Origin of the sequence: Psychrobacillus sp. NPDC093180 (assembly GCF_044754065.1) — a bacterium.
Classification (GTDB): Bacteria; Bacillota; Bacilli; order Bacillales_A; family Planococcaceae; genus Psychrobacillus.
In genome coordinates this window covers 230,687-276,043 of the sequence record NZ_JBIVOJ010000007.1, presented here as the reverse complement: position 1 = coordinate 276,043, position 45,357 = coordinate 230,687, and the positions used below count along the sequence as shown (strand labels likewise).

The window sequence follows — 45,357 nt, the reverse complement described above, 5'->3', positions numbered from 1 at the left end:
CACCCTCTCAGGTCGGCTACGCATCGTCGCCTTGGTGAGCCGTTACCTCACCAACTAGCTAATGCGCCGCGGGCCCATCCTGTAGTGACAGCCGAGACCGTCTTTTAACATCTCCACATGTGAGGAAATGGATTATTCGGTATTAGCCCCGGTTTCCCGGAGTTATCCCAATCTACAGGGCAGGTTGCCCACGTGTTACTCACCCGTCCGCCGCTAAATCAGAAGAAGCAAGCTTCTTCATCATTCGCTCGACTTGCATGTATTAGGCACGCCGCCAGCGTTCGTCCTGAGCCAGGATCAAACTCTCCATAATAGAGAACTTAAAAAGCTCATTTTGTTTTGCTGGCATCATCATTAAATGATGTCATAATTGTTTTGCTATCAGACTAACAAGTTAATCTGAAAAGCTATATTTCTTAACGTTTTGCATGTTCAGTTTTCAATGTTCATGGTTTTAATTAATGGAGCGGGTGAAGAGAATCGAACTCTCATCATCAGCTTGGAAGGCTGAGGTTTTACCACTAAACTACACCCGCATATATAAAATTCAATATTATTGTTTAATTGGCGCGCCCGGCAGGAGTCGAACCCACAACCTTCTGATCCGTAGTCAGACGCTCTATCCAATTGAGCTACGGGCGCTTAATGTGTGCTTTGGTGCGGCCGAGAGGACTTGAACCTCCACGGGGTTATCCCCCACTAGGCCCTCAACCTAGCGCGTCTGCCGTTCCGCCACGACCGCGTAGTTTTACTTGGACAAGACTTATGATACTCTCATCAATCGAATTTGTCAACAATAAATTGATGAGCCATGAAGGACTCGAACCTTCGACCCTCTGATTAAAAGTCAGATGCTCTACCAACTGAGCTAATGGCTCGTACAAATGGCTGGGGTACCTGGATTCGAACCAGGGCATGACGGAATCAAAATCCGTTGCCTTACCGCTTGGCTATACCCCAAAATGGCGGTCCCGACCGGGATCGAACCGGCGATCTCCTGCGTGACAGGCAGGCATGTTAACCGCTACACCACGGGACCTTTAAAGATATAAAATTGAAATGACCCCTACGGGATTCGAACCCGTGTTACCGCCGTGAAAGGGCGGTGTCTTAACCGCTTGACCAAGGGGCCATATAATGGCTCCGAAGGTAGGACTCGAACCTACGACCAATCGGTTAACAGCCGATTGCTCTACCACTGAGCTACTTCGGAATATTTTTTGTTGTTTTGTTCTTCTCGACTTTTTCTATTATAGAGAGCCTTTTACAAAACGTCAACTACTTTTATGAAATTTATTTAAGTTTTTTTGAAGAAACTAAAATGAGGTCTCCTAAACACTTGCCACATCTATATTTTCTTGTATTTAAACGAATTTTCCGATTATATAACAAGGAGCATTTTGTACATTGATATGTGTAGATTTTACTTCTTACCCGCTCCTCCCGCTCTACAAGATTCGAACAAAATCTTGGAGAATTAGTTCTTTTTAAAAGCTCTCTAAAATCTGCATCTCTATGTTTATACCCTTTTCCTTCTATATGTAAATGATAATGACAAAGCTCGTGCTTAATTACCCCAATCAATTCATCTATCCCATGTTTTTCAAAAACAAGCGGATTAATTTCTATATGATGTGTTCTTAACATATATCTCCCACCTGTCGTGCGAAGACGTTTATTAAAATAAGCATCATGTCGAAAGTCTTTCCTAAAAACTTCTTTTGATACATTACAAACTAATTCAGTCAATTTTTCATCTGACATACTTTTTCACCCCTATTTGAAAAATGCAAGCATCTATGACTGCATTGCAGGCAAGATGCTTGCGCTGGATCTTTATTGTTAAAAGATAGTTGTCCAATGCTTTAACATTGGCAACTACTTATTTATTATACCTGTTGTTCTGGAGGAAGCATTGTAAGTGCAATTCTTCCTTTGTTTGCATCGAACTGATCTACCCATACTGTTACTATATCTCCTAATGAGACAACATCTAGTGGATGTTTGACAAAACCTTTTTTCAACTTTGAAATATGAACAAGTCCATCTTGTTTGACACCGACATCAACGAATGCCCCAAAGTCGACTACATTACGAACAGTTCCTTGGAGTTCCATTCCCGCTTTTAAATCTTCCATTTTAAGCACATCTGTTTTTAAAATAGGTTGTGGAAAAGCTTCTCGTGGATCTCGCGCCGGTTTGATCAATGTGTCTACTATATCTTTTAATGTAATGTCCCCAATTTCTAATTCTTCACTTACCTCTTCTATTGAAATGTTTTTTAAAGCCTCTGCCGCTTCTTTGGAGCCAATTTGTTCTTTTTTCAATCCTACAATTGCTAGAACTTGTTCGGCCGCCTTATAACTTTCTGGATGAATTCCGGTCGCATCGAATGGATTCTTTGCATCTGGTACTCGTAAAAATCCAATTGCTTGCTCGTACGTTTTGGCACCTAGACGAGGTATTTTCTTAAGCTGTGCTCTAGAAGTGAATCTTCCTTGCTCATTACGTAAATTCACCACGTTTTCTGCCACCGTTTTGGATAGACCAGAAACATATTGTAAAAGCGATGCAGATGCAGTGTTTACGTTTACTCCAACTTGGTTAACAGCAGTTTCTACTATAAAAGATAGCGACTCGGATAACTTTTTCTGTGATACGTCATGTTGGTATTGACCTACCCCTACCGCTTTTGGGTCTATTTTTACTAGTTCAGCTAGCGGATCTTGTAATCTTCTTGCAATTGATACAGCACTTCGCTGCTCCACTTGAAGATCAGGGAACTCATGTCTTGCGGTTTCGGATGCTGAATAAACACTCGCCCCAGCCTCATTGACAATAACATAGGCAACATCACCCTCTGCTTCTTTCAGACAATTTACTATAAACTGTTCTGTTTCGCGAGAAGCAGTACCATTGCCGATAGCGATTAATGAAATCGGGTACTTTTTAAGATAAGAAAGTACTTTCTTTTTCGAACCTTCTATATCCATTTTCGGTGCATGTGGATAGATTGCGGAAACCTCTAATAGTTTACCAGTATCGTCAACTACCGCTAGTTTACACCCAGTTCGATATGCGGGATCGACTCCAAGAATCACTTTCCCTTTTAATGGAGGCTGTAATAGAAGGTTTCGTAGATTCTCTGAAAAAATATGAATTGCTTGTGCTTCTGCTTTTTCAGTAAGCTCCGTTCGAATTTCACGTTCTACAGATGGCTGAATTAGACGTTTGTAGGAATCTTCTATTGCTAGTTTTACATGTTCTATTGCATCACTTGATGAATGATTAGGTATCCACTCTGTTTGCATAACGGTCGTCACCTTATTGATCGGTACTTGGACACTTACTTTTAAGACATCCTCTTTTTCCCCGCGATTAAGTGCTAATATACGATGGGGAACTATTTTTTTTACCGGTTCTGCGTATTCATAATACATCTCATAGACGTTTTTCTCGTCTAATTCCGCCTTTTTCAAAGCACTTATTATTTGTCCGTCTACGCGTGAAATATTGCGGATTTGTTCTCGAATTTTTGCATCATCCGCAAATTGCTCAGCAAGTATGTCACGTGCACCTTGTAGAGCTTCTTCTATTGTTAGTACTTCTCGTTCTTCATTTAAAAAGTCTTCTGCTAAAACAGCAGCTGACTCTTTTGGAAAGGTCATCAATAGACTCGCAAGTGGTTCTAAGCCTTTTTCTTTGGCAATCGTTGCCTTTGTTCTACGTTTTTGCTTGAATGGGCGATATAAATCTTCTACTCGTTGCAAAACAGTTGCATTTTGAATAGCGCTACTTAGTTCTTCTGTCAATTTTCCTTGCTCGTCAATAAGACGTATCACTTCTTCTTTTCGCTGCTCTAGTTGTTGTATGTAGTTGTAGCGATCTTCAATTGCTTTTATTTGAACCTCATCTAACGAACCAGTTTGTTCTTTTCTATAACGTGCGATAAAAGGAACTGTATTTCCTTCTTCTAATAATTTGATAACCTGTTCAGCTTGTGATGATTTAACGCCAGTTTCTTTAGAAACAAGCTGAAGCATTTTCTTCATTTCCAAAACAAACACACCCTTTCCTTATTAGGTTTATTTTAACACAAAAAAGCTTACTCTAATGCCTCCTAGAGTAAGCTTCCTACTATAAATGTAGCGTCGTCGCCATGTTCTATTGTATTGAGCACCGAATGATAAAGACAATTAGCATTAAGTGCGTTTTTTATCGTTTTCTTGGGACTATTCATGTTTACACCATCCGAATGTAAGATGAATAAGTCATTTTTCTTACATGCATACGTCTGTGTTTTTACTTTTTGTTTTCTTCCCGATAAATAGCCCATGACTGGTAAGGGATATAACATTTTATCTGTTTCTCGTTGGTACATATAAAATTTGATATTCCCTATGCAACTGTAAGAGATAGTTTGGAGATGATAATCTATCTTCACAATTGCAACAGCTGCGCCTCTTTTTTGAACCATTCGTTCATTACATCGCAACAATAATTCATCTAGTGATTCTTCGGGATATTTCTCTAGAATCTCAGGGATAATATCTGCAGATTCTTTTGCAATTGGCCCATTTCCTAAACCATCGGCAATGGCGCATAGCATGAAGTTCTCGTTTTTCGACACATAGTATGTATCCCCTGATTCTAAATTACCCGTCTTGGCTTCTTGAAATACTAACAGCTCAACTTTTTCGTCGGAAAAATTCTTCACTTCACTACTCCACCTGACGCTAATATTGCCTCTTGCAATTTCTTTATCGCTTTTCGTTGAATTCTTGAAACATGCATTTGAGAAATTCCAAGTCGATCGCCTGTTTCTTTCTGGCTCAGCTGCTCTAAGTATGTAAGTTGGATGACTTCTTTTTCACGATCAGATAACACACCAAGAGCATTAGCTACCAGTAATCGCTGATCGGTCTTTTCGAACTCCCCGTCCGTTTTTCCAATTACATCGAATAATGTAATCGTACTTCCATCAGAATCTGATTCAAGTGAGTGGTCCATAGACAATGCTTGATAACTTTTTCCCATTTCCATTGCTTCTAATACATCTTCTACTTCTACGTTTAAGTATTCAGCAATTTCCGGAACTAAAGGCGAGCGTTGGAATTCGCTTGTTAAAGTTTCTACAGCCACTCTGATCCGAGGGCCAAGCTCCTTTATTCTCCGAGGCACATGTACTGCCCATGTTTTATCACGAAGGAAACGTTTAATCTCACCTATGATTGTTGGAATAGCAAATGCTTCAAAGTTTTTACCGAATGCCGGATCATATCTTCGTATTGCACCAAGCAGTCCTACCATCCCAACTTGTACAATATCTTCGTGATGGGATTTCCCATTTGAATACTTTCTTGAGATGGACTCCACTAATCTTGTATAATTTAATACTAAATTGGTCTGAGCTTCTTCACTCTCAGTTTTTTGATATTCACTTATCCATTCAAGAATTTTTTCCTTGGATTGCTTGTTAGGAAGAGATGTGTTTGACATTACCATCCACCTGCTCTATTCCGACATGCTTCGTCATAAATACAGTTACACCTTCCTGTTGATGAACTTTCACCTCGTCCATTAATGTCTCGATTAAATATAATCCAAGTCCACCTTCTCTTAAAAAGGATATTTCTTCCGATTCATTATAAGGTCCAACTTGAGCTTTTGTTTCTTCGAAATTAAAGCTCTTCCCATGGTCGGCTACCATTATTTCCATTTTTTCTTCATACAATGCGCAGCCAATGACAACTTCGCCATCTTCCTCTTCCGAATACGCATGTTGAACAGCGTTTGTAATCGCTTCGCTCGCAGCTATTTTTAAATCTTCTATCTCGTCATATGTAAATCCAACACGATTGGCTAGACCTGAAATCGTTAAACGTGCGACGCTTACATATTGTGGCTTTGCAGGCACTCGAATTTCAACATAATCAAACGGTTTCATCTATTTTCACCTCTCCACTGCTCGCTTGAATATCCATAATTTCCCCTAAACCAGTAATATCAAACAATCGTTTTAAACGAGATGAAAGTCCGATTAGCTCCATATGACTATTTGATGCATTTATGCTCTTGTAAAAGCCAACAAATACTCCTAGCCCTGTGCTGTCCATGTAGGAAACATCCGTTAAATCTATTATCACTTGTAGGTTTTCTTTTAAGTCAATTTCTGCAAGTTTTTCTCTTAAAGTCGGTGCTGTAAATGCATCAATTTCTCCTTTAATAACTCCATTAACTGTTAGCAGGTCTGTTTGATGCAGTTCAACTGAAATATTCATGTGTTTTATCCCCCGTTTTATCTATATAGTGTCTTAATACCACGATTCAACTAAAGTTAAACATCTTTGCGAAAAAAACTATACTTTTTTGAAAATCACAAGGGTGAAATCATCTCGTTGTTCAAAGTCTTGTAATTCTTCCAACTTATGAAATACATACTCTACCATTTCTTGGGCAGGCTGATCTCTAACATTTTCAATAATATCCATAATCGTTTTTTGTTCGATGAAGCCTTCTTTAGAACGACATTCTGTTACCCCGTCTGTCATCATTACAACAAAATCGCCTTTGTTTAGGGTAATGGAATGTTGTTCATATTTTACATTTGGAATAACGCCTAAGAGTAAACCTTTTGCTTGTAGCTCGGTAAAACTGGACGTCTCTGAGCAGTAAAAAAGTGGAGGTTCATGTCCAGCCGAAGCATACGTAAATTCACTTTTTGAAGTATCATACTTTCCATAAAACATGGAAATGAACATTGAGTCGCTTACACTTTTCTCTACGATTCGATTGATCACATCTAAAACAATTACTGGATCTGTTTCTGCCCCGTCTAAACTGTCCATCCCGTATTTAATCATGGACATACATAGTGCAGCAGGAATACCTTTTCCGATAACATCTGCTACTGCTATGCCTACATGTGTGTTGTCATGTAAAAAGTGTGCATAGTCTCCATTCATTTCTTTGGCAGGAACAGTAATAATACCGATATCTAGATCTATTTCTTTTGGTACTTTCGTTTTTAACAATGTTTGTTGCACATTAGCAGCAAGTTCCATTTCCATCTTAATATTTTGCTGTTTTTGTATCAACGTCTGATGTTCTTTAAGTGCCAGTCCATAACGTATCATTACTTCAATGAGTAAATCAAAAGAATGCTGTACATCTCCATCTAAATCAGACATAATCTCTTCTAGTGATGCCTTATGTATACTAATTACTTCCTCAGGAGAGATATTTTTTTGTATAAGTTGTCTGCTAATATTTTGACCTTCATATAAATTATGTTCCGTCTGTTTCAATATATACTGTTCTAATATCTTTTTATATTGTCGTTTAAATTCTTCCATATTACTTCACCTTCCTTACCTCAACCACTTTGTTGCACTAATCACCGTACCTTCTCCAAAAACTGTTTCAATCTTAAAGTCATCCATTAGCCGCTTTACCCCCGGAAGTCCAGCTCCTAATCCACCAGATGTTGTAAATCCATCTTCCATCACCTTACGGACATCTGCTATACCGGGGCCTTTGTCAGATGCAATGACTTGTAACCCTTTAAGATTGCCTTCTGCAATTTGTTTTATTTCTATGTTACCTTTTCCTGCATATAAATAAATATTACGAGCAAGTTCACTAATCGCTGTTGTAATCCTAGCTTGGTCAACTGTACCGAAACCTACATCCTTCGCTTCATTTCTTCCAAGCTGTCTAGCAGCAACAATATCCCACTCAGTTATGATATCAACAGAAGACCTTAAGTTCATAATGGACTAGTCCTCCAATTCTCGTTCTAATTTTTCCAATCCATTTTCTAAATCTAGTGCTGTTACCACATTCTCTAATCTAATACCCAGCTCGATTAATGTAATGGCAACAGCAGGCTGAATACCAGTTATGACTACTTTTGCCCCCATTAACCCCGACATATTAATGACATCTCCTAGTACTTTTGCGATAAACGAATCGATAAAGTCGATTGGAGTCAAGTCAAGTACTACTCCTCTTGCAGCAGTCGTGTGCAGTTTCGCCAACAAGTCTTCTTGAAATGCTAACGCAGTTTGATCATCTAATTCCCATTGAATTGAAACGATTAGGCATTCTCTTAATTTTAAAATTGGAATTCTTGTCATCATTTTACGTTCACCTCTACAATTGCTCTATTTGTTAAAGCCAGGGCTTGTTCCATTCCTCTTTGCAACGTACTTGTCGTAGTAAAGTCAGTCAAATTTATACCAAGTGTTACTATTGTTTGTGCAATTTCTGGACGAATTCCTACCAGCATACATTTGGCACCTACTAAACGAACGGCATCTGCCGCCTGGATAATATGATGTGCAACCATCGTATCTACCACTGGTACACCGGTGATATCAAGCAGCACAACCTCTGCACGATGTTTCACCACACCCTGTAGTAAGTTTTCCATAATGAGTTTTGCACGTTCGGTATCAATCGTACCTACCAACGGCATGACAGAGATCTTATCAAATACGGGAATCAGCGATGCTGATAGTTCTTGCAAAGCAATCTTTTGTAAATTCACAGTTTTTTCCCATACTTTTGAATATGCATCGACGACACTCTGATTAAGTGGTGTTATCCAATTTGTCAGTACTTCTCTAAATGATTTATAATTGCTTTCATTTAGTGATCCCTCTTCTTCCATTTCTTCGTAAATTACTTCTGAAAAATTATTAAGAGCTCTAAGGACAAAAGTGATCGACCAACCATAACGAACAATTTGAACAGAAAAATCCTTCAGCTTTTCATCATAGGTTTCTTCACTTGCCGTTAAACTAGAAACCATTAGCTCCCCGAATTCGCGAACAGTAGTATCAATGACTTGATCGGACATTATTTGAAAGAAACGGTCGTCTTGATCGTCCTCCATCTTTGCTTTCCATCTTTCTAAAATTTTATCAATGTTTTTTTGGATGTATATTGCTATTTCTCTATTCATGCTTTAACTTACATCTCCTCTTTTAAGTAGTCGTAACTATAGTTTAACGAATAGTGAGCTGATTTACATCTTTTAAGGTAAAAAATAAAAAACACAATGCGTATTTGTCGGCTACACATTGCGTTTTGTCTATGTATTAAAATTTTACAATCCCTAAGCTAATACCTAATGCATGATCAACTTCACACATAACATCTTCATCTAAATGAGTAATTTTATCCGTCAGCCTAGATTTGTCTATTGTACGCAATTGTTCTAACAAGATAACCGAATCTCGTTCAAAATCATACTGTTTCGCATTGATTTCCACATGTGTTGGTAATTTTGCTTTTTGAATTTGTGCGGTTATTGCTGCAATGATAACAGTAGGACTGAATCGATTTCCTATATCATTTTGAATCACCAAAACGGGTCTGGTTCCACCTTGCTCAGACCCGATTACAGGTGATAAATCTGCAAAAAAAACGTCCCCACGTTTTACGATCAAGTTTTCATCCTCCACTTACGAGTCGCTCTGTCGTATGTTGCGCTTCATATTCCGCATGTAAACATTCCGAACTTATGGATAAGTTTATATGAGACATTTCAACATAACCTTTCATCATCGCTTCTCTTATAAGATTTGCCTGGCCTTTCTTAATGTATTCATTTGCTTGGACACGAGCTATATTTTCACTAGTAGCGAATGATTGTTTGACAACCTTTACTCCTTCATTAACCATTTGCTTTGGAAGCTCTATAACTGCTTCCTTTTTCTTTTTTCCACTTACCACAGCAAACACCTCCGACAAAACATTTCCCTATATGACAATATACTTAATCTTACCATTACTAGAGGCATAATAAAAGACATTATAAGAAATGGTTAGACAAATCATTCACTAAGTTCGAGTTTTGTCGAAGAATTATTCACTATATAATCTAGGAAGTCTATTGGAAAAAGTGCAGCAAATTTCATATGGTATTGTCTGCAAAGCGTTTGCCCATTCTTCTATCTTAATCTCTTCATTCATTTGTTTCCCTAGCAACACTACTTTTTCACCGATATCCACCTTTTCGTCTAAACGGATCATACACTGGTCCATACAAATCTTTCCGACGATCGGCACTCTTTTTCCTTTTATTAATACCGATTGGTTATGCAATTTTCGAAGAAATCCATCTGCATAACCAATCGGAAGGGTTGCAATCCATTCATCCGATGAAGCCATATATGATGCACCATAGCCAATCGGAGTACCTTTTTTCACTCTCTTCACATGCACTACTTCCGTATGTAATGAAAGTGCTTTTTCTAATGGAAATGGGAGGTTTTCATCAATCCAAGGTGACGGTGCGATTCCATACATCGATATCCCAAAACGTACAGCATCCCAATGTTGACTGGGAATTCTAAGCGTAGCAGCACTATTGGAAGTGTGGACAATCGCCGGTCGTTGTTCAAATAAATCAAGCATCTGCTCGAATGTAATGATTTGTTTCTTTAAATGAGTATCGTCCTCTTCGTCCGCTGTCGAAAAATGGGTAAAAACCCCCGTTACATTTATCCACTTTCTATCATGTACAAAAGCAAGTGCTTTCTGCAATTCTTCCTGCTGTACAAAGCCGATTCGGCCCATGCCACTGTCGATTTTAATATGCGTTTTAAATGTTTTTGTAAAATGACGTGTAGCAAATAACCACTCGTAGGAATATGCTGTTAATGTGATGTTGCGTTCTGATGCAATGGGTAAAAAAGAGATCGGGGAAGCTCCAAGAACAAGTATATCAGCAGTAATTCCTGCATCTCTTAACTGAACTGCTTCCTCCGGTGAGGCGACGGCTAATTGAGTAGCTCCTGCTTGTAAGGCTGCATTTGCAACTTCAATTGCCCCGTGGCCATATGCATTTGCTTTTACGACAGCCATTATGCTCGTATGCTTTGGTAAGTTGTCTTTTAAATGCTTGATATTAGACTTAATAGATTGTAAATTTACTTGAATAAATGTTGGACGGTAGTATGGCTGAGACATGTGACTTCCCTCTTTTTCCGTATGTTTTACTATTATTCGTTTCATTATCCTACTAGTGAGAAGAAGTCGTCAAATAGAAATTTATTTCAATCCAGCTATCGTCATAGATGATGCTACTTCAATCATTTCTTCTTTAGTTAATGATGTAGATGCGATGAAGAATGACATTCCGTCCTGTTCCCAAGTAAGCGATTGATCTGTTACCGCTCCAACAGCTACACCTAAATCTACAGGATCCCCTGGTGCGAAAACTGGGATTGTAGAAGATACGCTTGGATCGCTTAGCTGCTGAATAATTGTAAATTCTTTTTCACCACTGAACGTTAAAATAACTCGTCTATCGTCGTCTACTTTCATCTCTTTTTCATCGATTAAGTGAACACCTTCCCACTTAATCATTGGGTAATGTGTTTCAAATTCTTTGTTTTCCATTTCCGCGGAAGCTTCTACAGTACCCTCTTCCGTTTTTCCAGTTGGTGCTGACTGTTCAATTTTGTAATCTCCTGCTGCATGTGCTTTACCAAGTGATACCTGTTTGAATTTTATATGAATTTGTTCTTCTTTATTTTCATTCAGGATTGCAACGTCTTTTGGCAATAAAGTCTTTTTATCAATGTAGATTCTTTGTGTTGGTAGCATGTTTTTGTGATTATTAGATGTTTTCGTTTCAAATACATAGTTGTTTCCTTCTTCTTTAAACGTAGAATTTTTATCTTTTTTAATATCTTGCGCAAGCGAACCTATTAGGTATGCTTGGCTATTTTCCGCTGGCCAGTTACTTTGAAACTTATACGTTTTGTTAAGCGCTGGTGTTACAACAAAAACTCCCTCTGTGTTACGTACGATCATTTGTGTATTTTCCGCATTTGCATCGGATACTTTCACGCGATAAAAATCAGGCTTTGTATGCCAAACTTCCACGTCATACACTCTCGGCTCTTGACCAGTTAAGATGCTCATCTCCGCAGTTAACTCATATCCTTTTGCATCCACCCACTTATTACTCAATTTTTTTAATACATCTTCTTTTGACTCAGCTCCACATGCAGATAGTACCAGGATCATCATTGCTAATACAAATAACAGTTTGGCCACTCGGCTTTTCAATCAGTCCATCCTTTCTATTATCACTGCGTTCGTTCATTGTATGTAGTTGGACGACCGGTTATGATTGGAGAATTACTTGAGCAGCTACATATTCTTTTGTATGCGTTATTGAGACAAAGCCATTCACTTGGTTTCCTTTAAAATAAAGACTTGGTTTCCCGTTATTTTCCTTGAGTATTTCAATATCATGAAAACTACATTCTTTTCCTATTCCCGTTCCTAACGCTTTCGAAAATGCTTCTTTTGCTGCAAATCGTCCCGCTAGATATTCTAATTGTCGCGAAGCAGATAAATTTTGCATTTGAGCAATTTCTTGATTCGTTAAAATACGTGCTTCAAATTTACTCGTTTTTTCTTTTATTTTTTTTATCCTCGATAATTCGGTTATGTCTAAACCTATTCCAGTAATCATAAGGGTTTCTCCTTTTCAAATGTGGCTTATCCAAGCTATAATATTAGTAGAAAAATCGAGGTGAAATAATGTTTACAAGAACAGAAAATTTCAAACAATACATTAAATTCTATCCAGTCGTTTCTACTCTGCTTGCTATAAATATTGTTATTTATATTTTAACAAATATCCCCGTTCTGGGAGACGCGATCTACTCTCAGGGTGTTCACTTTAACTTACTTATAAGCGAAGGGGAATATTGGCGTCTAGTTACCCCCTTGTTTTTACATGCGACTTTTTTTCATTTGTTATTCAATATGTTCTCTCTTTATCTATTTGGACCAGAGCTAGAACAAATTGCAGGTAAAGCTCGTTTCTTAACCATCTATTTGTTAGCTGGTTTAGTCGGTAGTATTGCTACATATTTAATACACGATTGGAACTATGTAAGCGTAGGTGCTAGTGGAGCTATTTATGGTATTCTTGGTGCCTTTGGAGCTTTAGTTTACTATACGAGAAATCTATTGCCACAGCTTAAGCAAATCATTGTCCCTATTATTGTTATTGGTGTTATTATGACATTTCTTCAGCCTAATATTAATGCCACTGCACATATTGCAGGTCTAATCACAGGTTTTATTATTGGCATTATCTATTTTCATCCCAAACGAATTGCTGCTTGGAGAAAACGTAAAAGTAAGCTTAGAGCAGTGAAGTAAAAAGAATAAAAATCCTATTCCTTTCACAGGTTTTGGGATGGACTTCCTGATTATTATACCGTTTGATCCTTAAAAGAGACTTATCGTGACTGAGGTCATGATAAGCCTCTTTTTTCTATGTTATCTTATTGCGCTCTATCTCTTAAAAGAAAAGTCAGAGGATGACATTCTAGGGAAACTGCGTAGTAGGTAGTGGAAGAAAGTGACCACTTGGATTTAGCACGGCGGCGCTTCGCTTTCCGCGGGCGAGCGCCGAGTCGCTTCGTCGCAAGCGACTGCAGGGTCTCGTCTGCCTCGCTTTCCCGCAGGAGTCTCGCGCGGCCGCACTAAATCCCTCCAATTATGTAGCGACAGAATAAATATCTCCCAGAAAATGGCTAATGGCAATCAAAAACTGGCGAAAGCAACCAGTTCTATTCTGAGAGCAACCAAACGTCTGTTGAGAGCAACTAGAGGCAGTCTGAGAGCAACCAATTATTCATAAAACAAGTTTACTTGGAGTGAGACGCAGAGAATAATGGTGCATTATTGGGGATGGCTTTACAAAAAGCATCGACTTTGTCGTGTTCAGGGGCTAGTTTATCGCAGTCACAGTGGATATTCTCGTACTCCACCATTTATTGGATTTACCCAGTTTAGAAACTGATAGTTGGTTTTAGCAAGCCGATAATGAATAAACAAGCAGTTATTATAGATTTTCGCTGCTGGCGTCGACTCCTGCCGGATGAGGGAGCAAAATGAGACATTCCAACGACGCCCTAAGCGGAGGGAATGGCTCATCGCTCACCCGGCGGAAAGCGTACGACTGCAGTGAAAATCTAGCGGACAACTTCTTCAACTACCTACTTCGCAGTTTCCCTAAACAGTGACTTACCATCTCATCTAACCTATACTTTCCAAAAGCATAAGAAAAGAACAGCCTAGTCTAGTGGCTGTTCTTTTTCTATGGTTATTTTTCGATGGGGTTCGTACCAATTTAAAATCATTTCTGCATCCGTTTTTTCGATATGTGGGATTGTTGTAGACGCTCCCGAAACACCAGATTTAATCGTTGTAATAATAGATGAAACGTTTGCTTTCTTTTGAAAAAGGGTTGCACGCTCCGTCATAGACTGAATCCTTCTTTTCTCCATCCATACTATTACTTTACTGAAGAGTCGATATTGTATCACCAGCTGACGTTCATTCAAATAATAGCCTGCTGTTTTTTGTTGCCAAACACCCAGACCATAGCTTAGTGGGAATAACAAAAGCGAAAGTAATCCAAAAGGAAAAAAGAAATAACTAACTGCCCCAGCAACCGGGATCATCCATATATAATCTAATCGATAGAAAAACTTTCTTGACCTTTTCGGTACTTTCGTGAGGATAGGATCAAACTGAAGCTCTGGAAATATTTCTTGTAAAATTGGCGTTATCTTCGTTTTTTTAATAAGTGGAAGCAAACGTATTTTTTCATCTTTTTCCGCTAAAGAACCTCCAGCACTATCGACAATTACCGATGCATAGCCCATTAGCTGACGCAGGGGATTTTCAACAACTCTTACCCCTTGAATTCGGGAAAGTGGGATCGTTACTTTTTTCTTCTCTAACAACCCTCTCGTAATAATAATTTCTTCATCTTCTACTATAATCGTAAATTCGTAGTAGTTTATAAAAGTAAGTACAACGGAAACAATCCAAGCGATTAACAACACAACAAAAACAACCAATGCCACAATGAGTGCACCAAAACGAATAAATACTACTATTTCTTCATAAATCGCTTCATATGGAATGACATTTGAAAATTGAGAAACAAAGACAGCTAACCCAGAGAAAAATACTCCCACCCCACCAGAAGTACTTGCAAGCACAAATAAGTCTTTCGGAGACATCTTAAAAATGGACTGCCTTTCCACTTTTACTACTTGTTGTACTTCCGCAGAGTCGTCTATTGGTTCCGTTAATTTATTTTTTGCTTGTAGCATTTCCAGTTTAATCTGTTCTGCTGCTGCTTTTGTAATGGCTGTTAACTCGGCGTCCGCTTCCTTTGTCGCTCCGCCGCCAGCTGTTTCTACTTTTACCTTTACAAGTCCAAACGGTCTATGGAAAATGCCTTCCGTATAGTTCAAGCTTTGTATACGCTCAAAAGGAATATATCGCTTTTTCTTTACGAATAAACCATACTCGATACGAAGCTCCTCTTCTTCAAACCAATATCTGAATCGTTTCCATTTGATAATGCCACTAACCAACAAAAAGATTAGCATTATTCCATAGATGCCATAGGTAATATAGGAGGACCAATCGCCAGCACCATCCCTTCCTCCAAAACCATTCAACGCAATAACTACAATAAAAGGGATTATCATTTCTTTTAATACTTTTACAAAGTTTATAACTGCAGAAATTGGATGTAATTTATTTTTTTCTTTAGACATCATCTTCCGCCACCCTTGCAAGTACAGAAATTCTGCCACGTAGTTCATCCGCTTCTGCGGTAATTAGTGCCGGTATCGTATGATTTGTTGCTGCTGTGGAAATTGTAATAGAAGCTAAATCATATTTTCGTAAAATTGGCCCTTGTTCTGTGTCGACATGCTGGACACGAACCATTGGCACTAAAGTCCGCTTTACAACAAACAAGCCGTGCTGTAGTTCTATTTCCTGCTCTCTTACTTCATATCTCCACCGCGTCCATCTGACTTTTGGAAATAAATAAATGAGTAAGTATGCAATAATTAGTACAATTACGACATCTACTATGTACAGCCAAATGTACTCACCAGTAAAGAAGTTTATAATCCCCACTCCTATACCTAGTAACAACGCTATTAGTGTTTGGAAAACCCCATAGATTCTCCATACACGAAGTCCTTTTTTAGATATTCTATTTATTGGTTCTGTTCTCATTATCAACACCTCTTCCCTTGTATTGTATACGATTTCAGCGGGGAAATGTTTCAAATTATAGAAGAATGTTTTAGCTGGGTGAATGTCCGAATAAAAAAAGATGAATCCGCATCGAAATGCGCGATTCATCTTATAAACAAATATTATTTTAGTTTTCGTTACGTGGTGAACGAGTTCTAGTGCTACGTTGAGTAGAACCGTCACGTGGACCGCTACTACGACGCGAGCTGCTAGGACGTGAACCGCCACCTGAACGAGAAAATCCGCGATCGCCGCCTGAGCGTCCTGATGAGCTACGTCCGCCAGAACGAGATCCACCTTTGTAACCACCACCAGAGCGAGAACCGCCTCCACCGCTACGCTCTCTGCGTGCAGGTAATGGACGCTCTTCAGAAAGAGCAATCGGAGTATCATCCGGCTCATTTGTCATTGATTTTAAAGCTGCAGCAATTACATCTACCGCTTCAAACTTTTCAAGCATTTCCGCAGCAAGTGTACGGTAATCACCTAAATCATTTTTATTCACGATTTCTGTTAACGATTCAATTGCTACACGTTGTTGACCAACTAGTGCTTCGTCTGAACTTGGTGGACGAAGAGGAGTCATACGTTTTTTCGTTGTATCTTCAACGATACGTAAGTAACCCATTTCTCTTGGTGTTACGAATGTTACAGCTACTCCATTTTTCCCTGCACGACCTGTACGACCGATACGGTGTACATAGCTTTCAGGATCTTGTGGAATATCAAAGTTGTAAACATGTGTTACACCAGAAATATCTAATCCACGCGCAGCTACGTCAGTTGCAACTAGGATATCGATTTTATTTGATTTAAATTGTTTTAATACAGACATACGTTTCGCTTGGCTCAAATCACCATGAATTCCTTCTGCAAGGTAACCACGGATGCTTAATGCGTGCGCTAATTCATCAACACGACGTTTTGTACGACCAAAAACAATTGCAAGTTCCGGTTGGTGCACGTTTAGAATACGTGATAAAATATCAAATTTTTCACGCTCATGCGCTTTTACAAAGAATTGCTCAATGTTTTCAACAGTCATTTCTTTAGACTTGATCTTTACTTCAACTGGATCTTTCATGAATCTCTCTGCAATTTTACGGATAGGTCCTGGCATTGTAGCTGAGAACAATAGCGTTTGACGCTCATCAGGAACACTTTCTAAAATTGTATTGATGTCTTCGATGAATCCCATGTTAAGCATTTCATCTGCTTCGTCTAAGATAAGTGTTTGAACTTGATCAAGTTTCAATGTACGACGGTTAATATGGTCCAAAATACGACCAGGTGTACCAACGATTACTTGTGGTTTATTTTTAAGGGCGCGAATTTGACGACCAATCTCTTGGCCTCCATAAACAGATAATAGACGGACTTTTTTATCATACCCTAATTTATATAGCTCTTCCGAAACTTGGATTGCAAGTTCACGTGTTGGAGCGATGATTAACGCTTGAATGTTAGGATTTTTAGTATCGATTTTTTCAATCATAGGGATACCAAATGCAGCAGTTTTACCCGTACCAGTCTGTGCTTGACCGATAACGTCGCGTCCACCCATAGCATGTGTAATAGTACCTTCTTGGATTGGTGTTGCTTCTTCAAATCCCATACGTTGAACGGATTTCAATGTAGAAGCACTAATATTTAATTCTGAAAAATTTGTCAAAATTTTAATCTCCTTTTTCTTGTGTTTTGACAAATGGTTACATTTTCAGATGAAATTGCGGCAAATTCGAGCCTATACGAGGAACGTTTCCGTTACTTAAAATTCTCTGTGGTTTACAGTTCAGAGGGGTCTTATATAAAGGGAAAGCCCGGTCTTTTGCCGAGCGGTTCGTTTGTGAGAGATTTAATCCCTACTGCCTAAACAAACCGTTATGTTCAAAAAAAAGTACTCTTCAATTAAAAGCTGAAGAGTCTTCACACAAAATGTATCCATTGCTCTAAACGTAGTATATCATGCCTTATTACTCGTTGCAACGAAATAGCAACTGTTATAATTATTAGTTTAATTATCCACTCCTTTTTCGGTTAAAAAATTTAACGCACGATTAAACCAGTCTTCGCAATCCTCACAGTAACAAATATGGTGTTTACCTGTTTCGGAAAAGATCAGTTCTTTTTCCTCTGAACCAATTTGGTCAAATAAAAACTCAGCGGTTGTATAAGGGACAATGCCATCTTTTTTACCCTGGACTAAACAGACTGGTATTTTAATGTGGCTATAATAGGGTTCAACTATACGTACTAAACGGATAAATTCAAGCGTCGCCCGAATCGGTGTTTCTTTAAATTTAGAGCTGTATCGCTTGTACAATATATTATCCTCAAGTTTTCCTTCCACTGCTTCTTTTGCCATTTCTTTAATATCTTGCAGGAGTTGGGTAGGATAAATATATTTAGCTGCTGCACTTAACAAAATAAGTTTGGCAATTGGATACCGGATTGCCAAGTACATGGCAATAATCCCACCCATTGAAAATCCAACAATGTATACCTTGTCCACTTCTTTTAGAAGTTTTCTTAATGCTAGCTCTGCAGCCATCAACCAATTTTCCGCAGTTAGCTTTTGTAATTCCAACGTTTCACCATGACCAGGAAGTGTAGGGACAATAATTGTCCAGTCTGTCCTTTCCTGTAAAAATTCTACGAATGGCTGTACTTCATATGGTCCACCCGTAAAACCGTGAATACAAAGGACGCCTGTTTTCATATTGCCCTACCCCTTTCTAAATTTTACTTTTTAAACGGTTCGATGATCTGTTCTAGCTTCATACCACGTGACCCTTTTACTAAAACAATGGAGTCTGCATCTATTCTTTGTCTTAAGTGCGAAATGATTTGCTCATATTCATTTTCTACCCAGACAAGCTGTTTATCCTTAAACTGCTCTAGTAATTTCTTATATAGCCACTCCATTCTCGGTCCATATAAACAAACACCAGTAAACACTTTATCTGAGATATAGGCGCTCATCTCTTCATGATATTGCTTTTCATTTTCGCCAAGTTCCAGCATATCACCAAGTACGAGCCATTTATCTGATTTAATCGTCGACTTCTCTACAAAAGAAATCGCTGCTTTCATCGATGTTGGCGCTGCATTATAAGCATCATTAATGAAAATTGCTCCATTATCTGCCTCTATTACTTGCATACGCATATCGGTCAATACGATTTCCTTTAATGCTACCCGCATTTGCTCGGAAGTAAGCCCTACTTCTTGTGCGATCAATAGAGCCGCTAATGTATTTTTCACTTGATGCTCTCCAAGAATAGGAATGGACATCTCTTCATTGATCAAGCCGTCTGTACGAAACTTACTTCCTTGTTCGGTAAATGTCACTTCTACAATACGCAGATCATTGGCTTCCTCTGTACCAAAAGAAATGGAATGTAGGGATGGGGTATTTTCTATAAATGGACGTAGTAATGGTTCATCGCCATCATAGAAAAGCTTTCCGGCTTCTTGTAAGCCTGCAATAATTTCAAACTTTGCTTTTGCAATTCCTTCGCGTGAGCCGAGATCTTGCATATGCGCTTCGCCTATATTTGTAATAACCGCATACTTTGGCTTAGCAAGCTTGGATAGAAACTCTATTTCACCAAATGAACTCATCCCCATTTCCAATACAGCAAATTCCGTATCTTCATCAAGGGCAAGAATTGTTAAAGGTAATCCTAGCTCATTATTAAAATTACCTTCCGTCTTTTTCACACGGAAATATGGAGATAGAATCCCTGCCACTAAATCCTTCGTTGACGTTTTACCATTTGATCCTGTAATTCCTATAAAAGTTGCATTCAATTCTTCCCGGTACGCTACCGCCATTTGCTGTAGTGCTTTTTCGCCACTTTCGACAAATAAAAGCGGAACATCCTTTGGAGGATTTGGTTCATCCTTTAACCAAAGAGACGCTGCTGCTCCTTTATCAAATGCATCTTGCACAAAACGATGGCCATTTACATTTTCCCCACGAAAAGGGATAAATAAATCGCCGGGCTGCAATGTTCTTGTATTAATCGAAACGCCTGTAACTAGAGGATTATTTTCAAAAGAAACCTCTTCCCCTAACCAGTTTGCGATTTCTGCTAAGCTTTTCTTCAAGTTGCTCACTCTCCGTCCTTCGAATGCTCAAGCTGTTGCTTTTCCTCGTAACGTTCTAGAGCTAGCATGATTAATTCTTCAATTAGACCCGAATAAGATAAACCAGACTCTATCCAAAGCTTCGGATACATACTAATCGGCGTAAAACCCGGCATTGTATTTACTTCATTGATAATAATTTCTTCCTTATCCGTCACAAAAAAGTCGGCACGAACAAGCCCAGAACAATCAAGTACTTTAAATGCACGAATCGCTGCATCTTCCATTCTCTCAAGCAAATCATCAGATATTACAGCTGGTATAGCATAGTTCGTCGTACCATCTTCATATTTTGCTTCGTAATCATAAAAATCTTTTGTAGGCAATACTTCCCCAGCTATAGAACATTTTGGATTGTCATTTCCTAGCACACTCATTTCTAATTCACGTGCTTTAATGCCTTGTTCTACAATAATTTTACGATCATATTTGAAGGCTAATTCCACTGCTTTAATCAGCTCTTCTCTGTTCGTAGCTTTTGTTATTCCTACGCTCGATCCCAGATTAGCTGGTTTAACGAACAATGGCCACTTTAAGCTTTCTTCCATTTTTTGAATAAGCGTCTCCTGATTACTCTTCCACTCTTTACGAATGAAGTGCACGTAAGGAACTTGGGATAATCCTGCTACTTCAAAAAGTTGCTTCATGACTACTTTATCCATTCCAGCAGCAGATGCAAGAACACCATTTCCGACATAAGGCAAATTCAACACTTCTAGTAAACCTTGCACAGTGCCGTCTTCACCATTTGGACCATGTAGCAACGGAAAAATAACATCTAGCTGAGAGTTATCGTTTCCTTCTACGGGTAAGAAACTTGAAATATTATTTGGCTTGCTTACTGTCTCCCCAAGCTTTAGGGTTTCAACGGATTCTGCAGGACCTGTCAAAACACTTCCTTTTATCCATTCACCTGTCTTTGTTATATATATTGGATATACTTCGTATTTTTCAAAATTTATCGCTTGGGATACTGCTCTTGCTGTAAGTAACGACACTTCATGCTCAGCAGATTTACCACCGTATAATAAGCCTAATTTTATTTTCATTTTTAACTAACCTCCACGTTTTGGGATACTACTAGTTTATCACGGACCGTATCATTAGATGAACACCTATCCGAATAATTTCAAGCCTACCACACCAAAAATAATGCAGCTTAAAAAGAATAACTTTTTCCAGCTTTTTTTCTCATGGAAAAAGTACATACCTACCAATACACTTCCAGCTGCTCCAATTCCCGTCCATACTGCATATCCAGTGCCTACCGCAATATCTTTTAGAGCAAGTGATAAGAGGAAAAAGCTTAAAGAAGCTGAAATAACAGTAAAAATGGTATATTTCACATTTTTAAAACCATCTGAGAGCTTCATATTGACCACGAATGCTACTTCGAATATACCTGCAACAATTAACACAATCCACTCCATTAAGCAACCTCCTCTTCATCATCCACTAGCTTTAGCCCAATGATGCCAAAGAGTAAAACACCTAAAAAGAATAGCTTACCGAAGCTGACTTCCTCATGAAACCATAGAATCCCTACAATTACAGTTCCCGCAGCACCGATCCCTGTAAAAATAGCATATGCCGTTCCAATTGGAATCGTCTTCATTGCTTTTGCAAATATGAAAAAACTTACGACTAAAAAGACGATTGTAATGATAGAAGGCACTAGCTCCGTAAAGCCATTCGCTTCTTTAAGGCCAATCGCCCAAACGATTTCCGTTAATCCTGCAATGATTAATAATAACCAAGCCACTTATAAACACCTCTGTTCTATTACATTCACTCATTTTAGCACAAGAAGGATTAAGGAAATAATAATAACAAAATGGGCTAAGAAGTTTACATATGCTGTATGTCGCATTATAGGGAAACTTCGAGGTAAAAGTTTTATAAAGGTTACCGCTATGATTTTCGCTGCAGTCGTACGCTTTCCGCCGGGTGAGCGATGAGCCATTCCCGACGCTTAGGGCGTCGTTGAATGTCTCATTAGCCCACTCATCCGGCAGGAGTCGACGGCTGCAGCGAAAATCAAAAGTAAATACTTTTTTATGATCGACTTGCTAAAAACAATATAATCAACAGTTTTTCGACTGTGTAAATCCAATAAATGGCTAAGGGCAACAGATTGTTCATTGAAAGCAATCAAATCTACCTAGAAAGCAACTAATTCTTAAAATAGCAAGTTTACTTGGATTGAGACGCCAAGGATTAGGACCTGTTTTTTTTAAACATCGCGCAACTACCACTCAAAGTTATAAGCAACCCTTGGATAAGTTATGGACTTATAAATAGAGCGGATACTACGTCTGTAGCGTTTATGAGTTGCATGAGCTGAAGTAGCGACCTCCTTTTGTATAAAAGGGGGCTCTTGTGAGATGCGGCTAGCAAGAAGCCTAAGTTCCTATTCACTGCCGCACAGTTTCCCAAATAGCCAAGTACCTACTTAATATTTTTCTATAAAAAAACCTTTTGCAGCTAATTGCAAAAGGTTTTAACATTAAAGTTGGATTAAAAAATCAGCAGGCTTCTTTAAATGATGCTTTAAATCGCCTAGCACTTCATCTGGAAATATATTATCGGGTAAGCTTCTAATTTCAATTCCATAATTGGTTTTCCCTATTTTGCATAAAGACATGAGGACACCATCCTCGTAGTAGTCGGCATATGCTTCTATTTTTTGGGTCGTCAATTCCGGTAAAACGACGTTGTTTTTTTTACGCCAAAAAGCAGTGTTTTTTGCTTTTTCACTAACTTGTTGGTTAAACACACTAGCAACCAATTGATGGAAGTCTTCTGTATCGCGGAAATATATTTTCGTTATTTGTTCACTCTCATCCGTCAAATAAACAAATCTATTTTGAAGATGATGATAAAAAGGTAAACGTAACGTCTCTTTCTTATGTGCGATATATAGCAGCTCCGCTTGCTCTTGAGGAGATAACATATTTAACTTACGTTCATCCGTAAAATCTAATAAGCATAAAGCGGTTGGTCTTTCTGCAAAATCCTTTAAAAAGCGATTATATTGATCATGCACAACAAACTCCAGCTGTGTATGAATATTAAAAGATGCTTCTTCGTATTCATGCTTTAATAATAAAAGAGCGGGCAAATCTGAGAATTGCCGAATAAACTGGTGGACAGTAATACCACTAAACAACACAAAATGCTCGATATCATTTACATGCACGTATAAATGCGTTATATATTCTTCAATTTCTTTCTCTTTTTTTGCCACTCAATTCACCCCTTTATTCTAAATAATATAATAGCATAATTTTTCCAATGAAACATCTTTATCTTAATCTTCGTCTCTTATACCTACAAGCCAAAAACATTATTTTAAGCTATAATGAATAAGTGAAATTTGAAAGAAATTTAGGTGACTCTTATGGAAAACAAAAAAGGCTTTGCCGATCGCTTCGATTGGACCCTTGCTTTTATTATATTATTATTTTTAATCGTTAGTTTACTTGCTATTTCTTCTGCCGTAACTACAGGTCAATATGCTGGATATAACTTTGTAGCGAAACAAGTTTTCTGGTATGGCGTTGGTGCTGTCATTGTCGGGCTTGTCATGTTTTTTGAACCGGATCAATACAAAAAAATGTCTTGGTATATTTATGGTATCGGGGTGCTACTACTCTTCATTCTTTTTATCTTGCCGGGTAGCTTAGCACTAGTTGAACCGAGAAACAATGCAAAAAGCTGGTTCCATTTACCTATTGGGGATATTCAACCTGCTGAATTCATGAAGACTTTTTTTATATTAGCTCTTGCCCGTTTAATCACAAAGCATCATGAAGTATATTTAATGAAATCTATAAAAACGGATTTTATTTTACTCGGAAAAATCGCTATTACCTTACTGATTCCATTGGGTTTTATTCTCAAACAGCCTGACCTTGGGACTGCACTTGTTTTCATTGCCATTACAGCTGCCTTAGTTATAGTAGCCGGAATAACCTGGAAAATCATTCTTCCGTTATTGTTGGGATCTGTGACTATTGGTGCGTCTCTTCTTTGGATGGCACTTTACATGCAAGATTTTTTACAAGAAAAGTTCGGATTACAGGGTTATCAATTCGCTCGAATATATTCTTGGCTGGACCCTTATTCCTATGCCTCCGATGAAGGAATGCACTTAATTACTTCCTTAAATGCTATTGGTTCAGGAGAAATTTTCGGTAAAGGTTATGGTGGACGAGTTGTGTACGTCCCTGAAAATCATACTGACTTTATATTTGCAGTTATAGGTGAAGAGTATGGCTTTATAGGTACGAGCATTGTCATAAGTATTTTCTTTTTACTTATTTTTCATTTAACGAAAATTACACTTCAGCTTAAGGATGCGTATAGCACGTATGTATGTGCAGGAATAATTGCCATGATTACATTCCATGTATTCGAAAATATTGGGATGACGATACAACTGCTACCTATAACAGGGATTCCATTGCCATTTATAAGCTACGGCGGTAGTTCTCTAATGGGGAATATGCTCGCACTTGGCCTCGTGTTTAGTATGAAATTTCACCATAAAACGTATATGTTCGCTAAAAATGAAGATGATGATTAATAAAGAATGCATCTAAAAAGAGTGGCTCTAAAGTTCAAATTTATACGAACTTTTCGAGCCACTCTTTTTAACTTTGCGTGTGGGGAGTTTGTGCTGGTGGTGCTAACGCTTTAAGTATGTCAAGTCTCGATTTTGTCATTGTAACTGTAACACCCAGCTTCGAAAGATTACTTACAATTTTCTTTAAATCAACTTCCTTTGCCATTCTATCCACCTCGTCCTCTCCATTTATTATTACGATTTATGATGAAAAAAGTTTCTTTTGTTTTTTATTTTGTTTTTATCATACCACTTTTTTATTCATTTTAAACTTTCTTTTATATTACATATTTTAAACTTTTGTAAACCAAACTAATTAAGAAAACTGCGAACAAAGGAGTGATTTAATATGAACGTGAAAGATGTGATGAGCAGAGAAGTAGTAACATGTAATCCACAAGATTATGTAAATGAAGTTGCAGATCAAATGCGAACGCTAGATATCGGTTGTTTGCCAGTTGTCAGCAACAAGAAATTAGTCGGTATGATTACGGATCGAGATATCGTGACACGTGCTGTTGCAAGAGATGTGCGAAGTAAAGTAGAAGATGTCATGACGAAATCAGTCATTTCCGTTTCTCCTGACGATACAACCACAGAAGCTTCAGTAGTGATGGCGCGTAATCAGGTTCGCAGGCTCCCCGTAATGGAAGATGGTTTACTTGTTGGCTTCGTATCTTTAGCTGATTTAGCATTCCCTTTTCCGCATGTGCAAGAAATTTCAAACGCTATGGAAAGCATTTCCGAACCACGAAGTTTTTAAACGAAGAGCTATCCCAAAATTTCGAGGGATGGCTTTTTTGAGTTTTCCATTCGCATTCAATGAATTGAATACATAAAAAAGTGACTCCATCTCCAATGTGCCAAACTTTATGAAAACATGTAATATAGAGAGTAGATGTTTTCCAGAAGGCAGGTGTTTGTATGAAAAAGACTCTTTTTATATTAATGTCCATACAGTTTTTAGTTTATCTAGGCTTTGGGATTATCATTCCCGTTTTACCCGAAGTCATATTACATCAGAATTATCACGAGATTCATGTTGGCGGTTTACTAACCGTTTACTCCCTGGCTGCTTTCTTCACAGCACCATTTTGGGGAATGCTCTCTGATCGTGTTGGCCGTAAAACACTTATATTAGTTGGGCTAGTTGGATTTAGTTTGAGCTTCTGGCTATTTTCTTTATTTTTTGATTCATTGTTTATGCTTTATTTATCCCGTGTAGTGGGAGGATTATTCTCAGGAGCACTTTACGCAGCGGTAACTGGATTTGCTGCTGATTTATCAGATGAAGAAAATCGCAATAAGTATATGGGTTTTCTCGGGATGTCGATTGGTTTAGGATTTATTTTTGGACCTGCAATTGGCGGTGTACTTGGACATGTTAACTTAACACTTCCGTTTACTGTTTCCGCGTTGTTATTACTGGTAATTTTTGTGTATGCATTTATTATTTTGAAAGAGCCAGAACGTACCGGGGAAGCAAACAAACGCGCTCTTCTTCCCAAAGGTGCCGCAAGTCTTTGGGGTTACCGTATTAAGTATTTATTTTTGTTTTCCTTTATGGTCACTTTTTTACTTGCTGGTTTAGAGGCTACATTCCAATTGTTCCAAATTGAAAGAATTGACATTACACCACTTCAAATTGGTTATTTATTTATGTTTAGCGGATTTGTTGATGCAGCTATTCAGGGAGGTGTCGTGCGTCGTATAAAAAATGGCACTGAAACAAAGTGGCTCTTCTATGCACAAATTTTCACGGCAGTTGGCTTGTTTATGACTGTATTTACAAACAGCATTTTCTGGGCTGGTTTCGCTTTATGCGTATTCACTGCAGGAAATGCACTTGCAAGAACAACGATTGTTTCACTTACCTCGAAAGAGTCAGGTGGACGCTACGGAACGGCAGCCGGGATGGCCTATTCAATGGACAACCTCGGACGAATTATTGGTCCTCTATTATTTGCATGGTTGTTCACCGTTCAACCCGATAATATTTATGTCGTGTCTGGTGTGCTTGCGATCTTATCGATCGGATTGATTTTTGCATTCCGTAATTCAAAAAAAACGTTAAAAGTGTAGAGTAAGATTATATGCCAAGGAAGCGAAAAGTCGCTCCTTGGCATTTTCTATTTCAGTTCAGGATGGGCGGTTCGAATAACGGATGGTCTTGCAAGTATCAATACAGCCACTATTAATAACAGACTCGATACGATAAGAATACCTTCTGCAGGCAGCAAATCATATAAAAATCCATAGATTACCGTTCCTAGAGGCATAAGTGCCATCGCCATCGTTTCTATAATAGAGAATACGCGGCCTTTATAATCATCCTCAATCATCTTTTGCATCATCACCTGCAATGGAGTATTTGTGATGATCATTGCAGATCCGAGACAAAACATTAAAACAGCATAGTAACCGAATGTAACATTGTAGGACATGCTAATGATTAACGGTAAAGCCACTGCTCCCATGAGTACACCCATTATTACTATGCTTCTCTTTGAAAGCAATAAAGGATACTTCACTTCTTTTCTAGTAGAGAAGTAAATAGATAAGAGCAACATGCCTACCGCAAAAGCACCCTCTGTTAATCCAAAATGCTCCGAAGCCACTTTTAGCTTTTCGATTAAAATAAATGAATACCCTACCATATAAGCACCAAATAAAAAATTTATAAAAAGTGAGATCCACACAATTGCTTTCAAAATGGGTTGGTTTTTCAAATAACGCAATCCTTCTTTCATACTTTGAAGCATTGGTTCTTTTTCTTCTCCCTCCACCACTTCTTTACGTTTTGCAAATAAAGTAAAATTCATCGTAGACTCTAAAATCACCGCAATAACGGATGCAGCCGTGTACATAACTAAAAATACTGGCATAGGAACTGTACCATATAATATCCCACCTAATGCTGGACCTCCAATTGCAGCAAATGAAATCGACATTTGGTTCAGGGACATAGCTTTTTGAATTCTTCCTTCATCCACTAATCCTGTAATGGATGAACTAAAGGTGACACTAGAAAACGTAGAAGCTAACGATAATATAACAGTCGTAGTATAAATCGCTACTAACGACAAATCAGCCCTTAAACTAACAATAAGTAGCCCGCATATAGCTAGAGTCGTTGCAATTTGTGCTACAATGACAATCATTTTTCTCGAATATCTGTCCGCAGCATATCCTGCAAATGGCGCTACTAAAGTTCTTGGCAAAATACTGCAAATCAAATTCAATGCAAAGTTTGAAGCGGACCCAGTCAACTGTAAAATATAAAAACTGATAGCGAAAGCATACACTTGTGCACCAAAACTAGAAATCATTTTACTAATCGTAAACGTCCACAAATGATAGGTAGCCCTTTTAAGCTTTTGCACTTCTTCCATTTTCATTTCCCCTTTGAAATGTTTAATATAATTAAACAAACAATACCATAGCATCACTTCCATTTCAATCAAAAGTTTAATATAATTAAACTTATAAAATGAGGTGTATAACATGTCAACTTTAGGAGAGCGAATTCGCAAACTAAGAAAACAACAAAAGATGACACTAGAAGCTCTTGCGGGCACAGAGCTCACAAAAGGTATGCTTAGTTTAATCGAAAATAACAAAGCAAACCCTTCCATGGAAAGCTTAAATTATATAGCCGGACGACTAGACGTGGATATGACCAGTCTTTTAGAAGAGGTTAGTAACCTCGAATTAAGGGAGATACTTGAGAAAGCCGAAATCCTTTTTAGTACGAACTATGAAGATCTGACAACTGAGCATGAGCAATTGATTGAGTTAGTAAAACCATACGTACCTAAGCTTATACAAGGATATGAAGCTGCTCGTTTACTGGAAATGTACAGTCGCTGTTTAGCTTTTACTAATAATAGTGACTCCGAACATCTATTAAAACGAGTTGCAGTAATGTATGAACAATTAAACTTAACTACAAAACGGGCAGACATAGGGACATCCCTTGCCGTTATTCCATATCGAAAGCACCAATACCAGAAGTCACTGGACATACTTCTTGGAGAACGTGCAAAACTGGAAGCAAATCCGTTATGGATAGACCCCCTCTCTCGGTTGGACTACGACTATTTAGAAGCTACTTTATATTTTGCTGTTGGCAAATACGAAGAAGCTATTCAGGTAATGGAAAAAGCAATTCAGTATTCGAACAAACATAAAATATTTAAACAAGTGGATAATTTATATAGATTGGCTGCTGCACAAGCGATGATGGCGGAAGATGAGATAAAAAAGGAGTATTATTTAAACAAGCTTCTTGCATATAGTGAATTTGCCGATGATGAGGATTCGAAAATCTTCACTTATTATGCTGCAATCCATTACTTAACCTCTTATAAAAAAAGATACGTAGAAGCAGATCATTTATTCAATACACTTTCGATTAAAGGTATAAACAAAAAACTATTCACGCCTTTTTTCTTACTAGAAAGAGGAAAAATATTATACGGTTTGGGGCAATATGAACAGGCTATTGATAAATTACAGGAGGTTGTCATTCCAGATGTTCTTCATCATCCTATCGATTTATCCATCTTCTATGAAAAAGATGCCTATATAGCTTTATGCTACCTAGAGCTAGGTCAGCAGGATAAGGCAATGAAAGCAGTACAAGTTGCTTTCGATAATATCAGTAAAATGCCAGACACACCATATAAAAAATATATCGAAGAAATTTATAAAAAAGTGTGGTCTCCCCATCATAACTGACTGAGAGACCACATTTTTTCTATATCGATCTATTAATCTTTAGGCATCATTTACTCTGAATGGTACGTCCGATAATTATCCATCCAATTTGTAAACTTCGACCAAGCATCTTCAAAATCTGGTTGAATACAGGAAACCTGTAGCAATCCTCGTTCTACTAAATAATCACTTTTATAATGAAGATCGAAGCCGGACATTCGTGCATCCTCAGCTAAATGAGGAAAGACATTTTCCTGCCAAGTAATAATCATCGGGTAATGATTATCCGCTAATAGTTGGATTTGCTGCTTCTTCACTTCTTGCTCGATGAAATTCATCCGATTTTTTAACAGTGTATATCTTGCACCCTTTTCATAAGCTTTCAGTGCATTTTCTAAACTTTGTACTAGCTGGGAGGACATCGTAAATGGGATCATTTGACTAGCAGTTAGACCAATATCTAAATAAGCTGGAATGTTATCGCTCGTTACAATCTCCGAGTTTGAAAAGACGAATCCTAAACCACTCATGGTTCCAATAGCTTTTCCACTGACTCCAGTAGCTAAGTACACGCCATCCATTGAAAATGGTAAAGCGCCAAAAGAGCTTACACAATCTGCACAAAGCGACACATTATATTCTTTGCACATTTTAGCGAATGCTTCCAGATCATTTAACATTCCCGTAGAAGTTTCCCCGTGCACCATTAATAACCAACTATAATTACCAGTTGCAAGTTCTTTTTCAATTTCCATCTTATCAAATGGTGTCCCCCACTCATAGGCTTGTACCTCAAAAGCAAGCCCCCATCTACCGGCCTGCCTTTCCAAGCGTTCTCCAAATGCACCATTTGTAAGTATTAGCCCTTTCTCTCCTAATACATATAATTGGGCAATCATCGCTTCGTTCGCAAGCGTCCCACTTCCGGATAAAAGATGTACATAGTCTGCCCCACTCATCCCCAAGAGTTTATTCTTCACTCGTTCTAGCATCACTTCAAATGCATGCGATCGATGGGATATTGGTTTTTCTAGAAATGCCTGTTGAATCAGTTCCGTTTGTTGAACAGGTCCCGGATAAAACGAATATCTTTTTTGCTTAAACCGGGCAGCAACGGAACGGTCAAATCGTTCTCTTGTCAGCACCATTGGAACAAAAAGGGCATCCCCTGTCCCGACGGTTTCTGCAAAAGGTTCAAAACCTAGCTGATTATATAATTTTTGTTCACGAATAGTTCCAGATATAACAGCAGCCCCGTATCCGTTCTCATACGCATAATCAGATAATGCACGCGCTAAATAGTAAAATACTCGTCCATTTCGATGAGCCTTATCGACTGCCATTAGACGCACTTCGCACAACAGTCCAGTAAGCGCATCTTCCGGAAGCAAATCCTCTACTGGTCCAAGCTTTAAATCTAAGGAAAAAGGACGGATTGCACGAAATGCAACCATCCCTGCGAGCTCCTGATCCTTTAGCACAATAACATACACATTTTCATGATGAAATGGATCCACCCTCATTCCGCTTGGATCCGGTTCATGCTGCGGTATTTCTTCTACAAACGTTTGATAATTTAATCTAGCAATCGCTTCAAATTCTTTTTCTGTCCTTGCAATTTTACACCAGTACATCCCAAACACCCCTATCTATTCACTAGAATGGTATCGTTCTGTCCTTTTTTCTAGTAAAGTAATGCCAATCACTATTAGCAATATTGCTAATAGTATCATCATAGATATATACGAAAAGACTCCACCTAAAGTTTCCCCATAAATGGTAACTCTTTTTAAAGCTTCCATTCCGTAATAAATAGGAGATATCCATTTCATCGCAAGCAGTCCTTCTGATTGAACGATTTCTAATGGCCAGTATGCCCCGCCAATCATTGCAAAAGCAACGGCAAGCAAAGAAATAATAACGCTGCTCTGACTAACGGTTTTCACAAGTGAAATAATAAACAACGAAAACGCCATGACGAGTAATACATACACACTAGAAATAATGACCACTTTCCAGAATCCACCATACATATTTGTACCAATGATGAAGCGAAACAAGAAAATGACTAACAGCATTTGTATAAGTCCAATAAGATAACTAAAAGATAAATGACCGAAATACAATTGAAATTTACTTATAGACGCTAGCTTCAAACGATTCCATATCCCTGTTCGTTTATCCTCTAATATAAATTGGACGTTGATCGAAATTGTATAAAAGACAAAATAGAGCATGAAACCAAAAAGACTTTGAAGTGCTCCGTCATATCTAAAAACTTGGGACTCATCCATGGATGACTTTTTCAATAGAAATGATGGTTCTTCCGCCATGCTTTTTTCTACTTCTTCCCACTTACTCTCTCCAGCATTGGTAACTATCTGTTCCTGAAAAGAAAGCTCGTTATAGATAGTTACTACTTCAAGAGACAGCATTCTTACGATGTCCGATTCGGTATCTGCTAAAACAGAATACGTTTTTTCATGAAGCTGTAATCCGATTTTGTCCCTCTTTTCTTTCATTACTTCTTGCAATTCTGCCTCTGATAAAACGGTAATGGAATAGTCATCCTCATGTTGTAGCCTTTCCAAAACCTTATTACTCATATCCGTGTTATCCGTCGCGACTAATAAAGTTACACTACTACCGACGCCACCGCTTAATACATACGCAAAAATAACAGTCATAACCGTCATTGAAATAAGAACGAGAGGTTTTCGTTTCAAGTTTTGCAATCTTGCCAGCCATATTCCTTTCACGATGTCACCCCTCTTTTTGGAAATAAAACAATGGATAGCAATATACAAATAACAAACCATCCATACAAAGTGAACATATAAGACCAAATAACTTCTAATAATTGTCCTTTTTGAATCGCTAAAATAGCGCTCATTGTTGCTCCATTAGGCGTAAAACTCCCTATATTCGCAAGCAGACTAGATACGTCCCCTATGTTAAAAAACGAACCTCCTAAAAAAGCGAATATGGAAACTACTAAACCACTGAATATATTTGCAACTCCTTCTGATTTCGTACGAAGTTGCAATGTCGTGAGTAAAGCAGAAAGCCCCCCGATAAATAAACTAAAGCTTAACGCGATTAAAGCCATTCCTTCTAAACCAATCCAGTCAATACCTAACACAAATTTACCGTATAACAGGATAATGACTTGCTGCATCAGTGCAATAATCATTCCTGTTATAAAAATAGAAAAAGCATATAGTGTGGCGGGTACACCCGCTAAAAGGATTCGATCATATACTTTCCACTGCACTTCCTGCAAAGCAAAGCCCGCCAAAAACGTCGGTATATAAAGTGCAAACATCACAAGCATTCCAACTGTGTAATAAATCGAAGCAGGAATTTTTCGTTCACTTCCTTGCAACACCTGTTCAATCCTTTCAACCGCTTGCTCATTTTGCATTACTCCATCAGCTGGAATTCCAGCTTTCATTAAAGCAAGCGATTTAGTGAAACCACTTTGCCACTCTTCGAGCACCGATTGAATAATCGAAGCGCGTATTCCATTTTCTTGGCTTAAAAACAAATCCATATCAGGGGTTTCCTGTTCATCTAAATAAGCTGATTTTATGTAATTAAAACGAAAGTCTGCAGGAATCACTAAGATGCCATCGATTTCTTTGTCTTTTCTAAGACTATCGAGTTCAGTAGATTGCCTACTTTCCTTCGCAATATATTTACTAATATCTTTTGAGTCCAAAATAGATCCTTCTAAAATTGAAATAGGATCATTGCTCTTGAAAACTTGAAGTAAGGCCTCGAGAGCAGGTCCGCTAACTCCCTCTTCTTTCAACCAACTTTCAATAGACGCCTCTTCCTGTTCCCAGCTCGACTCATCTATTAGTACAAGTTTAGCCTGAATAGCTGCTTCTTCCTCACTATTCATCACACTAGCGAGAGCAGTAGAAAGAATGGTAATGAGCACAACAGGCATCACGAGCAAAATAATAAGCGGCTGTTTGTTACGCAGCAACATTTTCATCTGTTTTCCAATTAAACTGAGTAGCATCACAGATTCTCCCCCTAATCCCTCAATGCTCTGCCTGTCAAATGTAAAAATACATCTTCCAGAGAAGGAACTTTCACAATCGCAGAAGTAATCGTCACTGCATTTTCTGCTGCAATTGCAAATATAGTCGCCAGCGGCTCCTCGTTTTGAGGCATTGTAATTAATAGTATTTCATCTTCTTTGCGAATATTAGCAGTTGGAAAATGCTTTTTTAGCGCCGCCTCGAATCCCTTTGATAGGACATGTGCTTTTAATTCGATGGTTTGATTGTCCGAAACTAGTGATTTTAATGTTTCTTTCGTGCCGTGGGCAATGATTTCACCTTGGTCCATAATATAAATCTTGTCACAGAGAAGCTCTACTTCTTCCATGTAGTGGCTGGTGTAAAGTAATGTCATGCCTTCTTCGACGAGCTGTTTGACAGTATCTAAAATATACGCTCTCGATTGCGGGTCAATCCCAACTGTCGGTTCGTCCATGATTAATATAGATGGATTATGTAAAAGAGCAGCTCCAATATTTAAACGACGCTTCATACCACCAGAAAATGTTTTCACTATATCGTTTTTGCGGTCAGCCAAACCGATTTTCTGTAATATTTCTTCGGTGCGTTCTACTAGTAATTGTCCTTTCAATCCATAAATACGTCCAAAAAAGTGTAGGTTTTCTTTTGCAGAGAGCTCTGGATACAATGCAATTTCTTGTGGAACTACACCTAGCGTTTTACGGAGAGCCTCTGGATTTTTATTGATGGATACGTTATTCCATAACACCTCACCACTTGTCGGCATTATTAAAGAAGATAACATGGAAATAGTTGTAGACTTCCCAGCACCATTCGGACCGAGTAACCCAACAGATTCTCCTGCCTCCAGCTGCATGTTAACTTTATGAACCGCTTCTTTTGTTTTGAATTTCTTGTGAAGATCAATCGCTTGTAGCATTTATCCAACTCCTTGTTATGCATATTTAGTTAAATTATAGCAAATTATTTTCCTAATATTGAAAATCCGTACGTTAAATTTATGTAAAGTGTAAGGAAATTATTTAGGAAGGGCTGGATAAAATGTAGATGACTTTGAAATGTAGCTTGTTGCCCAAAACTCCCACAGAGCAGTATAGGAAAACTGCGACGTAGGTGGTTGATGAAGTGTCCGCTAGATTTTCACTGCAGGTCGGACGCTTTCCGCCGGGTGTGCGATGAGCCATTCCCTCCGCTTAGGGCGTCGTTGGAATGTCTCATTAGCCCACTCATCCGGCAGGAGTCGCCGCCTGTAGCGAAAATCAATAATAAATTCTTTTTATTTATTATCGACTTACTAGAAACAAAATTATTAACAGTTTTTCACAAAACAAGTTAACTTGGATTGGGATTGCAATAATAATAGAGCATTAAATAAGATTACTTTTCTCTAAAGTTCCGCTTGCTCGGCTTTGTTATATTACACCATTTATTGGCACTTAATAGTTAGAAAATCTCTGAAGAAGTTTGATTAGTTCTGTTAAACAGTGACGCCAATTATGTAGCCTTATCCTTATTGGATTGTAGCGAAAGGGTGGCGACTCCAGCGAGAAAAGCACGAGCTGAAAGCCCCGCAGGAGCGTGAGCGACGAGGAGATTGAAGCCGTGCCCGCGGAAAGCGTCCACCCTGTAGCGAATATCCCAGTGGTCACCTAATAAAATTTCTTACTTCGCAGTATATCTATACTGCGCATGAGGTGCTGATAATCTAATTTACTAGCTTAGACATATTGTTGCAGAACATTTTCTAATGCCAGAGATACTTAATAAAACACAAAAAACCGTCCTCGAAAGGACGGCTTTTCGTATTTCTATTAAGCTTCTACTGATTGTGTTTCTAGCGGTGCGTTATATACGTCTTTATCTAACTCACCGGTAATTTTTGCTGTAGTAACTCCTGCTGTCATTGAACCACTTACGTTTACTGCTGTACGACCCATATCGATTAATGGTTCTACTGAAACGAGTAAACCAGCTAAAGCAACAGGTAAGTTTAAAGCAGATAGTACTAGAATTGCGGCAAATGTTGCTCCGCCTCCTACACCTGCAACACCAAATGAACTGATGGCAACAACTGCTACCACTGTTAAGATGAACATCGGATCTAAAGGATTAATCCCTTGTGATGGTGCAATCATAAATGCAAGCATTGCTGGATATATACCAGCACATCCGTTTTGCCCTATAGACAAACCAAATGATCCAGAGAAGTTAGCTACTCCTTCTGATACACCTAATTTGTTCGTTTGTGTATTAATATTAATAGGCAATGTCCCTGCGCTTGAACGGGAAGTAAATGCAAAAAGTAATGGCTCTGCTGCTTTTTTCAAATAAGTTATTGGATTTAGTCCAGATAACAAAATAATTAGTAAGTGCATGCCAAACACTACTGCAAGTGCTACATAAGAAGCTACCACAAACTTACCTAAGTTAAATATTGCCCCAAAATCAGAGGTTGCTACTGTTCTTGCCATAATTGCTAAAATTCCGTATGGCGTTAAACGCAATACAATTTTCACTACACTCATGACAAGTGCATAAACTGCATCAATACCCTTTTTAATAATCGTTGCATTATCTTTATCTCTACGCGAAACCCCTAAATAAGCGAATCCTAAAAATGCTGCAAAAACAACTACCGCTATAGTAGATGTAGAACGTGCTCCTGTGAAATCTAAAAATGGATTTGCAGGAAGTAATTCAATTATTTGCTCAGGAAGCGTTTTATCTGCTACTTCCGCGGAACGTCCTTCATAATATTCTGCACGAGCTGATTCTGCATCTCCTTGCACAATTTGATCTGCATTTAAATCAAATATTGCAGCTGAGCCTATACCTACAAGTGCTGCTATTGCTGTCGTACCGATTAAAATACTTAAAATGATTGCCGCCATTTTCCCGAAGTTTTTACCAATAGTAATTTTCGTAAATGCCCCCAAAATTGAAATAAATACTAATGGCATTACAATCATCTGAAGAAGCTTCACATAACCTGTTCCAATTAGGTTATACCATTGTACAGAGTCGGCCAATACTTCTGAAGTTGCTCCGTAAATAAAGTTAAGTGCTAAGCCTAAAGCAATCCCTAGCCCTAACGCTGTAAATACTCTTTTTGAAAAAGAAACATGTTTCTTTTGCATTATGATTAATATTCCAACGAAAACCAATAAGGCTACCACGTTAAGAATAATGAATAATAAATTCACCTAAAATACCTCCCTATTTAACTCTTAACATATAATAATTCTTTTATTCCTATTGGTCAAGTGGGTTTTTAAACTAAATTGCATCGTCAAGGAATTCAAATACTCTATTTCCCCTAAAAGAAAGGCAATCGTAGTTTAACAAATCCAGCGGTAAGGGTATTATTCATTCAAGCACTATAGGCATCCGGCGCAATTCAATAGATGTCGCTATTACGCCAAAATGTAGTAGATATTTGCTTTTCTTCTTTCTTTTCGTTAAATCGGCTATACTGAAGATAAACTTCATTTTAGGGGGTGTTACTATGGCAGCAAGCGTTTATAGCCTACTCGTTTCCGGCATTCTTATTTTAAATATCTTCCTTGCTATTGCATTAATATTTTTGGAAAGGCGGGACGCTTCTTCCACATGGGCTTGGATTATGATTCTGTTTTTTATCCCTATTGTAGGATTCGGTATCTATTTGTTATTTGGAAGAAAGTTACGTAAAAAGCATTTGTTTCGATGGGAAGGAAAAAACAAAATCGGGATTGATAAGCTGATCGAATTCCAAATGGAAGCTATAGAGGATGACTCATTCGATTTCCGTCTAGATGATGCTAGTCATTATAAAGAGCTTATTATTATGCATTTGCATAATAACCACGCAGTCTTAACACAAGACAACGATGTAGAAATTTTTACGGATGGTCGTAAAAAATTCGATGCGCTCCTACATGATTTAGAAAATGCGAAAGATCATATTCATATTCAGTATTACATTTTTCGTTTAGACAACCTTGGGCAGAAGATTTACCAAGTACTTTTAGCAAAAGCAAAACAAGGGGTAAAAGTTCGAATATTATACGATGATACAGGATCCCGTTCCTTAAGGAAAAGACATTTTAAAGAACTAATTGATTTGGGTGGAAGAGTGGAAGCTTTCTTTCCTGCCATTTTACCTCTCATTAATCCTCGGATGAATTATCGTAATCACCGAAAAATAGTCGTAATTGACGGACGTATTGGCTATATTGGGGGATTTAATGTGGGGGATGAGTATTTAGGATTAAACAAAAAGTTTGGATATTGGCGCGATACGCATTTACGGATTGAGGGAAGCTCCGTTCATCCGCTTCAAACACGTTTTATACTGGATTGGAACCAGGCTTCCGCTGAACATGATATAGAATACTCCGATATCTTTTTCCCGGCTATCCCTTTAAAAGGTTCTGTCGGTTTACAAATCGTTTCGAGCGGTCCGGATTCCGAATGGGAACAAATTAAAAATGGATACTTAAAGTTAATCATGATGGCTAAAAGGTATATTTATATCCAAACTCCATACTTTATCCCGGATGCTAGTTTTATGGACACATTACGTATTGCCTGCTTATCAGGTATCGATGTGCGGATCATGATTCCAAACAAACCAGACCATATTTTTGTTTATTGGGCTACTTACTCCTATGTTGGAGAACTTATAAAAGCTGGGGCAAAAATTTACATTTACGAAAATGGATTTTTGCATACAAAAATGATTGTAATTGATGATGAAGCCTCTACTGTAGGGACAGCTAATATTGACGTTCGAAGTTTTAAGTTAAATTTTGAAGTGAATGCATTTATTTATGATCGGGAAACTTCTCATAAGCTAGCTGAAATTTTCGAAGAGGATATGAAAGTATCAACCGAGATGACATGGGAGATTTACGAGGAACGAACTAAAATGATTAAATTTAAAGAATCACTGGCACGATTGCTATCTCCAATATTATAAAAAAGAGGTTTCCAAATTCGGAAACCTCTTTTCATTTATAAGTTGAAATATTCTTCTAACGTTATTCCTGCTTCAAAAACCTTTGGGGCAAGCTCTTTACCTACATATCGGAAATGCCATGGTTCGTACATATAACCAGTGATTTTTTCTTTTCCATTTGGATAGCGCATGATAAAACCATATTTATGGGCGTTGGCAGCCACCCATTTGCCAGCTTCTGTTTCTCCAAAGCTCTCTCTAGCAAAATGTTGTTCAAAATGCTTTTCTCCTATATCGAAAGCAAGCCCTGTTTGATGTTCAGAATAGCCTGGTCTGGCGCTATAGCGATCAGCTGCCTCTTGACCATCGTTACTTACATACTTTTCATATAGAGTTGTTTGATATTCAAACGAACGATACGTACTAAATGCAACCAGCTCATAGCTAGAAAGTTTAGCTTCTGCTGCCATTTCCTCAAAAGCAGCTCTTGCTTCCTTGCTTTCCCCTGGTGCATAAGTAGATGGCAATGGATACTTTTTACTTGCAATCAATATCCCTTCCACATAAGTTGGTTCTTCCGGCAATGTTTCGTTGCCCACATATCCTTTTGCTCCTGACATATCAACTTCAGGTTCCACAACAGTTGGGGTTTCTACAACTGGTTCTTCTTCTACTGGTTCTTCTACAGGTTTTTCCTCTACGGGAACAGACTCCTCTGTTTTAAGGGAAATTCCTAATGCAGCTATACTTTTATCTATATCCCAGTCATTCCACCAAATCCACCCGACAATTGCTACTATTAATACTCCTAAAATGGATCCTGAAATAATATAAGGCCATTTTCTTTTCTTCTTTTGTAACATACTATATCTTGACTTCATGTACTCGTCTTCCTTCTTTCCACTAACGATACTTCTAGTTTACCATTTTTTCCTGAATAATTCGCTAGACTATCTTCCTTAAAATAAAAAATACGTCTACCTTTCTCAGGTAAACGCATTTTTAAAATAATATTAATCCTAAAACGACGAAAAACAGGATAGTAAAGACGATTGCCATCGTTCTCATCCACTTTGCCTCGCGTGGAAATCCTTTTTCCTTAAAACTAATCGCACGGTAGCCATTACTAAGTGCAAAAATAGCTGTCATAAATAAAACTGCTAGGTTTAAATTACCTAATACGATAAACACTAAGGCAGTAATTGCTGCTCCTACAATTAAAATACCAAAAATCCAATTTCTTTTCATTTCATACACCTCACAAGAAAAAACGAAGCTATAAAAGCTTCGTTTTTTATACTGATTCTTTCGCTTTCTCTGGATGATTAGAATAGAATTTTCTTCCCAAGTATGTTTGGAATATTAATAATAGCCCACCAACTGCCCAGTAAAGTGGCAATGCTGCCATTGAGCTGAACGAGATGAACATAATCATAATAGGAGAAATATAAATCATCATCTTCATTTGTTGCTTTTGTTGTTCCGGTACCGTCCATAATGATACTTTCGCTTGAATGAAATACACTGCTCCAGCTATAAGTGTCATCGCGATATCAGGAGAACCTAAGTTAAACCATAAAAACGGATGGGCTTTAATCTCTGTTGAATGCGAAATAGCAAAGTATAATCCCATTACAATAGGCATTTGAATAAGCATTGGCAAGCAACCCATATTCAATGGATTTACACCATGTTTGCGATATAGACCCATCATTTCTTGCTGTAAAGCCATTTGTTCTTCTTTAGATTTTGTTTCTTTTAATTTCTTTTGAATTTCATCCATCTCTGGTTTCAATTTATCCATTTTTTCTTTCATGCCTTGCTGATGCTTATAGTTTCTAAGCATTAATGGCATAAGTGCAAAACGGATAATAACTGTGATGGCGATAATCGCTAGCCCATAGCTACCATTGAACATTTCACCAAAGAAATGTATCAAAAATTCAAAAGGACGAACAAATATATTGTAAAAAGTACCCTCTTTGTTTTCTACTCCTGCGCATCCACCTAATACAAGGGCTGCGAATACAAGAATAGAAAGTAAACTAATCTTCTTTTTCAATTCATTCACCTACAATTATCAAACTATACAGAGTATACATCACTATGAAGCTATTTATCAAATCTAAAGTGATTTAGGCTCATTAGGGAAAACATATTTAAAGGTCGGATGTTCCAGATGATTTCTAAATTGTTTAGGTGTAACACCTGTATATTTTTTAAAAATACGCGTGAAGTAACTTTGGTTGCAAAAATGGAATGCATCTGAAATATCCAAAATAGCTTTGTTCGTGTGCCGTAAAAAAAATTGGCATTCTTCAACTTTACGAATATTTAAATACTCCACTAAAGTTACACCAGTATGTTCTCTGAATATACGAGACAAATGGCTTGTACTAATATTGAAATGATTTGCAATATCCTCCACCGTTAAACTAGTCTCAATCCCATCGTTGATAAATAATATTACTTTATTCACTGTTTGGTGACCGAAGGAGGGTTTTTTCCTCTCTGTAATGACCAAAACAAAAAATTCCACTAGCTCATCTGCACATTGGAGAAATTGGGCATCATTCATTTGTGTATCAATAATATCCACGCTTGCAATATTAAAAGCCATTACTTTATCTGTAGGTACTTGGTTTTCGTAAAGCTTTCTCGCCATAATGGATGCTAATTGAATATAGTAATTTTTCACATTTAATATCATTTGTTTTCCAGTTCTAGCAATGATTAAGTCAATCATTTTTCTCAATACTGCTTTTGCTTCTTCTATTTCATATGAAAACATATGTAGAAATAACTTCTTCTCTAATTCGAAAAACTGATCTAGTCCTTCGATTCTATTTGTGACACCCATTTCTTTGTTATAAGACTTGGAGAAATACTCCAAAAATATTTTCTCTTTGCTATACATACAAACCTCATCTTTCTTTTCGTCTAGTACTTTTGGAATTCGTACTTTAGGAATACAGAATCACTTTATATCATTATACTGGAAGTTTAAAATATTATCACTTAAAAGAAGTGAAATTTTTCACATAAATTTCCTTTGTTATTATATAAACATAATTATATGGATACTATAGTTTATTTCGTCATTTCCCACTATTTTTCAATTATCTTCTATAAATTTTTATCCAATCCAAATATTCTTTCCCGTTTCTAGTGTGAAGCAGATCTAAATGCTAAACTAAGGAATAGTTCGATATAGAAAAGAGGAACTAAATTGCGCTTATTTGTTTATATCATTATCTTTTTCTCATTTTTTGATCTGTTTACACAATTGCCGATTATGAGTCCTTATGCTAATAAACTTGGTGCAACTCCATTTATAACTGGCTTAGTTGTAGGCATGTATTCCTTCGCCAATACAATCGGTAACATTATTTCTGGATTTTTGACTGATAAAAAAGGGCCCTATTACGTTCTACTATTTGGTTTGTTTACTACTAGCGTTGCATTATTTTTGTATCATTTGGTAACAGAACCAATTGGTTTATTATTCATACGATTTATCCACGGTTTGGTTGCAGGATTTATCGTACCTGCTGCTTTTACTTTTTCAGCTAACCAAACAGCTAGCGAAAAACGTGGGAAAGGTGTGGCACTATCTGGTGCATTTGTTGGATTAGCTGCTATAGTAGGTCCAGCTATGAGCGGAATTATTGCTAGTAAGAAAAGCGAAGTATTTGTACTTAGTATTACGGCTTGCGTTATGCTTTTGTTAAGCATTTTATCGATTTTTCTTTTAAGATCCATTATAATTCGTAGACAAACCATCATTACTAAGTCAACTCCTACTATTTCTATTCGCCATTTTTTTCAGGAAGCTGGACTTGTAAAAGCTTTTGCAGGAGCATTTTTCTTAATGTTTTCGCAAGGCGTATTAGCTTATATGCTCCCATTAAAGATATTACATCTCGGATTTGATACGAAAACTAGCGGTTTGCTATTAAGTACTTTCGGTTTTGTCGCAATTCTGGTTTTTATTATGCCAACGAATCGTATTTTCGATCGGGTAAAACCTGTGAAGACGCTGGCTTTTGGAATGTCTCTTATGGGTATAAGTATGTTGCTTTTAGGACAAACGGAGTTATTGTTGTTTATGTATATTTGGATGGGTTTATATGGGGTCGGCTTTGCGTTTTTATTCCCTTCCATTAATTCACTATTAATCGATTCTACACATTCTTCTAACCGGGGCAAAGCGTATGGTTATTTCTATGCCTTTTTCTCTATTGGTGTTGTAGCAGGATCGAGTGTGACTGGCTATTTAGAGTTAACTGCCAATGACGGCTTTTTCCTAACGGGAATTATTTTACTCATAATATCTGGTTTATCTATTTTAATCAATAAAAAGTAAAGACTCCGGCAAATTAAAAAGTGCCCTTAATAGGCACTTTTAATTTGTAACTTCTTCGGATTTTTTAGTGTTATCTTGTACTTCTTCATTATAGTACTGGACACTTGTCATAGCCCCTTCAGATACCATTTTGTTATCTTGGACATCTTGAGGATCTGGGTTTCCTGCTGTAGTTAAATCTGAATTATTATGCTTTTGAGCTTCCATATAGGAATTTACTTTTGCCTTTGTATTGTTAAACGCTACCATCGCTTTATCTCGATTTTCTTTTTTTCTAAAATAGGCATATGCCCCCGCTGCAAGACCTGCTAATAATAATGATTTATTTTTTGCCATTTAAATTACCTCCGAGTTCTCCTTATTCTATTACCTGTTAATATATACCCTCTTTTACACCACTTAAACTTTAATTTTCACTACAAAAATAAGAAGCTTGTGTTTTTATTCTACTTATTGGTAGAAGATTGCTCGTATTTTTGATATGATAACAAAAAGAATTTAGAGGTGAGTTCGAATGATTAGGGCGACGACGTTAGAAGATATTTCAACTGTACAACAAATCGCAAAGATCAGTTGGAACGAAACATATAAAGGTATTATTCCTGATAATATACAATCCCTTTTTCTAGAAAAAGCGTATTCGAATACAATGCTAGCGAAACGAATGGAAAAAACTATTTTTTTAATCGCTGAATATCAAGGACAGCCAGTTGGATTTGCCAGCTTTACATATGTAGATGAAGATGGTGATGCAGAACTAACTGCCATTTACATCTTGCCCGAGTATCAACAGCTTGGCTACGGTAAAAAGTTAATTCAAGCTGGCTTAGAAGAAATGCATTCTGGTCGCCAATTATTCGTTTATGTAGAAGGAGATAATCAAAATGCTCGTTTTTTCTATGAAAAATTTGGTTTTGAATGCTTAGAAGAATTTGACGAATATTTTGAGGGTCATCCATTAACTACCGCAAAATACATGTACCTATTAAAAACACCAGCTTATTAAGCTAGTGTTTTTTCTAGTTATACAGACTTATAGTATTCATCTTGATCAGTCAATTGTGCTGGTGCTTTACGAACAAAACACATAATTGCAGCGATGTACAATAGAATCGAAGTTAACGAAATAATTCCAGCAAATAGTCCGGCTAGGATGAACATAACACCTGCAAGCTTCGGTTTTCTGTTTTTCATCACAGCAACAATTCCAACGATATTCAATACGAGACTAATCACAAGGACAACAACAAATCCCCATCCAAAAGTGCTAAACATCCCTGGTAATACATCTAAAAATTGTACAACCATTTCCGCATCCTGTCCTGTTAAAGAAGGATCATTTAATATTTCTTGCTGTATTTCAGCGTTTATCGCCTCGTCTTGAAATGCTGCGCTTCCACTAACTACCAGAAAGGATACTCCTATAATTGCAATAATAGTAAAAACCGCACTAATTACTCCTAACACTATTTCTCCAGTACGTGACATATAGATAACCTCCATTAAAATTTTAATATAACTATTCTACGAATACAGTTTATAAAAGTTTCGTCTTTTTTCATCTTCCCGTAACCTTTTGGGTTAAACCTGTTTATATTATTTTATAATTGGGTATTTATATAGTAACACTTATTCTAGAAAGGATGATTAGATGGAGAAAAAATTGATATTCAACCAGACTGATTTCTTTTACACATTGGCAGGTGCTTCGGTATTAACAGGTATCTTGGTATTATTTACACAGATTTAATAAACAAAAAATAAAAAGGCAATCCACTTATTTATAAAGCGGATTGCCTTTTTGTTTTACTAGGCTTTTACATCATTATATTCATCTGATTTATTGAAGACTGCTACAACATAAGAGCATACAGCTTCCATTTTTAAATTATTTTGGCGAGCATAGGAAGCGGCAGCATCCAGTAGTTTTTTTGCTATACCTTGACCTCTTAGCTTATCAGAAACGTAAGTGTGATCCATTACCATAATGTCTCCAAGTAATGTCCACGTTATTTCTCCAAGTTTCTCTCCATCTTGCGTATACTCATACGCAAAAACGTCATTGCCTAATTCTTTGTATTGAAAATCCATTGTCTACCACTCCTTTTCTGAATTTTAACACACTTATTTGTTAATTGACAACGGACGCAACTTAGCTTCTATTTGTGCTCTTTGTGGTTCTAAAAAAGGTGGTAATGCAAGTTTTTCTCCAAGTGTTTCCATCGGTTCATCAGAATCGAACCCCGGTTCATCTGTTGCCAATTCGTATAAAATGCCGTTCGGTTCTCTAAAGTAAATGGATTTAAAATAATAGCGATCAACTAACCCAGAAGTAGTAAACCCGTGAGAGCGCAATAATTCTTCCCATTTTGGATAATCTTCCATT

Annotated in this window: 47 protein-coding genes, 8 tRNA genes and 1 rRNA gene (1 of these 56 running past the window's edge); 8 read left to right on the top strand and 48 right to left on the bottom strand. The window is 37.6% G+C overall.

Annotated features, from left to right (window positions below; translation table 11 throughout):
• From ACIP9W_RS12895 to acpS, 24 genes are all read right to left on the bottom strand, one after another.
• A 16S ribosomal RNA gene (locus ACIP9W_RS12895) occupies positions 1-313 on the bottom strand; the annotation flags it as partial.
• Positions 314-462: 149 nt separating this feature from the next.
• Positions 463-536 (bottom strand) — tRNA-Gly (locus ACIP9W_RS12890).
• Positions 537-565: 29 nt separating this feature from the next.
• Positions 566-642 (bottom strand) — tRNA-Arg (locus ACIP9W_RS12885).
• Between the two features lie 13 nt (positions 643-655).
• Positions 656-742, bottom strand: a tRNA-Leu gene (locus ACIP9W_RS12880).
• A 63-nt stretch (positions 743-805) separates the two neighbouring features.
• A tRNA-Lys gene (locus ACIP9W_RS12875) sits at positions 806-878 on the bottom strand.
• A 7-nt stretch (positions 879-885) separates the two neighbouring features.
• Positions 886-960, bottom strand: a tRNA-Gln gene (locus ACIP9W_RS12870).
• A 3-nt stretch (positions 961-963) separates the two neighbouring features.
• Positions 964-1,039 (bottom strand) — tRNA-Asp (locus ACIP9W_RS12865).
• A gap of 21 nt (positions 1,040-1,060) precedes the next feature.
• Positions 1,061-1,132 (bottom strand) — tRNA-Glu (locus tag ACIP9W_RS12860).
• Positions 1,133-1,138: 6 nt separating this feature from the next.
• Positions 1,139-1,213, bottom strand: a tRNA-Asn gene (locus tag ACIP9W_RS12855).
• Between the two features lie 80 nt (positions 1,214-1,293).
• Entirely contained in the window at positions 1,294-1,764 is a 471-nt protein-coding gene (locus ACIP9W_RS12850) for a SprT family protein (RefSeq protein ID WP_400789951.1), read from the bottom strand.
• 125 nt (positions 1,765-1,889) lie between these two features.
• Positions 1,890-4,058 carry a Tex family protein gene (locus ACIP9W_RS12845; RefSeq protein WP_400789948.1) on the bottom strand — a complete coding sequence of 723 codons (2,169 nt, stop codon included), beginning with the start codon at positions 4,056-4,058 and terminating at the stop codon, positions 1,890-1,892.
• 62 nt (positions 4,059-4,120) lie between these two features.
• Positions 4,121-4,717: a SpoIIE family protein phosphatase gene (locus ACIP9W_RS12840; RefSeq protein WP_282241303.1), complete on the bottom strand. Its 597-nt coding sequence runs from the start codon at positions 4,715-4,717 to the stop codon at positions 4,121-4,123.
• The gene (gene sigB, locus ACIP9W_RS12835) at positions 4,714-5,499 is read right to left on the bottom strand and encodes an RNA polymerase sigma factor SigB (RefSeq protein WP_400789946.1); all 786 of its coding nucleotides are present in this window, start codon (positions 5,497-5,499) and stop codon (positions 4,714-4,716) included. Before sigB ends, ACIP9W_RS12840 begins: the two co-directional genes overlap by 4 nt.
• The gene (rsbW, locus tag ACIP9W_RS12830) at positions 5,477-5,947 is read right to left on the bottom strand and encodes an anti-sigma B factor RsbW (protein WP_142539462.1); all 471 of its coding nucleotides are present in this window, start codon (positions 5,945-5,947) and stop codon (positions 5,477-5,479) included. Before rsbW ends, sigB begins: the two co-directional genes overlap by 23 nt.
• Complete coding sequence (locus ACIP9W_RS12825; RefSeq protein WP_400789943.1) at positions 5,934-6,281, bottom strand: anti-sigma factor antagonist; 348 nt, start codon at positions 6,279-6,281, stop codon at positions 5,934-5,936. Before ACIP9W_RS12825 ends, rsbW begins: the two co-directional genes overlap by 14 nt.
• Before the next feature lie 78 nt (positions 6,282-6,359).
• Positions 6,360-7,355 (bottom strand): PP2C family protein-serine/threonine phosphatase, encoded by a 996-nt coding sequence (locus ACIP9W_RS12820; RefSeq protein ID WP_400789940.1) that lies wholly within the window; start codon positions 7,353-7,355, stop codon positions 6,360-6,362.
• Between the two features lie 15 nt (positions 7,356-7,370).
• Positions 7,371-7,772 (bottom strand): anti-sigma regulatory factor, encoded by a 402-nt coding sequence (locus ACIP9W_RS12815; protein WP_142539459.1) that lies wholly within the window; start codon positions 7,770-7,772, stop codon positions 7,371-7,373.
• 6 nt (positions 7,773-7,778) lie between these two features.
• On the bottom strand, positions 7,779-8,141 hold the full coding sequence (locus tag ACIP9W_RS12810) for an STAS domain-containing protein (RefSeq protein ID WP_142539458.1): 363 nt from the start codon (positions 8,139-8,141) through the stop codon (positions 7,779-7,781).
• Entirely contained in the window at positions 8,138-8,968 is an 831-nt protein-coding gene (locus tag ACIP9W_RS12805) for an STAS domain-containing protein (protein WP_142539457.1), read from the bottom strand. Before ACIP9W_RS12805 ends, ACIP9W_RS12810 begins: the two co-directional genes overlap by 4 nt.
• A 136-nt stretch (positions 8,969-9,104) precedes the next feature.
• Positions 9,105-9,455 carry a type II toxin-antitoxin system PemK/MazF family toxin gene (locus tag ACIP9W_RS12800; RefSeq protein ID WP_093271851.1) on the bottom strand — a complete coding sequence of 117 codons (351 nt, stop codon included), beginning with the start codon at positions 9,453-9,455 and terminating at the stop codon, positions 9,105-9,107.
• A 4-nt stretch (positions 9,456-9,459) separates the two neighbouring features.
• The gene (locus tag ACIP9W_RS12795; RefSeq protein ID WP_400789936.1) at positions 9,460-9,741 is read right to left on the bottom strand and encodes a transcriptional regulator; all 282 of its coding nucleotides are present in this window, start codon (positions 9,739-9,741) and stop codon (positions 9,460-9,462) included.
• 132 nt (positions 9,742-9,873) lie between these two features.
• Positions 9,874-10,980: an alanine racemase gene (gene alr, locus ACIP9W_RS12790; RefSeq protein ID WP_400789933.1), complete on the bottom strand. Its 1,107-nt coding sequence runs from the start codon at positions 10,978-10,980 to the stop codon at positions 9,874-9,876.
• Between the two features lie 81 nt (positions 10,981-11,061).
• Positions 11,062-12,087: a LolA family protein gene (locus ACIP9W_RS12785; protein ID WP_282241295.1), complete on the bottom strand. Its 1,026-nt coding sequence runs from the start codon at positions 12,085-12,087 to the stop codon at positions 11,062-11,064.
• A gap of 58 nt (positions 12,088-12,145) precedes the next feature.
• Entirely contained in the window at positions 12,146-12,499 is a 354-nt protein-coding gene (gene acpS / locus ACIP9W_RS12780) for a holo-ACP synthase (RefSeq protein ID WP_400789930.1), read from the bottom strand.
• Positions 12,500-12,567: 68 nt separating this feature from the next.
• Between acpS and ACIP9W_RS12775 the strand changes: the two genes are divergently transcribed.
• Positions 12,568-13,197, top strand: a complete 630-nt coding sequence (locus ACIP9W_RS12775) for a rhomboid family intramembrane serine protease (protein ID WP_400789928.1) — start codon at positions 12,568-12,570, stop codon at positions 13,195-13,197.
• A gap of 920 nt (positions 13,198-14,117) precedes the next feature.
• Here ACIP9W_RS12775 and ACIP9W_RS12770 read toward each other — a convergent pair.
• The 9 genes from ACIP9W_RS12770 to ACIP9W_RS12730 all read right to left on the bottom strand — a co-directional run bounded on the left by ACIP9W_RS12770 (position 14,118) and on the right by ACIP9W_RS12730 (position 23,512).
• Positions 14,118-15,623, bottom strand: coding sequence for a PH domain-containing protein (locus ACIP9W_RS12770; protein ID WP_400789925.1), 1,506 nt, complete (start codon positions 15,621-15,623; stop codon positions 14,118-14,120).
• Positions 15,613-16,092, bottom strand: coding sequence for a PH domain-containing protein (locus ACIP9W_RS12765; RefSeq protein ID WP_400789923.1), 480 nt, complete (start codon positions 16,090-16,092; stop codon positions 15,613-15,615). Before ACIP9W_RS12765 ends, ACIP9W_RS12770 begins: the two co-directional genes overlap by 11 nt.
• Before the next feature lie 148 nt (positions 16,093-16,240).
• A complete protein-coding gene (cshA, locus tag ACIP9W_RS12760; RefSeq protein ID WP_282241290.1) occupies positions 16,241-17,785 on the bottom strand; it encodes a degradosome RNA helicase CshA in 1,545 nt (514 codons plus the stop codon).
• A 342-nt stretch (positions 17,786-18,127) separates the two neighbouring features.
• Positions 18,128-18,832, bottom strand: coding sequence for an alpha/beta hydrolase (locus ACIP9W_RS12755; protein WP_400789920.1), 705 nt, complete (start codon positions 18,830-18,832; stop codon positions 18,128-18,130).
• A gap of 23 nt (positions 18,833-18,855) precedes the next feature.
• Positions 18,856-20,226, bottom strand: coding sequence for a UDP-N-acetylmuramoyl-tripeptide--D-alanyl-D-alanine ligase (locus tag ACIP9W_RS12750; RefSeq protein WP_400789918.1), 1,371 nt, complete (start codon positions 20,224-20,226; stop codon positions 18,856-18,858).
• 5 nt (positions 20,227-20,231) lie between these two features.
• On the bottom strand, positions 20,232-21,314 hold the full coding sequence (locus ACIP9W_RS12745; RefSeq protein ID WP_400789915.1) for a D-alanine--D-alanine ligase: 1,083 nt from the start codon (positions 21,312-21,314) through the stop codon (positions 20,232-20,234).
• Between the two features lie 66 nt (positions 21,315-21,380).
• Positions 21,381-21,695: a DMT family transporter gene (locus tag ACIP9W_RS12740; protein ID WP_400789913.1), complete on the bottom strand. Its 315-nt coding sequence runs from the start codon at positions 21,693-21,695 to the stop codon at positions 21,381-21,383.
• On the bottom strand, positions 21,695-22,027 hold the full coding sequence (locus ACIP9W_RS12735; RefSeq protein WP_400789910.1) for a DMT family transporter: 333 nt from the start codon (positions 22,025-22,027) through the stop codon (positions 21,695-21,697). The genes ACIP9W_RS12740 and ACIP9W_RS12735 overlap by 1 nt, the downstream gene beginning before the upstream one ends.
• Positions 22,028-22,771: 744 nt before the next feature.
• The gene (locus tag ACIP9W_RS12730; protein WP_400789908.1) at positions 22,772-23,512 is read right to left on the bottom strand and encodes a hypothetical protein; all 741 of its coding nucleotides are present in this window, start codon (positions 23,510-23,512) and stop codon (positions 22,772-22,774) included.
• Positions 23,513-23,665: 153 nt separating this feature from the next.
• On the opposite strand from ACIP9W_RS12730, the gene ACIP9W_RS12725 reads away from it, so the two are divergent.
• Positions 23,666-24,853 carry an FtsW/RodA/SpoVE family cell cycle protein gene (locus ACIP9W_RS12725; RefSeq protein WP_400789905.1) on the top strand — a complete coding sequence of 396 codons (1,188 nt, stop codon included), beginning with the start codon at positions 23,666-23,668 and terminating at the stop codon, positions 24,851-24,853.
• 67 nt (positions 24,854-24,920) lie between these two features.
• Here the strand turns inward: ACIP9W_RS12725 and ACIP9W_RS12720 are convergent, their stop codons facing one another.
• Entirely contained in the window at positions 24,921-25,058 is a 138-nt protein-coding gene (locus tag ACIP9W_RS12720; protein WP_170206517.1) for an Lmo0850 family protein, read from the bottom strand.
• Between the two features lie 183 nt (positions 25,059-25,241).
• Here ACIP9W_RS12720 and ACIP9W_RS12715 point away from each other — a divergent pair, with 183 nt between their 5' ends.
• Together ACIP9W_RS12715 and ACIP9W_RS12710 are read left to right on the top strand one after the other, a co-directional pair.
• Entirely contained in the window at positions 25,242-25,655 is a 414-nt protein-coding gene (locus tag ACIP9W_RS12715) for a CBS domain-containing protein (RefSeq protein ID WP_400789903.1), read from the top strand.
• Positions 25,656-25,816: 161 nt separating this feature from the next.
• Positions 25,817-26,974, top strand: a complete 1,158-nt coding sequence (locus ACIP9W_RS12710) for an MFS transporter (RefSeq protein WP_400789901.1) — start codon at positions 25,817-25,819, stop codon at positions 26,972-26,974.
• Positions 26,975-27,021: 47 nt separating this feature from the next.
• Here ACIP9W_RS12710 and ACIP9W_RS12705 read toward each other — a convergent pair whose 3' ends face one another.
• The gene (locus tag ACIP9W_RS12705) at positions 27,022-28,284 is read right to left on the bottom strand and encodes an MFS transporter (RefSeq protein ID WP_400789899.1); all 1,263 of its coding nucleotides are present in this window, start codon (positions 28,282-28,284) and stop codon (positions 27,022-27,024) included.
• 112 nt (positions 28,285-28,396) lie between these two features.
• On the opposite strand from ACIP9W_RS12705, the gene ACIP9W_RS12700 reads away from it, so the two are divergent.
• The gene (locus ACIP9W_RS12700) at positions 28,397-29,632 is read left to right on the top strand and encodes a helix-turn-helix domain-containing protein (protein WP_400789896.1); all 1,236 of its coding nucleotides are present in this window, start codon (positions 28,397-28,399) and stop codon (positions 29,630-29,632) included.
• 50 nt (positions 29,633-29,682) lie between these two features.
• On the opposite strand, the gene ACIP9W_RS12695 is transcribed toward ACIP9W_RS12700, so the two are convergent.
• The 5 genes from ACIP9W_RS12695 to ACIP9W_RS12675 form a co-directional block, all read right to left on the bottom strand.
• A complete protein-coding gene (locus tag ACIP9W_RS12695) occupies positions 29,683-31,245 on the bottom strand; it encodes a GNAT family N-acetyltransferase (protein ID WP_400789893.1) in 1,563 nt (520 codons plus the stop codon).
• A 15-nt stretch (positions 31,246-31,260) separates the two neighbouring features.
• Positions 31,261-32,370 (bottom strand): ABC transporter permease, encoded by a 1,110-nt coding sequence (locus ACIP9W_RS12690; protein WP_400789891.1) that lies wholly within the window; start codon positions 32,368-32,370, stop codon positions 31,261-31,263.
• Entirely contained in the window at positions 32,367-33,641 is a 1,275-nt protein-coding gene (locus ACIP9W_RS12685) for an ABC transporter permease (protein ID WP_400789983.1), read from the bottom strand. Before ACIP9W_RS12685 ends, ACIP9W_RS12690 begins: the two co-directional genes overlap by 4 nt.
• A gap of 14 nt (positions 33,642-33,655) precedes the next feature.
• A complete protein-coding gene (locus ACIP9W_RS12680; RefSeq protein ID WP_400789888.1) occupies positions 33,656-34,585 on the bottom strand; it encodes an ABC transporter ATP-binding protein in 930 nt (309 codons plus the stop codon).
• An 892-nt stretch (positions 34,586-35,477) separates the two neighbouring features.
• Positions 35,478-36,803 (bottom strand): L-cystine transporter, encoded by a 1,326-nt coding sequence (locus ACIP9W_RS12675; RefSeq protein ID WP_400789981.1) that lies wholly within the window; start codon positions 36,801-36,803, stop codon positions 35,478-35,480.
• Between the two features lie 368 nt (positions 36,804-37,171).
• Between ACIP9W_RS12675 and cls the strand changes: the two genes are divergently transcribed.
• On the top strand, positions 37,172-38,626 hold the full coding sequence (cls, locus tag ACIP9W_RS12670) for a cardiolipin synthase (RefSeq protein WP_282241274.1): 1,455 nt from the start codon (positions 37,172-37,174) through the stop codon (positions 38,624-38,626).
• A 35-nt stretch (positions 38,627-38,661) separates the two neighbouring features.
• Here the strand turns inward: cls and ACIP9W_RS12665 are convergent, their stop codons facing one another.
• The 4 genes from ACIP9W_RS12665 to ACIP9W_RS12650 all read right to left on the bottom strand — a co-directional run bounded on the left by ACIP9W_RS12665 (position 38,662) and on the right by ACIP9W_RS12650 (position 41,522).
• Positions 38,662-39,486 carry a M15 family metallopeptidase gene (locus ACIP9W_RS12665; protein WP_400789885.1) on the bottom strand — a complete coding sequence of 275 codons (825 nt, stop codon included), beginning with the start codon at positions 39,484-39,486 and terminating at the stop codon, positions 38,662-38,664.
• Between the two features lie 121 nt (positions 39,487-39,607).
• Positions 39,608-39,853 carry a hypothetical protein gene (locus ACIP9W_RS12660; protein WP_282241272.1) on the bottom strand — a complete coding sequence of 82 codons (246 nt, stop codon included), beginning with the start codon at positions 39,851-39,853 and terminating at the stop codon, positions 39,608-39,610.
• A gap of 46 nt (positions 39,854-39,899) precedes the next feature.
• Positions 39,900-40,667 carry a membrane protein insertase YidC gene (yidC, locus tag ACIP9W_RS12655; RefSeq protein WP_142539429.1) on the bottom strand — a complete coding sequence of 256 codons (768 nt, stop codon included), beginning with the start codon at positions 40,665-40,667 and terminating at the stop codon, positions 39,900-39,902.
• 63 nt (positions 40,668-40,730) lie between these two features.
• The gene (locus ACIP9W_RS12650; RefSeq protein WP_142539428.1) at positions 40,731-41,522 is read right to left on the bottom strand and encodes a helix-turn-helix transcriptional regulator; all 792 of its coding nucleotides are present in this window, start codon (positions 41,520-41,522) and stop codon (positions 40,731-40,733) included.
• Between the two features lie 312 nt (positions 41,523-41,834).
• Between ACIP9W_RS12650 and ACIP9W_RS12645 the strand changes: the two genes are divergently transcribed.
• The gene (locus ACIP9W_RS12645; RefSeq protein ID WP_400789881.1) at positions 41,835-42,971 is read left to right on the top strand and encodes an MFS transporter; all 1,137 of its coding nucleotides are present in this window, start codon (positions 41,835-41,837) and stop codon (positions 42,969-42,971) included.
• Between the two features lie 39 nt (positions 42,972-43,010).
• Here the strand turns inward: ACIP9W_RS12645 and ACIP9W_RS12640 are convergent, their stop codons facing one another.
• A complete protein-coding gene (locus ACIP9W_RS12640; protein ID WP_282241269.1) occupies positions 43,011-43,307 on the bottom strand; it encodes a hypothetical protein in 297 nt (98 codons plus the stop codon).
• A gap of 178 nt (positions 43,308-43,485) precedes the next feature.
• On the opposite strand from ACIP9W_RS12640, the gene ACIP9W_RS12635 reads away from it, so the two are divergent.
• Positions 43,486-43,977 carry a GNAT family N-acetyltransferase gene (locus tag ACIP9W_RS12635; RefSeq protein ID WP_400789878.1) on the top strand — a complete coding sequence of 164 codons (492 nt, stop codon included), beginning with the start codon at positions 43,486-43,488 and terminating at the stop codon, positions 43,975-43,977.
• Positions 43,978-43,994: 17 nt separating this feature from the next.
• Here ACIP9W_RS12635 and ACIP9W_RS12630 read toward each other — a convergent pair whose 3' ends face one another.
• From ACIP9W_RS12630 to ACIP9W_RS12620, 3 genes are all read right to left on the bottom strand, one after another.
• On the bottom strand, positions 43,995-44,459 hold the full coding sequence (locus ACIP9W_RS12630) for a DUF4064 domain-containing protein (RefSeq protein ID WP_400789876.1): 465 nt from the start codon (positions 44,457-44,459) through the stop codon (positions 43,995-43,997).
• Between the two features lie 321 nt (positions 44,460-44,780).
• A complete protein-coding gene (locus ACIP9W_RS12625; RefSeq protein ID WP_400789873.1) occupies positions 44,781-45,062 on the bottom strand; it encodes a GNAT family N-acetyltransferase in 282 nt (93 codons plus the stop codon).
• A gap of 33 nt (positions 45,063-45,095) precedes the next feature.
• A protein-coding gene (locus tag ACIP9W_RS12620) for a ring-cleaving dioxygenase (RefSeq protein WP_400789870.1) crosses the window boundary here: on the bottom strand, positions 45,096-45,357 show its final stretch. Its footprint extends 707 nt past the window's final position; 262 of the gene's 969 nt are visible here — the last part of the coding sequence; the start codon falls outside the window, past its right edge — the gene reads right to left on this strand; its stop codon occupies positions 45,096-45,098.

Coding starts and splice junctions, on each gene's coding strand:
- ACIP9W_RS12850 (WP_400789951.1), bottom strand. CDS start 1,764: ATGTCAGATGAAAAATTGACTGAATTAGTTTGTAATGTATCAAAAGAA.
- sigB (WP_400789946.1), bottom strand. CDS start 5,499: ATGTCAAACACATCTCTTCCTAACAAGCAATCCAAGGAAAAAATTCTT.
- rsbW (WP_142539462.1), bottom strand. CDS start 5,947: ATGAAACCGTTTGATTATGTTGAAATTCGAGTGCCTGCAAAGCCACAA.
- ACIP9W_RS12825 (WP_400789943.1), bottom strand. CDS start 6,281: ATGAATATTTCAGTTGAACTGCATCAAACAGACCTGCTAACAGTTAAT.
- ACIP9W_RS12820 (WP_400789940.1), bottom strand. CDS start 7,355: ATGGAAGAATTTAAACGACAATATAAAAAGATATTAGAACAGTATATA.
- ACIP9W_RS12815 (WP_142539459.1), bottom strand. CDS start 7,772: ATGAACTTAAGGTCTTCTGTTGATATCATAACTGAGTGGGATATTGTT.
- ACIP9W_RS12810 (WP_142539458.1), bottom strand. CDS start 8,141: ATGATGACAAGAATTCCAATTTTAAAATTAAGAGAATGCCTAATCGTT.
- ACIP9W_RS12805 (WP_142539457.1), bottom strand. CDS start 8,968: ATGAATAGAGAAATAGCAATATACATCCAAAAAAACATTGATAAAATT.
- alr (WP_400789933.1), bottom strand. CDS start 10,980: ATGTCTCAGCCATACTACCGTCCAACATTTATTCAAGTAAATTTACAA.
- acpS (WP_400789930.1), bottom strand. CDS start 12,499: ATGATTACTGGAATAGGTTTAGACATAACCGAATTATCGAGGATAAAA.
- ACIP9W_RS12775 (WP_400789928.1), top strand. CDS start 12,568: ATGTTTACAAGAACAGAAAATTTCAAACAATACATTAAATTCTATCCA.
- ACIP9W_RS12770 (WP_400789925.1), bottom strand. CDS start 15,623: ATGATGTCTAAAGAAAAAAATAAATTACATCCAATTTCTGCAGTTATA.
- ACIP9W_RS12765 (WP_400789923.1), bottom strand. CDS start 16,092: ATGAGAACAGAACCAATAAATAGAATATCTAAAAAAGGACTTCGTGTA.
- ACIP9W_RS12755 (WP_400789920.1), bottom strand. CDS start 18,832: ATGAAAACAGGCGTCCTTTGTATTCACGGTTTTACGGGTGGACCATAT.
- ACIP9W_RS12745 (WP_400789915.1), bottom strand. CDS start 21,314: ATGAAAATAAAATTAGGCTTATTATACGGTGGTAAATCTGCTGAGCAT.
- ACIP9W_RS12740 (WP_400789913.1), bottom strand. CDS start 21,695: ATGGAGTGGATTGTGTTAATTGTTGCAGGTATATTCGAAGTAGCATTC.
- ACIP9W_RS12725 (WP_400789905.1), top strand. CDS start 23,666: ATGGAAAACAAAAAAGGCTTTGCCGATCGCTTCGATTGGACCCTTGCT.
- ACIP9W_RS12720 (WP_170206517.1), bottom strand. CDS start 25,058: ATGGCAAAGGAAGTTGATTTAAAGAAAATTGTAAGTAATCTTTCGAAG.
- ACIP9W_RS12715 (WP_400789903.1), top strand. CDS start 25,242: ATGAACGTGAAAGATGTGATGAGCAGAGAAGTAGTAACATGTAATCCA.
- ACIP9W_RS12710 (WP_400789901.1), top strand. CDS start 25,817: ATGAAAAAGACTCTTTTTATATTAATGTCCATACAGTTTTTAGTTTAT.
- ACIP9W_RS12705 (WP_400789899.1), bottom strand. CDS start 28,284: ATGGAAGAAGTGCAAAAGCTTAAAAGGGCTACCTATCATTTGTGGACG.
- ACIP9W_RS12700 (WP_400789896.1), top strand. CDS start 28,397: ATGTCAACTTTAGGAGAGCGAATTCGCAAACTAAGAAAACAACAAAAG.
- ACIP9W_RS12695 (WP_400789893.1), bottom strand. CDS start 31,245: ATGTACTGGTGTAAAATTGCAAGGACAGAAAAAGAATTTGAAGCGATT.
- ACIP9W_RS12685 (WP_400789983.1), bottom strand. CDS start 33,641: ATGCTACTCAGTTTAATTGGAAAACAGATGAAAATGTTGCTGCGTAAC.
- ACIP9W_RS12680 (WP_400789888.1), bottom strand. CDS start 34,585: ATGCTACAAGCGATTGATCTTCACAAGAAATTCAAAACAAAAGAAGCG.
- ACIP9W_RS12675 (WP_400789981.1), bottom strand. CDS start 36,803: ATGCAAAAGAAACATGTTTCTTTTTCAAAAAGAGTATTTACAGCGTTA.
- cls (WP_282241274.1), top strand. CDS start 37,172: ATGGCAGCAAGCGTTTATAGCCTACTCGTTTCCGGCATTCTTATTTTA.
- ACIP9W_RS12665 (WP_400789885.1), bottom strand. CDS start 39,486: ATGAAGTCAAGATATAGTATGTTACAAAAGAAGAAAAGAAAATGGCCT.
- ACIP9W_RS12660 (WP_282241272.1), bottom strand. CDS start 39,853: ATGAAAAGAAATTGGATTTTTGGTATTTTAATTGTAGGAGCAGCAATT.
- ACIP9W_RS12650 (WP_142539428.1), bottom strand. CDS start 41,522: ATGTATAGCAAAGAGAAAATATTTTTGGAGTATTTCTCCAAGTCTTAT.
- ACIP9W_RS12640 (WP_282241269.1), bottom strand. CDS start 43,307: ATGGCAAAAAATAAATCATTATTATTAGCAGGTCTTGCAGCGGGGGCA.
- ACIP9W_RS12635 (WP_400789878.1), top strand. CDS start 43,486: ATGATTAGGGCGACGACGTTAGAAGATATTTCAACTGTACAACAAATC.
- ACIP9W_RS12630 (WP_400789876.1), bottom strand. CDS start 44,459: ATGTCACGTACTGGAGAAATAGTGTTAGGAGTAATTAGTGCGGTTTTT.
- ACIP9W_RS12625 (WP_400789873.1), bottom strand. CDS start 45,062: ATGGATTTTCAATACAAAGAATTAGGCAATGACGTTTTTGCGTATGAG.